This is a genomic window from Flexistipes sp., from assembly GCF_036172515.1.
Taxonomy (GTDB): domain Bacteria; phylum Chrysiogenota; class Deferribacteres; order Deferribacterales; family Flexistipitaceae; genus Flexistipes.
The window spans coordinates 1-57,671 of record NZ_JAXKVW010000004.1 but is presented as its reverse complement, the minus strand read 5'-3'; the positions used below and the strand labels follow the sequence as shown (position 1 = coordinate 57,671).

51 protein-coding genes, 2 tRNA genes and 1 pseudogene (1 of these 54 running past the window's edge) are annotated in these 57,671 nt (G+C 38.9%); 9 read left to right on the top strand and 45 right to left on the bottom strand.

What is annotated here, in order from left to right; genetic code table 11:
• The 6 genes from UMU13_RS04410 to UMU13_RS04385 form a co-directional block, all read right to left on the bottom strand.
• A protein-coding gene (locus UMU13_RS04410; protein ID WP_328217381.1) for an ATP-binding protein crosses the window boundary here: on the bottom strand, window positions 1-5 show its start. 1,483 nt of this gene lie to the left of the window's left edge; 5 of the gene's 1,488 nt are visible here — the first part of the coding sequence; its start codon is at window positions 3-5; its stop codon lies beyond the left edge, outside the window.
• Window positions 6-237: 232 nt separating this feature from the next.
• Window positions 238-813, bottom strand: coding sequence for an orotate phosphoribosyltransferase (pyrE, locus tag UMU13_RS04405; RefSeq protein WP_328217380.1), 576 nt, complete (start codon window positions 811-813; stop codon window positions 238-240).
• Window positions 806-1,516, bottom strand: coding sequence for an orotidine-5'-phosphate decarboxylase (pyrF, locus tag UMU13_RS04400; RefSeq protein ID WP_328217378.1), 711 nt, complete (start codon window positions 1,514-1,516; stop codon window positions 806-808). Before pyrF ends, pyrE begins: the two co-directional genes overlap by 8 nt.
• A 265-nt stretch (window positions 1,517-1,781) precedes the next feature.
• Window positions 1,782-3,539 carry an RNA polymerase sigma factor RpoD gene (gene rpoD, locus UMU13_RS04395; protein ID WP_442902132.1) on the bottom strand — a complete coding sequence of 586 codons (1,758 nt, stop codon included), beginning with the start codon at window positions 3,537-3,539 and terminating at the stop codon, window positions 1,782-1,784.
• Window positions 3,540-3,590: 51 nt separating this feature from the next.
• On the bottom strand, window positions 3,591-5,312 hold the full coding sequence (gene dnaG, locus UMU13_RS04390) for a DNA primase (protein WP_328217375.1): 1,722 nt from the start codon (window positions 5,310-5,312) through the stop codon (window positions 3,591-3,593).
• A complete protein-coding gene (locus tag UMU13_RS04385; RefSeq protein WP_328217373.1) occupies window positions 5,309-5,878 on the bottom strand; it encodes a hypothetical protein in 570 nt (189 codons plus the stop codon). Before UMU13_RS04385 ends, dnaG begins: the two co-directional genes overlap by 4 nt.
• Before the next feature lie 240 nt (window positions 5,879-6,118).
• On the opposite strand from UMU13_RS04385, the gene UMU13_RS04380 reads away from it, so the two are divergent.
• Entirely contained in the window at window positions 6,119-7,075 is a 957-nt protein-coding gene (locus UMU13_RS04380; RefSeq protein WP_328217372.1) for an ABC transporter ATP-binding protein, read from the top strand.
• A 345-nt stretch (window positions 7,076-7,420) separates the two neighbouring features.
• On the opposite strand, the gene UMU13_RS04375 is transcribed toward UMU13_RS04380, so the two are convergent.
• Genes UMU13_RS04375 through UMU13_RS04365 form a run of 3 tightly spaced genes read right to left on the bottom strand, consistent with a single transcriptional unit; the run spans window position 7,421 to window position 10,346 of the window.
• A complete protein-coding gene (locus tag UMU13_RS04375; RefSeq protein WP_328217371.1) occupies window positions 7,421-8,293 on the bottom strand; it encodes a glycine betaine ABC transporter substrate-binding protein in 873 nt (290 codons plus the stop codon).
• A 27-nt stretch (window positions 8,294-8,320) separates the two neighbouring features.
• The gene (locus UMU13_RS04370; protein ID WP_328217370.1) at window positions 8,321-9,148 is read right to left on the bottom strand and encodes an ABC transporter permease; all 828 of its coding nucleotides are present in this window, start codon (window positions 9,146-9,148) and stop codon (window positions 8,321-8,323) included.
• The gene (locus UMU13_RS04365) at window positions 9,141-10,346 is read right to left on the bottom strand and encodes a quaternary amine ABC transporter ATP-binding protein (protein WP_328217369.1); all 1,206 of its coding nucleotides are present in this window, start codon (window positions 10,344-10,346) and stop codon (window positions 9,141-9,143) included. The genes UMU13_RS04370 and UMU13_RS04365 overlap by 8 nt, the downstream gene beginning before the upstream one ends.
• Window positions 10,347-10,603: 257 nt before the next feature.
• Here UMU13_RS04365 and corA point away from each other — a divergent pair, with 257 nt between their 5' ends.
• Together corA and UMU13_RS04355 are read left to right on the top strand one after the other, a co-directional pair.
• A complete protein-coding gene (gene corA, locus UMU13_RS04360; RefSeq protein WP_328217368.1) occupies window positions 10,604-11,554 on the top strand; it encodes a magnesium/cobalt transporter CorA in 951 nt (316 codons plus the stop codon).
• Between the two features lie 84 nt (window positions 11,555-11,638).
• A tRNA-Ser gene (locus UMU13_RS04355) sits at window positions 11,639-11,726 on the top strand.
• Between the two features lie 562 nt (window positions 11,727-12,288).
• Here UMU13_RS04355 and UMU13_RS04350 read toward each other — a convergent pair.
• Together UMU13_RS04350 and UMU13_RS04345 are read right to left on the bottom strand one after the other, a co-directional pair.
• Window positions 12,289-13,173: a transposase gene (locus UMU13_RS04350; RefSeq protein ID WP_328217367.1), complete on the bottom strand. Its 885-nt coding sequence runs from the start codon at window positions 13,171-13,173 to the stop codon at window positions 12,289-12,291.
• Between the two features lie 121 nt (window positions 13,174-13,294).
• Window positions 13,295-13,723, bottom strand: a pseudogene (locus UMU13_RS04345) (type I restriction endonuclease); the annotation flags it as partial.
• 257 nt (window positions 13,724-13,980) lie between these two features.
• On the opposite strand from UMU13_RS04345, the gene UMU13_RS04340 reads away from it, so the two are divergent.
• Window positions 13,981-14,355, top strand: coding sequence for a hypothetical protein (locus UMU13_RS04340; protein WP_328217364.1), 375 nt, complete (start codon window positions 13,981-13,983; stop codon window positions 14,353-14,355).
• 688 nt (window positions 14,356-15,043) lie between these two features.
• Here the strand turns inward: UMU13_RS04340 and UMU13_RS04335 are convergent.
• From UMU13_RS04335 to UMU13_RS04265, 15 genes are all read right to left on the bottom strand, one after another.
• Window positions 15,044-16,054: a medium chain dehydrogenase/reductase family protein gene (locus tag UMU13_RS04335; RefSeq protein WP_328217363.1), complete on the bottom strand. Its 1,011-nt coding sequence runs from the start codon at window positions 16,052-16,054 to the stop codon at window positions 15,044-15,046.
• 166 nt (window positions 16,055-16,220) lie between these two features.
• Entirely contained in the window at window positions 16,221-16,454 is a 234-nt protein-coding gene (locus tag UMU13_RS04330; RefSeq protein ID WP_328217362.1) for an SHOCT domain-containing protein, read from the bottom strand.
• Between the two features lie 67 nt (window positions 16,455-16,521).
• Window positions 16,522-16,917, bottom strand: a complete 396-nt coding sequence (locus tag UMU13_RS04325; protein WP_328217361.1) for a PepSY domain-containing protein — start codon at window positions 16,915-16,917, stop codon at window positions 16,522-16,524.
• Between the two features lie 406 nt (window positions 16,918-17,323).
• Entirely contained in the window at window positions 17,324-18,436 is a 1,113-nt protein-coding gene (locus UMU13_RS04320; protein ID WP_328217360.1) for an ethylbenzene dehydrogenase-related protein, read from the bottom strand.
• 120 nt (window positions 18,437-18,556) lie between these two features.
• Window positions 18,557-19,195, bottom strand: coding sequence for a response regulator (locus UMU13_RS04315; RefSeq protein WP_328217359.1), 639 nt, complete (start codon window positions 19,193-19,195; stop codon window positions 18,557-18,559).
• Between the two features lie 2 nt (window positions 19,196-19,197).
• Entirely contained in the window at window positions 19,198-20,457 is a 1,260-nt protein-coding gene (locus tag UMU13_RS04310; RefSeq protein WP_328217358.1) for a sensor histidine kinase, read from the bottom strand.
• A gap of 211 nt (window positions 20,458-20,668) precedes the next feature.
• Window positions 20,669-21,352, bottom strand: coding sequence for an ABC transporter ATP-binding protein (locus UMU13_RS04305; RefSeq protein ID WP_328217357.1), 684 nt, complete (start codon window positions 21,350-21,352; stop codon window positions 20,669-20,671).
• A gap of 21 nt (window positions 21,353-21,373) precedes the next feature.
• Complete coding sequence (locus UMU13_RS04300; protein WP_328217356.1) at window positions 21,374-22,522, bottom strand: ABC transporter permease; 1,149 nt, start codon at window positions 22,520-22,522, stop codon at window positions 21,374-21,376.
• Window positions 22,523-22,533: 11 nt separating this feature from the next.
• Window positions 22,534-23,826, bottom strand: a complete 1,293-nt coding sequence (locus tag UMU13_RS04295) for an ABC transporter permease (protein WP_328217355.1) — start codon at window positions 23,824-23,826, stop codon at window positions 22,534-22,536.
• An 11-nt stretch (window positions 23,827-23,837) separates the two neighbouring features.
• Window positions 23,838-25,106: a DUF2318 domain-containing protein gene (locus UMU13_RS04290; protein ID WP_328217354.1), complete on the bottom strand. Its 1,269-nt coding sequence runs from the start codon at window positions 25,104-25,106 to the stop codon at window positions 23,838-23,840.
• Window positions 25,107-25,204: 98 nt separating this feature from the next.
• Window positions 25,205-25,750, bottom strand: a complete 546-nt coding sequence (locus UMU13_RS04285) for an iron transporter (protein ID WP_328217353.1) — start codon at window positions 25,748-25,750, stop codon at window positions 25,205-25,207.
• A gap of 37 nt (window positions 25,751-25,787) precedes the next feature.
• Complete coding sequence (locus UMU13_RS04280; protein WP_328217352.1) at window positions 25,788-26,990, bottom strand: FTR1 family iron permease; 1,203 nt, start codon at window positions 26,988-26,990, stop codon at window positions 25,788-25,790.
• Window positions 26,991-27,248: 258 nt separating this feature from the next.
• Window positions 27,249-28,040: a hypothetical protein gene (locus UMU13_RS04275; protein ID WP_328217351.1), complete on the bottom strand. Its 792-nt coding sequence runs from the start codon at window positions 28,038-28,040 to the stop codon at window positions 27,249-27,251.
• A 66-nt stretch (window positions 28,041-28,106) separates the two neighbouring features.
• The gene (locus UMU13_RS04270) at window positions 28,107-28,559 is read right to left on the bottom strand and encodes a PepSY domain-containing protein (RefSeq protein WP_328217350.1); all 453 of its coding nucleotides are present in this window, start codon (window positions 28,557-28,559) and stop codon (window positions 28,107-28,109) included.
• Window positions 28,560-28,848: 289 nt separating this feature from the next.
• The gene (locus UMU13_RS04265; protein ID WP_328217349.1) at window positions 28,849-29,319 is read right to left on the bottom strand and encodes a hypothetical protein; all 471 of its coding nucleotides are present in this window, start codon (window positions 29,317-29,319) and stop codon (window positions 28,849-28,851) included.
• A gap of 232 nt (window positions 29,320-29,551) precedes the next feature.
• On the opposite strand from UMU13_RS04265, the gene UMU13_RS04260 reads away from it, so the two are divergent.
• The 3 genes from UMU13_RS04260 (at window position 29,552) to UMU13_RS04250 (ending at window position 32,148) form a co-directional block, all read left to right on the top strand.
• Entirely contained in the window at window positions 29,552-30,802 is a 1,251-nt protein-coding gene (locus tag UMU13_RS04260) for an MFS transporter (protein ID WP_328217348.1), read from the top strand.
• Window positions 30,803-31,048: 246 nt separating this feature from the next.
• Window positions 31,049-31,516: a GNAT family N-acetyltransferase gene (locus UMU13_RS04255; RefSeq protein WP_328217528.1), complete on the top strand. Its 468-nt coding sequence runs from the start codon at window positions 31,049-31,051 to the stop codon at window positions 31,514-31,516.
• 191 nt (window positions 31,517-31,707) lie between these two features.
• Window positions 31,708-32,148 carry a host attachment protein gene (locus UMU13_RS04250; RefSeq protein WP_328217347.1) on the top strand — a complete coding sequence of 147 codons (441 nt, stop codon included), beginning with the start codon at window positions 31,708-31,710 and terminating at the stop codon, window positions 32,146-32,148.
• A gap of 271 nt (window positions 32,149-32,419) precedes the next feature.
• Here UMU13_RS04250 and UMU13_RS04245 read toward each other — a convergent pair whose 3' ends face one another.
• The 9 genes from UMU13_RS04245 to UMU13_RS04205 form a co-directional block, all read right to left on the bottom strand.
• A complete protein-coding gene (locus UMU13_RS04245; protein ID WP_328217345.1) occupies window positions 32,420-33,316 on the bottom strand; it encodes a radical SAM protein in 897 nt (298 codons plus the stop codon).
• 65 nt (window positions 33,317-33,381) lie between these two features.
• A complete protein-coding gene (locus UMU13_RS04240; protein ID WP_328217344.1) occupies window positions 33,382-34,167 on the bottom strand; it encodes an MBL fold metallo-hydrolase in 786 nt (261 codons plus the stop codon).
• A gap of 128 nt (window positions 34,168-34,295) precedes the next feature.
• Window positions 34,296-34,862, bottom strand: coding sequence for a phosphatase PAP2 family protein (locus tag UMU13_RS04235; protein ID WP_328217343.1), 567 nt, complete (start codon window positions 34,860-34,862; stop codon window positions 34,296-34,298).
• Between the two features lie 90 nt (window positions 34,863-34,952).
• Window positions 34,953-35,570, bottom strand: a complete 618-nt coding sequence (locus UMU13_RS04230) for a CDP-alcohol phosphatidyltransferase family protein (RefSeq protein ID WP_328217342.1) — start codon at window positions 35,568-35,570, stop codon at window positions 34,953-34,955.
• A 121-nt stretch (window positions 35,571-35,691) separates the two neighbouring features.
• Complete coding sequence (locus UMU13_RS04225) at window positions 35,692-37,614, bottom strand: response regulator (protein ID WP_328217341.1); 1,923 nt, start codon at window positions 37,612-37,614, stop codon at window positions 35,692-35,694.
• A 26-nt stretch (window positions 37,615-37,640) separates the two neighbouring features.
• Window positions 37,641-38,087, bottom strand: a complete 447-nt coding sequence (locus tag UMU13_RS04220) for a response regulator (protein WP_328217340.1) — start codon at window positions 38,085-38,087, stop codon at window positions 37,641-37,643.
• Between the two features lie 36 nt (window positions 38,088-38,123).
• Window positions 38,124-40,709 (bottom strand): transporter substrate-binding domain-containing protein, encoded by a 2,586-nt coding sequence (locus UMU13_RS04215; RefSeq protein ID WP_328217339.1) that lies wholly within the window; start codon window positions 40,707-40,709, stop codon window positions 38,124-38,126.
• Complete coding sequence (locus UMU13_RS04210; protein WP_328217338.1) at window positions 40,706-42,379, bottom strand: PAS domain S-box protein; 1,674 nt, start codon at window positions 42,377-42,379, stop codon at window positions 40,706-40,708. Before UMU13_RS04210 ends, UMU13_RS04215 begins: the two co-directional genes overlap by 4 nt.
• A 243-nt stretch (window positions 42,380-42,622) precedes the next feature.
• On the bottom strand, window positions 42,623-44,896 hold the full coding sequence (locus tag UMU13_RS04205) for a PAS domain S-box protein (RefSeq protein WP_328217337.1): 2,274 nt from the start codon (window positions 44,894-44,896) through the stop codon (window positions 42,623-42,625).
• A 345-nt stretch (window positions 44,897-45,241) separates the two neighbouring features.
• On the opposite strand from UMU13_RS04205, the gene UMU13_RS04200 reads away from it, so the two are divergent.
• Together UMU13_RS04200 and UMU13_RS04195 are read left to right on the top strand one after the other, a co-directional pair.
• Window positions 45,242-46,237 carry a YhdH/YhfP family quinone oxidoreductase gene (locus tag UMU13_RS04200; protein WP_328217336.1) on the top strand — a complete coding sequence of 332 codons (996 nt, stop codon included), beginning with the start codon at window positions 45,242-45,244 and terminating at the stop codon, window positions 46,235-46,237.
• 1 nt (window position 46,238) lies between these two features.
• A complete protein-coding gene (locus UMU13_RS04195) occupies window positions 46,239-46,865 on the top strand; it encodes a dimethylsulfonioproprionate lyase family protein (protein WP_328217335.1) in 627 nt (208 codons plus the stop codon).
• Window positions 46,866-47,164: 299 nt separating this feature from the next.
• Here UMU13_RS04195 and UMU13_RS04190 read toward each other — a convergent pair whose 3' ends face one another.
• From UMU13_RS04190 to UMU13_RS04145, 10 genes are all read right to left on the bottom strand, one after another.
• A complete protein-coding gene (locus tag UMU13_RS04190; RefSeq protein ID WP_328217333.1) occupies window positions 47,165-48,058 on the bottom strand; it encodes a DMT family transporter in 894 nt (297 codons plus the stop codon).
• Window positions 48,059-48,140: 82 nt separating this feature from the next.
• Window positions 48,141-48,212: transfer RNA gene (locus UMU13_RS04185), tRNA-Val, on the bottom strand.
• 365 nt (window positions 48,213-48,577) lie between these two features.
• A complete protein-coding gene (locus tag UMU13_RS04180) occupies window positions 48,578-49,012 on the bottom strand; it encodes a DUF2062 domain-containing protein (protein ID WP_328217527.1) in 435 nt (144 codons plus the stop codon).
• A gap of 22 nt (window positions 49,013-49,034) precedes the next feature.
• Window positions 49,035-51,389 (bottom strand): endopeptidase La, encoded by a 2,355-nt coding sequence (gene lon, locus UMU13_RS04175; RefSeq protein ID WP_328217332.1) that lies wholly within the window; start codon window positions 51,387-51,389, stop codon window positions 49,035-49,037.
• A gap of 4 nt (window positions 51,390-51,393) precedes the next feature.
• Window positions 51,394-51,798: an Hsp20/alpha crystallin family protein gene (locus tag UMU13_RS04170; RefSeq protein WP_328217331.1), complete on the bottom strand. Its 405-nt coding sequence runs from the start codon at window positions 51,796-51,798 to the stop codon at window positions 51,394-51,396.
• The gene (galU, locus tag UMU13_RS04165; protein ID WP_328217330.1) at window positions 51,782-52,666 is read right to left on the bottom strand and encodes a UTP--glucose-1-phosphate uridylyltransferase GalU; all 885 of its coding nucleotides are present in this window, start codon (window positions 52,664-52,666) and stop codon (window positions 51,782-51,784) included. The genes UMU13_RS04170 and galU overlap by 17 nt, the downstream gene beginning before the upstream one ends.
• A gap of 199 nt (window positions 52,667-52,865) precedes the next feature.
• A complete protein-coding gene (gene amrB, locus UMU13_RS04160; RefSeq protein WP_328217329.1) occupies window positions 52,866-53,654 on the bottom strand; it encodes an AmmeMemoRadiSam system protein B in 789 nt (262 codons plus the stop codon).
• Window positions 53,633-54,478 (bottom strand): hypothetical protein, encoded by an 846-nt coding sequence (locus UMU13_RS04155; RefSeq protein ID WP_328217328.1) that lies wholly within the window; start codon window positions 54,476-54,478, stop codon window positions 53,633-53,635. Before UMU13_RS04155 ends, amrB begins: the two co-directional genes overlap by 22 nt.
• Window positions 54,459-55,466 carry an aminofutalosine synthase MqnE gene (mqnE, locus tag UMU13_RS04150; protein WP_328217326.1) on the bottom strand — a complete coding sequence of 336 codons (1,008 nt, stop codon included), beginning with the start codon at window positions 55,464-55,466 and terminating at the stop codon, window positions 54,459-54,461. The genes UMU13_RS04155 and mqnE overlap by 20 nt, the downstream gene beginning before the upstream one ends.
• The gene (locus UMU13_RS04145) at window positions 55,463-56,869 is read right to left on the bottom strand and encodes an HD domain-containing phosphohydrolase (RefSeq protein ID WP_328217324.1); all 1,407 of its coding nucleotides are present in this window, start codon (window positions 56,867-56,869) and stop codon (window positions 55,463-55,465) included. The genes mqnE and UMU13_RS04145 overlap by 4 nt, the downstream gene beginning before the upstream one ends.
• Between the last annotated feature and the right edge of the window lie 802 nt (window positions 56,870-57,671).

Here is a 57,671-nt window from a genome sequence, read left to right as displayed (position 1 = left end):
TACATCAAAGCACCTTTTCATTCGCAATGATAAAATTACAAATAAGCATTTGTAACAATCTTCTTTTTCATTAATATTCCTTCTAAACCTAAACCTTACATTTAAATATAACATAAAAACAGCTGATTAAATTAAAAAATTCTACTATCTTTCCAAAACTTACGCATTTATAAACATAACTCAAGATGCGTAATAAGAGAAGTAATTAAAGGTCGTTAGAGGTAGTTAGTGTAAAAATCAGACAAATTCCCTGCTCCCTGGTTTTGTCAAAGGGATACCTTCTTTACATAAAGGGCATTCTCCCGGCTCGTATGTGTTGACTTCCACTGTTATTAACGGGATAAAAGGAACTCCGAAATCCACATCTCCACCGCTTCTGTCGATCAGGGAAGTAACACCCACAACTTTTGCACCGGTATCTTCTACAACTTTTATACATTCTTTTGTGGATTTTCCGGTTGTAACAACATCTTCGGCCACAAGAACTGACTCACCTTCCTGCAATGAAAAACCTCTTCTGAAACTCATCTGTCCGTTTGTCCTTTCAGTAAAAACAGAGCGTTTTTTCAATAACCTTGCCAGCTCATATCCGAACCTTATTCCTCCGATTGCCGGGCTGACAACCGTTGTAAAATTCATATAATAAACTTTCTTCACCAATTCGTTTATTATACTTTCGGCAATAACCGGATACTGCATGACAAGTGCCGACTGGAGATACATGTCGCTGTGCAGTCCGGATGAAAGCAGAAAATGCCCTTTTAGCAGTGCATCGTGTTTTTTGTAGATCTCGATAATTTCCTTGTCAGTCATTTAATTCCTCCAATATTTTTTCCGCAGCTTCATAAGGTTTTTTACTTGCAGTAATAGGTCTTCCTATAACTATATAATCACAGCCAAGCTTGCTTGCTTCAGAAGGTGTCACAACACGCTGTTGATCGTTCTTCGCTGCCCATGCCGGTCTGATGCCGGGAGTAACAGTTAAAAAATAATTCCCCAAAGTATTTTTAATAGCAGAAACCTCTCTGGCTGAAGCGACCACACCGTCAAAGCCGTTTCTCTGTGTAATTTTCGCCAGATCAACCACATATTCCAGCGTGTTTTTCGCATTAATTTTATATTCTTTTAAATGATCGTCGCTTAATGAAGTTAACAGAGTCACTGCTATCAGATAAGGCTTTTGCAAATTATGTCTGCTGCAATAATTCTCTATTTCGGAGCTTACGATACTCATCATCTGACTGCCCCCCTGGGCATGAACATTGAGCATATCAATATCATACTTAAGACATGCAAGGCTTGCAGAGGCAACGGTGTTGGGTATATCGTGAAACTTGAGATCCAGAAAAACTTTTTTGCCGTTGGATTTCAGAAAATGTATCAGTTTTTCTCCGCAGCTTATAAAAGATTCCAGTCCCACTTTATAAAAATCCACGGTACCAGAGAGATCCGTCACAAGATCTGCAGCTTTTGAATAATCCGGAAAATCAAGCGCAACAATAATCTTGGTGTCCAATGTTTTCTCCTTTTTTAATTTAGTTCAAAAAGTAAATACAGGTACTTAAAAACAATCATTCAGAAACAACGTTAAATGAGTATGTATCAGGCTATTAAACTACCAAATTTTAACACTAATTTTCAAGAACTTTTCTGCTGCTCCCCTGCCCAATTTGTCTACTTCTCTATTTCCCTTTCTCACTACTTCACTCTTTTAGCCAAATCAATATTTGAAAAGAAAGTCCTTTATAACAAAAAAAATCCGCCAAACGGCGGATTTTAATCTATTCTGAAAAGGTTCTGAGAATTCTGCTTCTGGTCGGATGCCTCAGCTTTCTGAGTGCTTTTGCTTCAATCTGTCTGATACGCTCTCTGGTTACGTTGAACTTTTTCCCCACTTCTTCCAAAGTATGGTCTGAAGCACAGTCTATCCCGAATCTCAGTCTCAGCACACTGGCTTCCCTTGGCGAGAGAGTGTCCAAAATGTGTTGAGTATGTTCCCGCAATTTTAAATAGGTAACTTCGTCTGTGGGGTTCAGAGCCTTCTTGTCCTCTATAAAATCCCCTAAGTTGCTGTCTTCATCCTCACCTATAGGTGTCTCAAGTGAAACGGGTTCTTTGGCTATTTTGAGAACTTTTTTAACTTTTTCCACAGGTATGTCCATCTTTTCGGAAATTTCATCAGGTGTCGGCTCTCTTCCTGTTTCAACTTGTAATTGTCTGGACATTTTTATCATCTTGTTTATCGTTTCTATCATATGTACTGGAATTCTTATTGTTTTAGCCTGGTCGGCAATCGCACGTGTTATAGCCTGTCTTATCCACCATGTGGCATAGGTTGAAAACTTATAACCTCTCTGATACTCAAACTTCTCAACGGCTTTCATAAGCCCTATATTGCCCTCCTGAATAAGATCCAGAAACTGAAGACCACGGTTGGTATACTTTTTAGCAATACTTACCACCAGCCTCAGGTTGGCCTCAATAAGCTTTGATTTTGCCAGTTCCGTTTCATATTCGCCCTCAAGAAGACTTTCATATACCAGCTGCATTTCGCTCTTATCCAGACCTATTTTATGATATTGATTACAAATTTTGTCATATGCATTGGTGAATTTTTTACTGAGCATATTTCTGTCTTTTGCAGGAAGGCCTGTGCTTTCTATCTTTTCATTTACCAATACCATATCCCGCTCAGGATCGTAATGAAGTTCGAAAGTATCCAGTTTTATGATTTTAAATATCTTGACCAAATCCTCTTCGGCATTGGAAATATCTTCATACATTTTTTTGATGTTCTGAGCTATCTTGCAGATACTGTTATAATTAACCTTTATCTCCAAAAGCTTTTCGGCAATATCGGAAACAGAGTCCTGTATCTGCTGCTTATAAGTGAGGATATTGTCAATGCTCATATCGCTTTGCTTTATCTTTTTAGTCAGAGCAATGTTTTCTTTGAGCTGTGCAACAATATCTTCCAGGACACCCAGGAAATCCTCTTTTATTTTGATTTCCCTTTCATCTTTTAATACTTTAATTTCTTCTTCATCAAGCTCTTCATAATCGACGATTTCATCAGATTCAGTGTCCAGATCATCATCCACATCAATAATGTCCTTTAATTTCATCTCGCCCATTTTTATATTTTCAGCTATTTCCATAATCTGCTTGGCCGTTGTGGGAAAAGAAAGTACACTTTTAATAACCTTTCGCTGCCCCTCTTCTATTTCTTTAGCCACATCTATTTCTTCTTCTCTGCTTAAAAGGGGTATGTTACCCATTTCACGCAGATAAAGCCTCACAGGATCATCGGTACTGATAGCTGCTTCAACACTCACTTCTTCCTCACCGCTTTCAGAGCTTTCTTCTTCAATATTGCTGTGAGACAGTAATGAGTTTTTCTTGTTGTTATTGTCAAGAACATCGATTTTTAATTGAGCAAGAAGCATCAAAACATCATCAATAAGTTCCGTAGAAATAATATCTTCGGACAACAGTTCGTTTATCTCATCAAAGGTAACAAAGCCTTTCTCTTTGCCCATGGAGATGAGTTGCTTAACTTCGGGTATTTTTATTTTCTTAGGCATAGACGTTTAAACCTCCAAAACTGACGATCTGAGTTCTTTAATTTCGGTTAATATTTTATTGAGTTTTTCAAGTATTTCTTCAGATTTAACAGGATCGTTTTTGAACTGACTAAGTTCATTGATTTTAATTTTTTTCATCCTTTCCAGATAATTAAACCTTAACTTATTTTTGTTTTTAAGAGCCACGGCATAAGGATCTTCATCCCCAAAGTCCGTGATTAAGATGTTCGAGGCAATCTCCCCTATCTCTTCATCATTGAGCAGAACATGCATAATATCACCATTTTTCAAAACATCAATAATTTTTTTATAAATCTTTCTAAAATTTTCATCACTGAAATATTCTTCATTCATATCTTCCAACAAAGAATCGATAACATCTTCTGAAAGACTAAATAAGGAGGCGAGAAAATTTTCCTCACAAAAATAATTTAATTTACCACCTCTTTTTTCAATTGTATTAAAAGTATTCTTATGTGAAGAAAATTCAATATCTTTGCGTAAAGTTTCTTCATTTAAACCAAAAATCTTTGCTGTCTGGGCAAAATACTCATCTTTTAAATACGGGTTTTTAACTTTGATCAGGAGTGATTTAATCCTTTCTATGATTTTGAGCTTTTTCTGGTATGAATCTGCATACTTTGACAAATTGTTTATATAAGTGACAAACAAATCTTTTCTGCTTTCAAGCTTTTCCAAAAAAGCAGAAACACCTTTTTCTTTTATCAAAGAATCAGGATCATCCTCCTCCGGCAGAAAAACAACCTGTGGGAAAAAATTTATATCTATAAACGTTTCCAGTGATCTGTAAGCTGCTTTTTTTCCTGCAAAATCTCCGTCAAACACGAGTATGACATCATCGCAGTAACGTTTAAGAAGCGCTGCCTGCTCTTTAGTAAAGGATGTTCCCATAGGAGAAACGGTATTTTTGATACCTGCCTGACTGCACCGCATTACGTCGATATAACCTTCTACAACAATTCCCGTTTTTTCCTCTTTCATCTTAGATTTAGCACCGTCCATGTTGTAGAGAAATTTGCGTTTTTCAAAAACATCTGTCGTGGGCGAATTTATATATTTCGGTTTCACATCATCTTTCAGTGACCGTCCGCTGAAGGCAATAACATTCCCCATAGTATCTTTAATGGGGAAACTCAGCCGGCCAGCAAACTTAAATTTCAACCGCCCGGAATATTCGTAAAAAAGACCTGTAGCTGCAAGTGAATTTTTGGAATATTTTTTCCTTAAAAACGATATGTCAAAATTTTCCGGGAAAAAACCGATATCAAACTCATCCAGTATCTGCCTGTCAAAACCTCTTTTCAGCATATACTCCAAAGCATGCCTGCCGGTATTACCGATTAAATCCTGCTTGGAACGGACAAGAAGCTCTTTATGAATTTCAAGTATCTCATTGTAATGTCTCGGGCGCTCTCGCTGCTCGAATACGATATTGTAACGCTCACACAGCATTTTCATTGCATCCACAAAATCCAGGTTATGATATTTCATTGCAAATCCAACGACATTGCCGGCTGCACCGCATCCAAAACAGTGGTAAAGTTTTTTCTCAGGTGTTACAGAGAATGAAGGGGTTCTTTCATCATGAAAAGGGCATAACCCTTTAAAGCTGCTGCCCGTTTTCTTCAAATCGACAAATTGGGAAATATACTCAGCAATATCCACCCTTTCCAAAATTTCTTCCAGCAAACCTTCTGATCTTGTCATAAGGGTGCATTAGCCTCCAGAATATCCAGGAAATCACCACTTTTGTAAAAAGGGGCAAACCCAGCGTTTTCAATAAGGTGAAAAGAGCATCCGTTATACATTTCTGCAAAATACAGATGGTACTTAAAAAGCACAAGACGGTCAGAATCCCCGATAAAAACGTATGTATTTGTGAACCATCGATTTTTATCAGGATATACAACTTTGCCGCGATTTTTGGTTATGTCCCTCTCAGTATCAATATATTCATCTTCCAGTATACCTGTTTTTTTTCGATACGTCGCTTCAAATTCACCTGATTTATCGCTGCTGTTGTAAACAAAATAATCGTAATCGAGGTATGGTGAAATTAAAATTTTAATATTATTCAAGTCGCTTTTATTCATAGCTTCCAGGATATCCAGGCAACCGCTGCCCCACCCTGCAATAATATCATTTTCTCCTATATTCAAGAAATCAGAAGATTTAGATATTTCCACATCAAAACGGTTTGTCAACGGCTCAAAACTATCGTACAGCAGTTTTTCATTAAAGAACCAGTCGTTTAAAAAAATTAATTTTTGCATATAATATAAAAATCACCGAATATTATTTTAAGACCTTTGAATAACTCAGGAAGCGCGGCTTTAGCCGGGCAAGCGTTCTTTTGAAATTCAGTATTCACAGGCCTGCGGGACTAAAGTCCCACTTCCTAAAACATGGAAAAACAAATTATTCAAAGGTCTTATTTTTTGTTTTTTAAATTACTCAAAGCTCTTTAATATAATTTTATAGACAAAGTAAAATTTTTCAAATATTATTTTCACATGATTCAGGCAAATAACCTCTTTGTAGAACTAAAGCATTCCCAACCAAGAACTTATATCTTAAGAGATATTTCACTGGAACTTAAAAAAGGTGAGATCCTTGGAATTGCAGGAGAATCAGGCTCGGGAAAGACAGTCCTTTCAAAAACATTGATGGGGCTGATAAAGGAGCCTCTCATAAAAACAGACGGCACAATCAGTATAAAAGGTGAAAAATATTCCAGTCTTTCCCATTTGAAAAAGTATCGCGGCCGCTTTTTCTCAATGATATTCCAGAACCCTTCCGCTTCACTAAATCCGGTATTTACAGTAGGTTACCAACTTATTGAAACTCTTATAACATTTAATAAGGGTATGAATAAGAAAGAAGCTGAAAAAGAGGCTGTCAAACTGCTTTCGGAAGTTGAAATAGATCATCCTGAGGAACGCATGAAAAGTTATCCGCATAATTTAAGCGGCGGAATGAACCAAAGAGTTATGATAGCACTCGCCCTTTCAACAAATCCCGAAATTCTTATTGCAGACGAACCCACAACTGCTCTGGATGTTACAATTCAGGCTCAGATAATAGATTTACTGCTTAAACTGAATAAACAAAAATCAATCTCAATTATATTCATCTCCCATGATCTGTCTCTGCTACAGACAATATGTGACAACATTTTAATTTTATATGCCGGCGAGTTAATGGAAAAGATAAGTGCTTCTGATCTTAAATCAAATATAATAAGGCATCCGTATACCTATGCTCTGAAAAGCTGCATCCCTGATATTAACAAAAAAGAAGATTTCCTTTTTTCCATTCCGGGCACAATTAAATCCAATACCGCTGAAGATGATAACAGATGCGTATTTCACGACAGATGCAATCATATGACAAATATATGTGAAACCAAAAAACCTGAGATAAATGGAAGCATTAACTACAAATGTCATCACCCGCTTTTGCAAAAGTAAGACTTATGAGATAGGGAGATGGAGAGATAGTTGAGGTGATAACCGCGCACTAAACGCTTTAAGTGTGCGCTCGAAAGAATGCCTTATGTTTACATTCTATTTAGCCGCACAACGCGGATGTTGTGCAAAAAATTGTCACCTCGACCGAAGCGGAGAGGTCTCCATCTATATGCTAATAATTTCTGCGTCTCTGCTTATAATCTACAGTTTTATGTGTGTGGTAGTAAGGTTATAAGGTTCATAGATGTTTTATAGGTTATATAAGTTATTTGTTTGTATAATGTGGTAGGTATTACAGAAATGAAAAATCCTGCCACTAAAAGTTAGTGGCAGGATTAACATTACTTACTTAGCTGCTTCTTTAACAGGTTCTAACAGCTTGTTGATCTTCTCTTTGTTATTCTCGATAAATTTCTCGGCACTCTTTGAAGGAGCCATCTGGTTCTTGTTATCAAGTAAAACAGGACTGAGATCTAACTTTGTCCAGTCAAAGTTGCTGAAAAAACTGTACAGAAGCTTGTCATCCTCTTTCAAATCTTTACGTACAATGGTGTCAATTGTTTCAGATTCACTGAAAATACCGTTTTTATCTTTCAGAACTTTCAGATCATAAGCACCGAATGCCCAATGAGGTTTCCAAAGAGGAACAACGATCCATTCGTTATTTTTGATTGCTCTGTCAAGGCTTGCCATCATAATAGCACCACTGCCGGTCACATACCTAAACTCGCCGAGATTTGATGTATCATTTTTAATAGCCTTGTCAATCGCCTTGGACATACCTGCACCGGGATCAATACCTATGATTTCACCGTTGAACTTCTCTTTATAATCTGCAAGTTCTGAAATACTGTCAGCTTTAACATAGGAAGGTACTACAAGACCTGTAACTGCTCCCTCATAGTTTGTCTGGGCATTCTCAATGCCATCCTGGTATTTCTTATAAAGGTCACCATGAGTGAGAGGTAGCCAGGCACACATAAGTGCATCGGAATCGCCAGTATTTACTGATGCCCACATTGCAGCGTTTGCAACGGATCTGAGCTGAACATCATATCCTAAGTCTTCAAGGATACCACCTGCAACATGTGTAATTGCCACACACCTTGCCCATTCCACATAAGGAATGGTAACTTTCTCTTGCTTAGCCATAACTGCAGTTGCAGACAAAATTAACATTGTCAGCATTACAGCAATAATTTTAGTCAATTTTTTCATTTTGACCTCCTTTTTATTTTTGTGCTTCTATTTCGCCACACTTTGTGTGATACGATCAAGTATTATAGCGATAATAACAATACCTATACCGGCTTCAAAACTTCTGCCTACCCAAAGTCTCTGTATACCACGCCAAACTTCGCCACCAAGTCCGGCTGCACCAATCATAGCTGCAATAACAACCATTGAAAGAGCGAGCATAATCGTCTGGTTGACCCCTGCCATTATTGTCGATTTGGCAATAGGAAGCTGCAATTGAACCAAACGCTGCTTCTTATTGGAACCAAAAGCTTCCGAACATTCAACGAGATCTTTCGGAACCTGACGGATTCCAAGAGCTGTTAAACGTATCGTAGGAGGAATGGAGAAAATAACTGTAGCAAATATCGCAGGTACTTTCCCCAGACCGAAAAAAGAAATAGCGGGAATAAGATATACAAAAGCAGGCAGTGTCTGCATAAAATCCAGAATTGGCGTAACTATTTTATATACTTTCTGATAAAGTGCTGCCAATATACCTATAGGGACTCCTGCGAATATTGAAAAAAATGTAGCAACGATAACAAGTGACAATGTGCTTATAGATGCGCGCCACAAATCCAAATTCCAGATCAGCAAAAGCCCTATCAGTGCAAAAAGCGTAACACCTTTCCTTTTTGTTGCCCAGTAAGTAAGGGCACTGGCAACAATTATAAACAGCCATGGCGGTAAAAATAGAAAAGCAGATTCCAGCCAGTCCAGCCCCTGTTCAGTTACAGTAGAGAAAGCCTGCGTAAGCACAGACAGATTATCAACCAAAAAAGTTATAAAAGCTTCTATCCAGTCACCTAACGGTACCCTTGGAATATTACTCATCAATTACCTCCTCTCTGGACAACATCGATATAAGCGAACCTCTGACCACGACTCCTTTCAAATGGTCATCATCATTGACCACAGCAAGCGGATATTTAGACCCCTTTATAAGGTCGAAAAGGTCGTGAGCAGGAGTATCGAGTTTTACTTTAATAATATCTTTATCAAGTATATCACGTATAGTATCCATTCCTTTATTTACATTTTTGGCAACGTCACCAACATTCACAATACCAACCACCTTATGTTTTTCATCGACAACAAAAAGACTTGCAATATTGCTTTTCCGCATTTTTCTCAGAGCAGCTTTCGGACCGTCACTTTTCAGATAACCAACTGCTTCTGTTTTTTTCATGACGGATTCGGCAGTTAAAACCTTTGTGGAATCAACATCCTCCACAAATCTTCTGACATATTCATCGGCAGGATTGGTAAGAATTTCTTCCGGAGTACCGATCTGAACAACACCACCGTCTTTCATAAGTACGATCCTGTCACCGAGTCTCAAAGCCTCATCAAGATCATGACTGATAAAAAGAATAGTTTTCTGCATCTTTTCCTGCAGATTAATAAGCTCGTCCTGCATATCAGTTCTGATCAAAGGATCGAGAGCGCTGAATGCCTCATCCATAAGCAGTACTTCCGGATCAAGTGCCAATGCTCTGGCAAGACCAACTCTCTGCTGCATACCACCTGAAAGCTGCTCCGGCAGGTTATCTTCCCAGCCTTTCAATCCAACCATTTCAAGCGCTTTCATTGCTTTTTCTTCTCTTTCAGCCTTGTCAACGTCCTGAATCTCCAGACCGTACGATGTATTTCTCAACACCGTCCAGTGGGGGAAAAGAGCAAAATGCTGGAAAACCATTCCAGTATATTTTTGTCTGAATTGCCTCAGCTCTTTCTCATCAAGCTTTAAGACATTGATATCATCCACATAAATCTCGCCTGCAGTGGGTTCAATAAGCCTGTTTATACATCTTACAAGTGTTGATTTTCCACTGCCAGAAAGCCCCATAACAACAACAATTTCACCTTCATAGACATTGAATGAAGCCTTAGCAACACCCACAGCCTGTTTTGTTTCTTCCATAATTGTGTCTTTGTCGTAGCCGTCATCCAGTAACTTAAGAGCTTCTTCAGGATGATCGCCGAAAATCTTGGAAACATTTTTGATTTTAATTTTAACCTTGTCGTCCATATCAGCTCCATTTTAAATTTTATCTTACTAAACAAAAATAACTTCTACATAACTTTTTTCAACATGAATATTTTCTAATGTAAATTTAAACTTATCATATTTTGTACAAATGTCAAGCGGGGTAATATCTTAGTATATCATAAAAATAGAAATAATATACTGAAATTTCCTATACACAAAAAATACAAACTCATTGACTTTTATTGACTCTGGAATTAGTTATAGAGAATAGTTTAATTAAACATTGGAAGGGGAACATGATCAAATTTTACCTTAAGAAAAAGGGCAAAATTAGTCTGTACACTCAGGACTCTTTTGAAATACTTCCGGCTAAAGAAGATATACTATGGATAGATATAACATTCCCTTCACAGAATGATTTCAAAATAATAGAAAGTGAATACAACCTTGAATTTCCCACCCGTCAGGAATCTCAGGAAATTGAGGTAAGTTCACGTTTTTGGGAAGATGAAGATGATATTACGATAAACAGTTTCTTTATGATTTCGGAAGATAAACATTCATATAATGAAAGTATCAGTTTCATCCTGAAAGACCATATGCTTATTACAATCAGATACAGGGAATTCAAGACATTTAACGACTGTGAAAAGAAACTTTTATCAGCACCAAACCTGTTCATCAGCGGCTATGATGTATTCGGTTACATACTTGAATCACGAATTGATATAGATGCGGATATTATTGAGAATTTGTCCAGATCGGTTACTACACTCAGAAAGCAACTTTTCTCAGATGAAACAGATAATGAAGATATTTTGGAGATAATTTCCCGTTTTGAAGATATGAACACGATGATAAGAGACAGTTTGATCGATAAACAGCGCATAATATCTTCCATGTTGAAATCCCCGAAAGTTCCCCAGTCTTTACTGAATAATCTGAAAATAATGATAAAAGATGTTAACTCTTTGATTGAATATACGAAATACAATTTTGACCGGCTTGACTATATACACAACATTTTTTTGGGACTTCTGGGAATAGAGCAAAACAAAGTGGTGAAAATTTTCACCGTGGTTTCCGTTATCTTCCTGCCCCCTACCCTTATCGCAAGTATTTACGGGATGAACTTCGAGTTTATGCCGGAGTTGGACTGGTTATTAGGCTATCCCTTCTCATTAGGACTGATGCTTGCTTCCGCAATACTGCCTATATTCATATTCAAAAAGAAAGGCTGGCTTTAACCATCTGCAGCAATTAATACAATCCCAGATTTTTATTCTTTACAATTTATTATTAAGTTGATATAAGACATCCTTGTCAATTCAGGAGAGGTGTCCGAGTTGGCCGAAGGAGCACGATTGGAAATCGTGTGTACGTTAACGCGTACCGAGGGTTCGAATCCCTCCCTCTCCGTTTTTTTTCTTCTGTATTACCAACAACTTAATTTTTCGGCAAAATCCATTGTGCTAAAATTGTTCTAAACGGTTTTTATGCGTATATAAATTTATCCAGTTCGTTCTTCTCACCGTTAATTTGTTTGATTATCCTGCCGTATGTCTTGAATATCATCTGATGGCTGTGTTTTTTGCAATATTCATCTCAACCGGGGCAGAGTGAACTGATCATCAAACAGCGACAATAGAGCTTTGAATAATTGAGCCAACATAATTACCCCATCCTGCCCGAGCTCTTAAATCTATAAGTGTTCGGAACTGGTCTCTCCCCCTGACTTAGGGGGAGATGCATAGGGGGTACTTGTGACAACCGATATCCGAGATTTTTCCTCATCAGCTATCATAGATTCGACAACCAACATTCTTGTCACCTCGACCGAAGCGGAGAGGTGACACAATGTAGCGCCCTATCGCGAAATGTCATCCCTCGCCCTGTTGAATGCCGAAGGCAAATAGCAAAGCTATTATTCAACAGGGCAAGCAAAGCCGAGGGATCTCCTGCCAATCAAACATAAAACAACTCAAATACTATTCAGCCGCCGGATGGAATATAAATTGTGCGGCAGATCAATGGGAATTTTGTGCGCTCTCCGTTCCTTTTTCGTTATTTTATCCTCAAATGTTTTGTATGCATATTCTATGAAACCCTTTGAACCAATAACAAGTGTATCGGAAAAATATCTGATCCTGTGCTGCCATAAACTTATTTCCGGTCGGGAATCTTCCGAGATTTTCCCTTTTTCTGCACCTTTATAACTTTTCCTCTCAACTTTGCCCACACCGTATATAAACGATATATAGTCTTCAATTCTATCAATCTCAGTGCCTTCAAAACTCAGGAAATCATCGTTTGACTTTGCCAATCTGTCTGAGAAACTGCACCATCTGTATTCTTCAGGTTTACTGCAGATATTTGCACGCACAGGGTTTAAATCAATGTAGGCAAGCATGTTCAAAAGACTTTCTCCGCTTTCCACCAGTACACTCTTAAATCTGTCTCCCCAGAAATAACCCTTTCGGTTGTTCTTTTTGTTGTACCATCTGGAAAACGTCATTTTTATTGATTTTACATACTCAGATATGTCAGTCAGCTTTTCTTTATATTTTATTATTTCAGATTCCGTGATTTCATCCGGTATATTTTTATTGTGGCGGGATAATCGCTCTTTAAGTTCTACATTATCGATATCTTCCACTGATAAAGTTTTTACAAGAAGGTGAAAGTGGTTGTCCATAATACAATAACCGATAATGTTTACAAAATACAATGAGTTGAACTGCTTTATAACAGAAAGAAGCTTTTCTTTTTCAACATCACCCAACAAAAACTCTCCGCCCACTGTCCGGGAAATCACATGATAATATCCAACATCGCCGTTAATTTTAAATCGCTTAGTCCTTGCCATTTCAACCCCTCAGTTTTTGCTTTTCTCCTCTCAATAACTATAAAAACTTATCCCTCCCCTCTTAATACTTAAATCTTAGCACTTAATACTACCATGTCAAGTATTATTAAGTATTATTTACCTGTCCCCATTTTTTCCAAAGTTCTTCGGGAGAGGGAAACTCATCAAGCGGTATTTCTCTTTCTAATACACCGTTGGACGATGTTAAATCATGTTCAAAGAATGCATCACCGTTTGAACTGTAAACACAAGGCACATCCGGCAAAAATTCCCGGTAACCCAGTGCCTGCTGAATGCCATGTCTGACTGTATGATTATTATCTTTGGCTTCGATTATTGCAACGGGGATGTTTGGCTTGTAATAAAGAACATAATCAGCCCTTTTTCGTTTGCCTCTGGCAAACATATTGCCACGGACAAATATTTTACCTTCGGTTAAGTAAACATCCTCACTTAACTGGGTCATTTTATCCCACCCGGCTTTATTAATGGCGGGAGTAATATATTTTGTCCGTATATCCTGTTCTGATAAATCTTTTTTTGAAATCATATTGATAACCAATCGCCCATTAACAAATTTACCATTTTTTAAAATATCGGTCAAATGAATCTATAAATGCATAGTTTCTTCAAAACATACTATCATATTTTTTGAGAAGTGCCGGAAGAACTTTCAGCATAATTTTAAGATTGCCGTGTTATACAGCTGAGAAGTTTTACTTGATATGAGTGAATTGCCAAGCTATCATAAAAAAATGAAGGATATACAGAACTGTATAATAACTTGTTATGTTTAGAAGGTATTGAATGGAACTTCAGGATCTTGCTGCCATTGCAACAGTAATAGCGTTAGTTGTCTCGCTGGTATCGATAGCATTTTCCGCTAAACGATATCTGGGGATACGTGAGCGAGAGCAGGAAAAAGAGCGGTTTGATATCTATCATGCTCTCCTAAAGTCAGTGAGCCGAGGAACCGACGAAGCGGGCCCTTTAAAGCTGGTGAGTCAAATCGCGTACATTAACGAGCTGGGTAAATACAACGAATATGCATCAACCACACGGCAAGCTCTGAATTTGCTGAGAAAAGAGTGGGCAGAAAAGGAGCCGGAGCAGGTCAAGAAACCGTTAATCGAGGCCATTGATAATGTCTTGGCAGACCTACAGTCCCGGCAAAAAACATAACCATTCAGTCAACCGGACGCCGTAAAAGCGTGCCGCTTTTACGGTACCCTTCGCTTCACTTCGCTCCGGCGCCGGTTACTTTCGCGTTATGTGTAAAAAGGAATCGAACCATTGATCAAAATTGTGATTGGTATAATTGAGATACTGGTACTAATCCTTTGTGCATATTTTGGTTACAAATGGGCAAATGATCCAAACGGGAACTATGAGCCTTGGCTTTTTCTTGGCGGCTTGGTGTTTGTGGCTCTTTAGATATTCCGTAGATATGAAGACCCTTTCATAAAGCGAGAGGGAAAGAATCCCTCCCTCTCCGTTCCTTTTCTTCTGTATTACCAATAACTTAATTTTTTCCAAAAACCCACTGTGATAAAATTGTGATAATTTGGTTTCTATGCGTATATAAATTTGTCCAGTTCGTTCTTCTCACCGTTAATCTATTTGATTATCCTGCCGTATGTCTTGAATATCATCTGATGACTGGAATGACCGAGCTGCCTTGCCACTAGCACCAGCCAAAGGACTGGTAAATATATTGTATACACAAATTGATTGACTTCGTCAAATTTAGCTATTTACATAGCTGCCAATCGGTCATTGACCGATGCTAGTGGAACACATTATAATTGATATCGGTTTTTTTAACGATCAAGTTTTAAAGCGGCAATGGAACGATTTGTTGGGCGGCTGATTAAGCAACTTCAATTATTACTTTTCCATTCACATTCGCCTTTTCAATAAGCTCATACGCTTCTGTTGCTTTATTCATAGGCACCCTTAACCCGATGACCGGACTAATTCGTCCATCTTTAAGCAAACCAAACAACGTGGTCAAATCTTCAGAGAACCAATCAGGATGATTCTTTCGTGTAGCCCCGATAGAATAGAATGATGTGGAACGATGATTGGGAAATATATTCCATAACTTAAGCCGCAAAAAATCCAGCGGTATATTCCCACCTTTACCCAGTACTGAATCATAGAAACCATAGCTGACAAGTTTTCCACTGTGCCCCAACACACTAAATGATCGCTTCAGGTTGTCGCCGCCAATGGGATCAAATACAGCATCTATCCCTTTGTTTGCAAGACTTCGCAACCTATCTGAATAGTCCTCATTTTGGTAATCAATCGGCACCGCCCCTAAACTAGAAACAAGTTCATGTTTTGATTTTGAAGCAGTCCCATAAATTTCCAAATCCTTCAACACGCTCAGTTGAATCATGGCTGTACCAACTGCACCGCCGGCTCCGTGAATCAGTACTCTCTGACCGGATTTTACCTCAGCGATTCTGTTCAGCATTTGATAAGCTGTAACGTATGACAAAACAAGGCTTACAGCCTCGCCTGCATCCAATTCATCAGGAACCAATGTCAATCGATCAGCCGACACACATACATATTCGGAACATGCACCGATGACCATCAAATCGGCAACCCTTTGGCCTGACTTGAATTTTTCAACCCCTTCGCCAATTTTATCCACGACACCAACCATATCATAGCCTATCGTAAAGGGTGGTTTTTGTTTGATTTCAGGGTACATTCCTTCGCGAATCATAATGTCTGTAAATGCAGCCCCAGTGGCCAATACTTTTACTCTGACTTCATCTTTTGCCGGTTCAGGCAATGATGTTTCTTCAACTATCCTGAGTACCTCCGGCCCGCCACATTTTGTAATTTCAAGACGCCTGTAAGACATTAATAAATCCCCTTCGCGTACTGTTGATTTTTGCCGCAATAATAAAATTTTGTATAGTTCTGCATATCTTTTTTACATTTGCCATAGCCTGCCACATAATTCAGTGATAAACCAAATACTAAATTTTATATATTTTGTTTTACCACATTTTTCTTTCAAAAAAATGTCATTTTAAATCTTTCTTCTTTTCCTCAAATTCCTGTTTGTCAATTTCACCCTTTGCGTACCGCTCCTTAAGTATTTCAAGAGCCCTGTTTTCATCTCTGCCTGTGGAATTGTTTTGACTGCCAAAAACTTTTACCAATAAAAAAATTAGCAAAATTATAACTATAATCCAGATTATCCATCCAAAACCCATTCCATATCCCATACCGAAACCGTATCCGTTATAACCGTGCATAATTTACCTCCTTGTTAATATAAGATATGTAACTCAACAAAAAAAGAAAGGCGATTAACGCCTTTCTTTAGTTCTGATTTCTGTAGCCATCGGTAAAAGGTCCCATCACATTGCCCCATGGATTCACATGAAACTCCAACCTGTTATTCTTTCCGTCAACTACTTCCACTTCATACATTATTCCCATAGGCATGCGGAACTGTTCAACTTTTTCAACCTTAAACCCTTTGAAATTCGCTGCAACTATTTTTTGTACAACTTCCTTGGCACCGTCTTCACTCAGCTGTTCAGCGGCACCCTGAAAACCATTACCCATACAATTCCCCGGACCATACCCCTGTCCGTATCCTTGCCCCATCATTCCGGGTCCCATTCCATAACCTCTGCCGTAACCATTACCATGAGCCAAAGCCAGTGATGCTCCAAAAACTGTGATTGCTGCTAAAATAAGTAACTTTTTCATAATGTTTCCTCCTTTTGATTTTGTAATACATATATAAGAGCAGTAAATGTGCCATAAAAATGTAATCCGATAACTTACTTATAAAACAGCGCAATATTAAAAAACACACAAATTCGACATGTGAAAATATTGCCCGTATTGTGCAATTAATGCACATCGGCTTGCTATAGAAAGGTGGCTGCAAAAAAAGTATAAGACCTTTGAATAATTTGTTTTTCCATGTTTTAGGAAGTGGGACTTTAGTCCCGCAGGCCTGTGAATACTGAATTTCAAAAGAACGCTTGCCCGGCTAAAGCCGCGCTTCCTGAGTTATTCAAAGGTCTTAGTATGTGAAATTAGTTGTGTGAGTTATTTAAATAGGTAAGAAATGCACCCTCTTTTTCCGAGGGTGCATTTTATTTGGGACTTATTTCAGAATAAGTTTATAGGCTGTTCCCAAGAGTCCGCCTGGTGTAGAATGAGCTATCGCTTCATTATCCATTATTGCTAATGAAAACAGGTAAGGTTTCCCTGCTTCTGTAAACTGTACATCATGCTCTTCATCACCTGTGTTTCTGTCTCTAACTATTTCAAGTGTCCACATTCCGTCTTCGAAGTTATGAGCTTCTCTAATGTCTGCACGACTGCCTTCACCCATTCTTACCGGGGCAAGACTCGGAATCACCCTTGGACTGCCAAAGTAGAAATCCCCTGTACTGAGAGTATTCCCTGCTTCGTCCACAAGATTGCCGTATTTATCCATTTTGACTATTTTCTTTGCTGTCCCGTTTTCAATTTCAGACTTAAGAATCCAGTGATAATCTTCTCTGCCTGGTATCCAATATTTAGGTGCTTTCACAGTTTTGCCTTCATACTCAAATTCCTGAGAATTGTAAGAATAGGTACTTTTGCCGGGATCGCCATGCCTGCCGTTTTCATCGTTATTCAGCCATTTGTCATCAATAATGCCGACAGGTCCGCCCCTGTCTCTCTTCCAGTGCCATATATCGGCTGTTTCTCCGTCATTATTGGTTCTCATTTTTACGCCGTGGCAAAGTGTTGAGCAACCGTTTGATTCAAAATTTTCAATGGAAATATTCCAGAACATTGTAAACTTGTCTTCATATGCAGGCGGCAAGCCGTTAGCATCCGGAACATATTTGGGCTTCTGCATCCATTTACTTTCTTTTTTGTTATAGTACCACGACTGTCTGTCACGGCTGTCTTCCTGATCATTCCACTGAAAAAGAAAATAAATTTTATCGTCCGTATAAACTGAACGAAGCTTTACTGTTTTTTCTTCTCCTTCATATGCATCCCACCATTTGTCCTTGTAATGGTCATTGCCTGCATCATAGTCAGCCACAACGGTTTTAACAATCAGAGGTTGTACATCCATCCACATATTATCCACCTGACCGTCCAGAACCGGCGGCGAATCAACCTTCTCTGCCACCATCGTATCGGCAGCAAAACTTACTGATAAAACACCAAACATCATTGCAAATACAGCAATGAACGAGAATAAAAATTTTCTCATACTTTCCTCCTGTTCTTTTTAGATACTGTAATTGTAAGAATATTATCTAAGAAGAATCACATCCAGATAAATATTATGCACGGGATTGTGAAATTATGTGAATTAAACTTCACATAAAAATCATTTGGAAAACGATTCGATACAGTTCAAAAAGCGCTTCCCTTTGGCGGTTAAAGAATAGGTTTTTTCCGGCGATTGTTCTATAAAGTTCGTTTTTCTCAGCTGTTTCAAATGAAAGTTTGTTTTTGTATGATCTTCAATACCCAATTTTTTGTTTATATCCATAAATTTCATGCTGCCGGTATCTTTAAGAATAAACATTATTTTTCTTCTTATAGAATTTGAAAGAACACCGAAGACTTCATCCATCTCAGAATTATCGAAACATTTGGAAAATTCCAGCTTTTCAAGATTAATCTTAAGAATATTAATCAGCTCATTTATTTTAAAAGGCTTGGGAATATAATCATCCGCACCTTTTTTCATCGCTTTGACGGCGTTATCCACTGTGGCAAAAGCTGTCATTAAAATAATTTTTATACCGGGTGCTTTTTCCCTGATTTTAGAACACAGGTCTATGCCGTCCATATCAGGCATCATGTAGTCAAGCAAAACAAGGTCATAGCTTGAACTATTGGTCAGATCCAGAGCTTTATAAGGAGAATTGGTGCATGAAACACCTATATCCTCAAGCTCAACAGCTTCTTTCAAATATTCCAAAAGCTCTTCATCATCATCAACGATAAGTATCTTTTTCAATGTTAATTCTCCGGAAATACTAAAACAATTATATTTTTATCCATCCTTTTTTCAACTTTTATTTCTCCATTGTGCTTTTGCATAATATCATAACATATGTAGAGACCAAGTCCCGTTCCCTTGCCCGGCTTTTTGGTAGTAAAAAAAGGCTCGAATAATTTCCCGGCAATTTCATCCGATATTCCCTCTCCACTGTCTTCAAACAGTACTTTTATTTCTGCCTGAGCCTTTTGAGCGGCAATTTTTATCCATCCTTTGTACTCAATAGCTTCAAGTGAATTCATTATATTGTTTACAAACACCTCTTCGATTTTCCATGGGATACAATCTATGTATAAATTTTTACTTACAGAAATTTTTACTTCGACTTTTGACATGTTTGATTGTAAAAGGCTTAAAGCATTTTCAACAATTTCCTTCAGGGGAACCCTTTGAAATTCTTCATCCTGTGTTCTTGAAAAGTATAAAAGTTCTTTAGCAATCTTTGAAGCATTGTCGATATTTTTTTCTATATTATCTATTCTTCTGTATAGCGTATGATCTTTGTAATTGTCTTTCTCAAGATTATTTTTCATCAGCTCAATATTAAGGGATGCTTTTGTCAGAGGAGTATTAACTTCATGGGCAATACCCGCTGCAAGTTTACCCAGTGATGCCATTTTTTCTGCTTCAGCTATCGAGTTTATCTGTTTTTCAATAATATTGTACTGCTCAATATCGAATGTTCTGAGTGCTTTGATAAGAAAAAACAACAGACCGAAAGCTGTTAATGCGCGAACTATGATAATATTTACTGAGAAAAAAGTTACATGCATGTCGGTAGGAATAAGTCCTGTGGAAACTGCATACAATATTAGCCATAAGCCTGAAAAATAGAAGTTTTTACTCCCTTTTGAACTAATGTTTTTTAAACTTGCGGCATAGATTATAATGGCAAGGCCTGCAATAAGACCGCTGGGAAAACCTAAAAAATTTCTCACAACATAATCCAGTATTTCATAAAAAGAGGAGAGAAAATTTTTATTAATATATGCAACTATTAAAACAATAACAAATGCCGGGGCAATTACAGCAAGAATATTAAGAATTTTTTTTATTTTTGGATAAAGATGTTTTAATAAAAAGATTCCAAAAAATAGGATTAATAAATAGGAAAGAGACAAATTTGAAATTTGAAATAATTTCAGCAGTTTACTACTCTCCACCGGACTATCGGCAATTTTCAAATAAAGTTCCAGCCATTCATGTACTGCATGACTCAATCCAAATAGACCCAGCAACCACAAAATTTTGGCAAGATAAAGCTTACTTATCTTAAGATTTTTTGAAAAAATTGAAACCGCAAGGGTAAAAAAAGCTAAACCGTAAAATAGATATGTGATGTAAAACAATAAATTCTCAGAATTGTTCATAAGTCGTTAATATACTATTTTTCTCTAAAATAAAATATATAAAAAATAGCTGTAAACAAATTTATCCGGTTTTGCACACCATTTCACACTCCATTTCGCCCAATATTTTACCATGCTGCATATTTATCTCCCTTTCAGCCCTCTTGCACACATTTAAATCATGGGTTACTACAACAATCGTATGACCCTGCTTGTGAAGAGAACTTAGCAAATCCATCACCATATTTTCATTTTCCTCATCGAGGTTTCCGGTGGGCTCATCAGCTAAAATCAGTTTTGGGTAATTTATAAGAGCTCTTGCTATACATACCCTCTGCTGCTCACCGCCGGAAAGCTGGGACGGAAAGTGTTGTGCCCTGTCCTGCAGACCCACCTTTGCCAGTGCCTGCAAAGCTTCATCTTCATCAGAAATACTATGGTAATATTGGGCAAGCATCACATTTTCAACGGCTGTAAGATAAGGGACAAGATGAAACTGCTGAAAAATCAGTCCGATCTTATCCCTTCGGATTGCCGTCAAATCTTTTTTATTAAGATTTGTAATATCGATTCCGTCTATTTGAACCCCCCCTTTTGTAGGAGTATCCATACATCCGACAATATTTAACATAGTACTTTTACCGGAGCCCGAAGGCCCCATAATAGACACCCAGTCGCCCTTCATTATCTCCAGACTGACATCATCCAGGGCTTTCACCCTGTCGTTATAAATTTTCGATACATTTTCCAGTTTTATAAGACCCATTTCAAACCTCTCTTAATTATATTATTCTCCTTTCAAAACGACTGACGGATCAACGTTTATAACCCTTTTAAGCGGAAACATTGCAGACGCGCCTGCCACAATTGCCGATAACATAACGGTCGCAAAAACAACCACTATCCTGAATGATATATAGGAGTCAAAAACACTCTGACCGATTACCTGGGCACAGAGATATCCAAATATATATCCGGCTATACCACCGGTGAGCCCTAAAACAAAAGCTTCTGTCAAAAATTCGCTGATAACGATCATATTAGATGCCCCAAGTGCTTTTTTAAGCGCTATTTCCTTCTTTCTCTCTGCAATAATAGTCATCATAGTTGTGGAAACACACAGTACAGTGGATGCAAGTATGACAAGTACAACAAGATACATAACAGATTTTATTTTGCTCAGAATTTTTCCTTCAGAGCTGGCTATCCGTTTAATGGAACCGGCTTCAATTCCCGAAACATTTTTATTAACAGAAGCTATGAGAGACTCAGGATTCTTATCGGCAGTAATAACACTCAGTCTTGCCGTATTAACATAACCTTTGTTTTCGAAAATTTTCCAGGCATCTTCAATATCCAGGAATATCCTGTTATCCGGGTCCCCTCCTGTTTTTATCACAGCACCAACGATAAACTTCTTTGACAGTTTGCCGGAAGTTAATTTTATTTTATCCCCGATTCCGTAATTCAGCTTCTCAGCCACAGTTTCTCCCAAAACAGCCTCACCTGCGCCTTTTTCAACAGGTATAGAGCCTGTGATCTTCCAGTAAGGGTTTACTTCATCTATTTGATCAAACCATGTCCCCACCACAACAACGGGCATTTTACTTTTAAGAACGGAGTTGTTGGATTGTACATCTGCTACGCCGTACAGATCCGGTCTGACACCGACGACAGACTCTTCTCCGAGAATTTTTTTGATATTGTCAATTTTTCCAATACTGAATTTGTCCCCCTCTGCCGCTTTAACAGATATGTTGGCGCCGTAAGCCCTCAGTTCTTTTGCCATTTTGGTGTTTATGTCATAATAAACACTGGACAATGCCGATATTATTCCGATACCTACTGAAATGGCGAAGAAAATTATTAAAGTCCTCGATTTTCTTTCTCTGATAGCGTGTATAATCAATCGTAAAAACATTCGGACATTCTTCATAACTTATACTCCTATCCGTGCAAAACTTCAGCCGGATCCAGCTTTAAAACTATTTTCAATGGAGAGATACTTCCCACCAGAGCGACAATAACAGCCAGTATAATAACAAATGGCGCCAGCAGTAGTTTCATAGCAACAGGGATACCGAAAACTTTTATCCCTATAATATTGGCAAACGCACTTCCCAAAAAGAATCCAAGGAACCCCCCTGCCAAGGCAAAAATAACTATCTCAGCCAGAAAGAACATCACAATATTCGTATCCTCCGCACCTATTGCCTTCATAAGCCCTATCTCCTGCTTTCTCTCCAGAACTTTTGTCGTCATAATGCTGGAAATTCCGAGTGAAGAACTTATCAGGGCAGCAACTGTAACAAGAACCATGAGAAGATTTATTTTACCAAGTATTTTGCTTTCTGACTCTGAAATCTGCCGCACCTGTTCTGCCACCGCACCCGGAATAACTTCCTCTATCTGATAAGCTATAGAATTAGCATATGCCGTACAATACCACGTTTCAAACTCCTCTGCTGTCAGGCTCTCAGGATTATTGCCCGCTTTTCGGGCTAAGTCGTTAACCGGCGAAGTCAGAGCACTCACTTCAATCTTTTCAATTTTATTCCCCCTATTCAGAGCAGATTGCAGAAATTTTAAGGGGACAAAGATTTGATATTCCGCTTCATCACCGCTGCTGATAATGCCCTTGACTTTCACTTCTTTTACTATGTCTTTACCGTCTTTTTTAAATTTAAGTTGTATCAAGTCTCCTTTACCGATATTGTTTTCAGATGCAAATTCCTCTCCCACCATAGCGAGATTCTTTTTCTTACCACTTTGTATCCATTCACCCTTTATTTCCCACCACGACTTTAAATCTTTTATCCCCAGCTTGTATTTTTCCCCTGTAGGAATCCTTTTTTCATCGTCAAACCAGGTGCCATTAACAGCAGTTTTCTCCCCTTTAACCTCAGCCTGCACTTTGAGATAAGGGGCCAAATCCACAATGTTGTGACGCCAGAAAATCATTTTTATTTTCAAAGCGTCCTCTTCTGTTAAAAATTTTCTGCTGCCTTTTTTCCCTCCTATTTCCACACCTTTAATTTCAGCAGGTATGTATGCCGATTCAGGTTTTACAACGATATTTGAGCCGTATGACTTTAACTCCCTGTTCATTTTGTCACCGATATCCATCGATATACCCAGCATTGCTGTAGCCATAGAGGTGCCGAGCATAATGGCGGCAACAGCCAATATCTTTGATTTAAAACCTTTTGTAAAAGTACGTTTAATAAGTCTCAGAAACATCCGACTCTCTCCTAACCCCTGAAAATGTCTTCTTTTTTAAGCAGTTCTTTTTTGGTTATATATATTTTTCCGTTCTCTACCCGAAAATTAATAGGTATGGGATTACAACCGCCGGGAAAGCCTATTGTTGCTTTGTTCATAAGCACATCACAACGTCTGCAGATTACATTGTTTTCCTGCTGATAATAACCTGCAGCACCGCATATATCACAGGCATCATAAACTACCCCGTATGCATCTTCAGTTTTTCTTATTATAAAAAATTTAATGATAACATCTTCCTTCGTTTCATAGGAGAATCTATGCAGTTTTCCGTCATTAACTTTTTCTTTATCTATTTCAAATACGCCATCCACAGGCTTTAAAGGTACAGCGGGTACTAAGCTGACAGTGCGGTTCATGGAAATATAATTCGCTGAAAGTATTAAAATAAAAACACCTGCCAGAGTTGCCGGAAATTTTATCCAGAAAACTCTCTTCTTTTTCCGTGCCTTGATTTTACGGATTTCAGCTCTGTTCAGACCTTCATAACCAATATGATCACCTGTTTTTATAAACAAATTCAAAATTAAGATCACTCCCGTGGCAAACAGAAAAAAGTATGAAAACAGACCGATATTATTGTAGAAAGGTGCCACACCACTGATAAGAGAAGGGGTTGAAGGTAGAATCCCAACAAAAATCAACCCGTATACAGCCATTATGGAAAGTTTGCCAAGATATATAAAATTTACAGTCAACAATAAGCGTCTGCTCAGATCATTTGGTGATCTCCGGAGAAAATTGATAAGTGCAAACAAAAACAATATTAGCAGCAGAATGCCCGTGATTACTCCGCAGTATATGAGAAACTGTTTGGTATCAAATCCGGATGTCTGCATTGTATCTAAAGAAATTTTTGAAGGAACTCTGAATATGTGGGTTTCGTATAACACCCCAAGATAAAGGCAGTAAGCAAATATTAAAACTTTCTGAATAAAATTATCATTTGTTTGCCCGTTTTCACTTACACCGTATTTCTGATAAACAGCCCATAATATTATTATTACCGTCAACAGAAATCCGGTAAAAGTAAAAAAGACTTCTGTCTCTTTTTCAATACTTAAATGCTTTAATGTATAAACAAGAGAAAAACTGAACAGTAAACCAGCTGTTAGAGCGTAGAAAACTGCTTTCCCGGCATTCTTTATTTTAGTGTGTTTCAAATAACCAACCAAAAATCCGATAAGAATTACTGCATCCATCCCGGATAAAATAGTCAGTGCCATTCCTTTAATCATCTACAACCTTCCTGTAACAAAAGATATTTTCCTCGGTCTCATCTATAAAAACTATTAAATCAGGCAGGGGAGGGGAGTCCCCCCTGCCTGAAAAAATTTTAGAACTTACCTGTGTAAGTAAATTCCCACTCAAGAACAATCGGCTTTTTCCAAAAGCGTGTCTTATCAACCCCTGTGATTTTATCTGCATGCAACACAAGCCCCTGCTTTTCAGGTGAATATATGAAATAAGTCAGCTTATAATTGCCTAAGCCCATCATCTTGACATTGGCTCCGTAATGAGGTCCGTCACTTGCTATCATCGGCATAAATGTGCCTTCCTGTGTTTTTCCATTGTCCAGATTTTCCAGTTTATACTCAACTTTCAAATAAGGCACAAAGGAGCCAAATGGAAAACCGTATGGATTTTTCATCAGTGCGGTAACATCCGCTTCAAGGTGAATATCCGATTCTGCCGCTGATAATCCGGATTTACCGGCAGGCTCCATCTCTGCTGCCTGAAAATATACAGCGGCAACTTGCATTTTGTTTACCTCTTTAGGCTCACCCGCAGGATATTCCTTAAATGCGTAGGAATTTGAGTAACTCACCATTACAGCAAATGCTGCAACAGCTAATGTTAAAAATGTTTTTTTGATGCTCATGTTAAACCTCCGTTAATTTTTTATTGAACAAGCCTTTTCAGGCCTTTGCTCTTTTTGGTATAAAGTTGTACATGACAGCAAATATGCCTGCCGCAATTATTATCGACTGCAAAATTACAGTCTGATAGGTGGGATAAACACCCAGCCACCCTATTGTCGGAAAACCGTTTAACGCTGTTGCCCCTATAACTCCAGATTCCTGAAGCTCACGAACACCCTGACCGGCAAAGACAAATGCCAGATAATAGAGAAGAGCGCTCGTACCCAGAAAAAATGGTTTGAGAGGCAGTTTCAAACTGGTTCTTTCAATCACAAGAAACATTACAACTAACCCTGCACAGCCAATCAGGAAGCCAAGTGCAATCATTCCGTAAGCAGACGGATCGGTATCGGCTACCAAAGCCTGATAAAACAGCACTGTTTCTGCTCCCTCTCTGTATACGGCCAAAAACACGGCAAACCAAAGAGCCCACAGGTTGCCGGTTTTAAGAGAGTTCTCAACTTTACCCTCTATATATTTCTGCCACTTTTTTGCTTCCACTTTGCTTATAAGCCAGTAACTTACGAAGAACAGAACTGCAGTTGCCAGCAGCATCGTTATACCTTCCAGAAGTTCCTGTCCTAAGCCGCTGATATCCAGCACATATTCAAACAAAAAGGCGGTTACTATACTGGCACCTATCGCAGCGGCTGTGCTGTTGTAGACAATTTTGGTTTTCTCCTTATTTCCGGATTTTATTAGATAGGCAAGAATTGCACTTATAATAAGAATTGCTTCAAAACCCTCCCTGAGAATTATAAGGAGTGAATACAGCAGCTTTTGGAACGGACTCTGCTCTTTTCTGGGAGCAAGCTCATTAAGCTGAGCTGAATAAGTGTTTAAGTCCTTTATCAACAACCCGGCCATTTCCGCCACTTCCTGCTGAGATGCACCTTTATCCATAAGCTTTTTAATTTCGCCGAACATATATTCGACTTTAAAAGCAGTCTGCCCACCGATATTTGCCTGAATAGCCTGCTCCATCTCCTCTTCCTCAAAAACCCTGAAATATGCATCAGTAATATTTTGCTTTGCTGCCTTAACATTACCCTTATTGTATTCTTCCAAACCATTATCCACATATTCCTTGATTTCAGATGTCACATCATTCCATGACCCGGCTGCTTCTGCAGTAGAAAATGAGACAACGAAAAATAATGCTGTTAACACCGCTAAAAATATTTTGCTTTTTACAATCATACAAACCTCCTGCAATTAAATCCCTACGTAACTTGTATGCATTTAAGTTAGAAGCTTCTAACATCTAAACCCAAGGGTGTCAAGAAAAAACTTAGTTTTTTCTAACTTTTTGTTTTAACCATATTTATCATAGAGATACAGCATTAGAAAATGATATGACTTTAAGTTTTTCGGAAGGATATTGTCGGCTGATAAACAAAGAGGGCAAGCATCACTTACCCTCTTTTGAGAAATTGTTTATGAATAATTGAGTGGGTACTAGTTACTCATTCCCATTCCCGGCATACCGTTGATAGGAAAATTATCACGCATCATTCCCATTCCGGGTTGAAAATTGTCATCAGTAAAATTGTCCCAGCCTACATTTTGGTGCATATAAGTGAAACCGTTCATCATCTCTTCTCTCATGTTGGTGCTGTTGTCTGAAGAGAAGTAATAACCCATATATTCTCCCATTCTCAATGAAGTATCTACCATATTTTGGTAAGAAGGATTGTCATAGCTTTTTTCTACAAAATCTTCAAATATCGCCTGATGGGATGGTAATCCAAACTCTTCCATCACTTTATTTCGAGCTTCTTCGAAAGTCATATTGTCATTATTCATATAGTACCAGTGAAGAGAGGTAAAAGGTGACACTACCCTCATTGAATCATTATCGAGAGAAACCATGGTAATATTATCCGTTAAATACTGTCCCAAGCCGTCATCAAAAGTAACTCCCGCTGTACCTTTTGCCACAACCGGATGACCGAATGAGTCATTGTCCAGATTCTCAAATTTGTATTGACCATATGCATCAGTAGTAACCAAAGGCTCATTTTCATCATGTTCAAAATTACCATTGAAGTCCATAAACACCTCAGCACCTTGCCAATAACCGTCAATAACCACACCTGACAAAGAACCGCTTGAGCTTTGTGTGCCATCATTTGTCCCTAAATTCTGTGTTGAATCACCTGAAGAACCGGAACCACCGCCACAAGCCGCGACAATAAACAGTGTCATAGCTGCTGTTGCTGTATAAAGTATTTTTCTTATTAAACTCATAAAATTACCTCCTGTAAATTTTTCTTTTAATATTTGAAGCAAGCAGAAATAGATCAAAGCCCTCTTCTACTGCTGCCTAAAATTTCCTGCAGGGAAAGGCCCCATAACATAACCAAACGGGTTAACCCTGAGCAGAAAACGATTTCCATTATCATCTTCTACTGTAAATTCATGAATAGATCTTCTTGCTACCGAAACTTGTTCCTGATCTACAATTTTGAACCCTTTGAGGTTATTCTTCATAAAGCTGGTTACTTTACCTTTCGCTTCATCTTTACCAATTTGTCCACTTTGCTGATTGCCATAGGTGTAAGGTCCCTGGCAATTGTAGCCCGGCATAACACCTCTTCCGTAGGCCGGTGCGCCTTGGGGTTGACCATAATATCCACCCATCATTCCTCCGGGATGTTCGTAACCGTGCATTCCACCTTGATAGCCTCTTGGCATACCGGGGCCATAAGCTATCGCAACGCTGACACCAAGTGCCAGGATTCCTAAAATGATTGCTGTTTTTTTCATATAGTTTCTCCTATAAAATTATTTAGTAATCTATAAAGCACAGAACATGCCAAAATATGAACTTATCTTAATATATTGATATACAATGAAAACTATATTTTCTGCTTTTATCAGGTGTGAAAGATTTTCTCATGAATGTAGAATATTCTACAAGTATAATGAATGGTACTGTTTTTAGGTTTATAAATAATTTGATATGGTTGTGAATAAAAAATCTTTGATTGAAGAAGAAAAAGTCTCTATATAATGTCGATAAACAAAAAAGTATTTCTGCAAGATACTTTAGCGATTAACCACTGACAATCTTATTTTTTTGTGCCTGGATATTTTTTAAAAAATCATTGATATCAATTTTCAGTTTATCAAGTACCTTTTTTTGTTTATCATTATAAGGGATAAAATATTCATAAACACGACGTTCCAATATAGAATTTTCAAGGTCATGGCAAAGTGAAAGGGCTTTAATTTCATTTAATTCATTATTCCGCAGCTGATCTTTTATATCCTGAATGCTCTCCATAAACGTATACAAAGTGTACGTTTTGGTCTTTTTTTCATCAAAGCCCATTTTTTCCTGTTTAGCCTGGTCACACAACTCTTCAATCTGTTGGAGCCTGTACAGCTTTTCCTCTGACAAGCTGCTCCAGAATTCCTCATTTTGATAAAATTTCTCCGAAATCTCCTTGTAAAGTTCAGAAAGTGCAAGCTCTTTGTCTTTCAGCAAATCCAGAATCTTTTGCTGGTAATCCTTTAATGGCATAAAGATACCCTCTCAAACAGTTTAAAACTCATTTTTATATAATTATACCACAAAAAAATAACAATATGCTCTTTTGAAAAAAATATATTCAGTTTATTTAAATTTTCCTCCTTTCCTTTACTCAATGTTTCAAGACACCTATTGCAAATGCATAGACAGATTGTCATTTGTGAATTAACATAAAGATACATATACCGTAATCAAAATTTTACAGTAAACAGGAATCTGCGGAATGAAAGATGAGAAAAAGGCAATCTGGGGATGGGCTTTTTACGACTGGGCAAACAGTGCATTCGCCACTACCGTTATGGCGGGGTTTTTCCCGTTATTTTTCAAAAAGTTCTGGGCTGTTAATCTCAGTTTCCAGAAAAGTACATTCTATCTTGGTACAGCCAACTCTCTTTCTGCAGTCATAATAGCTGTACTTGCGCCATTTTTGGGAGCCGCTGCAGATAAGGGGAGTATGAAAAAGAAGATGCTCATCTGTTTCGCATTTCTGGGAATAGTAAACACCTTCTCTCTTTTCGCTGTATCCGAAGGAGAGTGGCTGCCGGCTCTCCTTTTTTATTTCACAGCATACGCTGGATTCGCCGGAGGCAATCTGTTTTACGATTCCCTTATTACCGATGTTGCTTCAATTAAAAAAAGGGATGTCGTTTCATCACTGGGTTTTGCCCTCGGTTACATCGGTGGTGGGATCTTATTTCTTACAAATGTTTTAATGTATTTGAAACCGTCGTTTTTCGGAATTCCTGACAGTACAACCGCTGTTCGGATTGCATTTATATCCGTTGCCTGCTGGTGGGCTGTTTTTACTATTCCTTTAATTCTTTTTGTTAAGGAACCGAAAAACGAAATTCATATATCCCTCATCGGCTCATTTCACTCAGGGTGGAAACAGCTTAAAGATACGTTTATACATATAAAGCAGTACAAGCAGGTGGTACTTTTCCTTATAGCATACTGGTTCTATATAGACGGCGTTTACACAATCATAAAAATGGCAGTGGATTACGGTGCAAGCATGAATTTTCCTTCTGAATCCCTCATTAAAGCTTTGCTGCTGGTGCAGTTTGTGGCATTCCCGGCAGCACTTATTTACGGATGGATCGGGATCAGAATAGGTGTAAAAAAAGCCCTCCTCACAGGAATTATTGCATACTGTTTTATCACAGTTTTCGGATTTTTTATGCAGGAGATTTGGCAGTTTTATACAATAGCAGTGTTGGTCGGGCTTTTTCAGGGAGGTATACAGGCATTAAGCAGGAGCTTTTTTGCCCGGTTGATTCCTGATGATAAATCGGGAGAATTTTTCGGGTTCTACAATATGCTGGGAAAGTTTGCAGCCGTATTGGGTCCCTTTATGATGGGATTAGTTGCTCTATTCAGCGGGAGTAACCGTTACAGTATTCTTTCTTTAATCATACTGTTCGCAGCGGGAGCACTTATTCTTACAAGGGTTGACAGCGGCCGGACTACTTAATACATATTCTTATATTATTCCTGCTACTCTCCCATTTTTTAAGAGTTATGACAATAGCGCAACGTTATTGTTGAGATGGTGAAGGGGGAAAATAGAGAAATAGGGAGATAGAGAAATGGTAAAATAGATAAACAAAATATCATATATAAAAACATCCTATGGAGACCCAAATGCATGAAATAAGAATAACAAAAGGCTATATCCCTGGATCTATAGGCAGAGTTGTAGAGCTGCACGGAAGTTACTATTACCAAAACTGGGATTATAGGCAGAGTTGTAGAGCTGCACGGAAGTTACTATTACCAAAACTGGGATTTCGGCGTTTTCTTCGAGTCAAAAATAGCCCGGGAGCTTGCCGAGTTTATAGACCGCTATGATGAAAACAGAGACGGATTCTGGAATGCTGTCTCAAACAGCCGCATCGAAGGTTCAATAACAATAGACGGAATTGACGCTGAAAGCAAAGGGGCACATCTCCGTTGGTTTATTATGTCAGGTGTTCTGAGAGGTAAAGGAACAGGCGGCAAGCTAATGGAAAAAGCTATTACATTCTGCCAGCAAAAACGTTATCCCAAAATTTATTTATGGACGTTCAGAGGCTTAAATGCTGCCCGGCATCTTTATGAAAAATTCGGTTTCACCCTTGTTAGTGAACATGAAGATGAAGGATGGGGTACAAAAGTTTATGCCCAGAAATTTGAGCTGCTGCTCTGAAAATATATTATACTAATCCCACATATTCTGTCTGCTTAAATAATCAACTTATCCGTCACTTACATCTTTCAGCCATATTTTATTTATAGCATTGTAAATTCATTGAAAATGATATGGCAAATGAAAGGAGAACATATTATAATATAAGTGTGGAGCAGTTCTTTAACAGTTAATTGTCAAAAGGAGGCACTATGTCCGAAATAATTATTGTAACGGACGCAGGATACTTCGAAGCTTATGAAGTAATTGAAGAAATCATGGAATCTCCGAGACTGGAAATGATCAAAAAATTTGCGAACGTTGATGCAAGGACTAAATTCAGCGAAAAAGTTACAGATCAAGCCGGACGTTTCGGAAGAGATCAGGGCGGAGGCAATGTGGTGAAAAGCTACGGAGAACCGCATAACCTTGAACAGGAAATCGAAAAAAATGTTATCAAAACAATTGTCGAGGAAATCAACAAAATAATCAACAAACATAAACCGAAAAAATGGTATCTGGCTGCTGAAAAAACTATAAACAACCGTATTGTTGAGCAGCTGGATGACAATGTCAGAGATTCTCTGGCAAAAAATGTAAAAGCAGATCTTACAAAAAAAGGAAAGAAGGATCTGCTGTCATATTTTAAATAAGTTGGAGGTATTTAGAGGTAGTTGAGGTAATTAAAAGTATTTGAGGTGCCAGCCGCGCACACAAAATTTTACCTTGGTTATTTTACGAAAGACACTATAAAAATTATGATACTAAAGATTGTATTAGATTGAAGATTTGTGCGCCTGGTATTAGAGGTAGATAAAGTTTGTTGGGATGGGACCTAAATACTATTTCATCATTTTTCCATCCCGCTACTTCTCTATTTCACTAAAAAAGTTACATTTCCAAACAAGTACTTAAATATTAAGGTCAAATTAAAATTCTTCTTATCCCTGCAGCCAACGTTTGTTTATAAGCTTTGGTAAATTCCTCCGGAGTGATTCTTCTTCCAATTAGACTATCTCCCGCAGCTTCTCCACAGGGAAAATACTGATCCATAAGATTAACATACGCATCAGTGGATACCTCCTCAGCCAAAAATTTCATAATATTGCCTGTCCCTGCTGCCCCTTCCGGCATAATAAGATGTCTCACCAAAACTCCTTTTACAGCAATATTTTCTTCGTTAATATGCAGATCACCCACCTGTCTGTGCATTTGAATTACCGCTTTGGCAGCATAATCCCGGTAATTACCTGCATTGCAGTATCTCATAGCTATTTCATTATCCCAGAATTTGAAATCGGGCAGATAAATATCTATAACACCTTCAATTAACTCAAGTGTCTCAGGGTTTTCATAACCCCTGCAATTATAGACCAGAGGAATATTCAGCCCCTTTTCAACAGCCGGAATCAAAGCCTCGATTATTTGAGGAATAACATGTGTGGGGGTTACAAAATTTATATTATGGCAGCCGGCACTCTGCAGATCCAACATCATTGAAGCCAGCTGCAAAGGAGAAACTTCCCGCCCGTAGTTCAAATGACTGATTTCATAGTTCTGACAGAAACTGCACAGCAAATTGCAGGAGCTGAAGAAGATCGTTCCTGAGCCGTATCTGCCTGTCAAAGAAGGCTCTTCACCAAAATGAGGATTAGATGAAGCAACCTTTGCTTGCCTGCCGGTACCGCAGTAACCTATTTCATCTTTCAGACGGTTAACTTTACATTTGCGGGGACAGAGGGTACAGCACCCCAGGACTTTTAACAAATCATCTTTGATTTTTTGCAGTTCTCCTGATTCATGTAACATTATGTAATTCATTGGCAATGCCGTTTATTAAAAACCCATCTATGTTTCCTTCTCAATATTTACAACTAAGAGCAGTTCTATTCAGAAGGTATAGTATATATATTTCGGTCAAATAGATCGATGCCGCACTGCAGATTGTCCACCCAATCGATGAACCTGTTAACCATCTCTTTACCTTTAAAATATTTACGCCCGTGTTGAGGAATAATCATTTCAATGTCCAGATCTCTAACCATATTAGCCCACAATTTACACACTTTATTGGAAGCTATATATCTTCTATGAAATCCTTCCATAAACCTAACATGCTCGTCAAAATCTTCAACAGGTTCAAATTCAGCAGTAAAAGGGAAAATCGATGTTCCCATATCACCAGAAAAAAGTATTTTTGAGGTAGTATCATACATATGCACATTCCCGGCGGAATGGAGAAAATGAGCAGGGAGAAGTATAAATTCTGAATCATTCAAGTTAATTCTCATCCCCTCCTCAGGTATAGGTGTAAAAAAATCCTTTTCAAGGCTCTGTCTGCAAAAGTGAGGGATAAATCGGACCCATAACTGAGGTACATAAGCCACAGCATTTGAAAAAATCATCCAGTAGTTTATTCCGGCACCGGTGTCCGGATCCTGGTGCGAAATAACAATTTTCTTAACCTTTCTGGGAAATATGAATTTGGAGATTTCTTTGTGCAGCGGTTGAAAAACCTTGGCTCCTCCCGGATCAAACAAAAGTCCCTGATCCCCATTAACAATGAGAAACTGATTCGACTGAACGTCCTCCATGTCAACTTCACCTTCATTCAGTATATCGTCGAAAACTATGCACCTGTGGGTGCCATTGTCAAAAATAATTCTGGACATACAACCCCCTTCGATTAAATTAACCTATATTAATATAATATCTCCTCATATTGATATATTCAACATTTATACAAAATTTTTTAAAATTAATTTAATTTAAAGTTTGGTTGTTTTGGATTTAAAATTCATCAATAAGAAAGCCATAATATACCAAAGGCAGTCCCCAGAAGGCTCCCGGCCCACACATCTGAAAAATAGTGTACACCCAGCCTCAATCTGCCCAAGCTCACTATAAGCGCCAAAATAAAAGCAAGTGAAGTCACCAGAAAATTAAAATGTGAAACAAATAAAGCGGCCACTGCCAGAAACCATATACGACATGCATCGCCGCTTGGAAAACTCCCGTCAGACGGTCTTTTCCGCTGCCGGAGAAAAACGCCTGTTAAGCTTAAAAAAGGACGGGGGCGTTTAATGTATATTTTAACAAGCCTTTCCGTCAAAGACATCACAATTGCGGATGCCAGCAAATACACTCCCTTGGACGGAACTGCAAAAGCAAACAACAAGATTACAGCCGTAAACCACCACTTGGTACCCAAAGGATAAAACATTTGAAAAAGAAAATCAGCCTTGTCCAGTTTTTTTGATTGATTTATTTTCAGAAACAATTTTTTATCTATTTCATATACACAGCCCACTTTGTAAAGCAGACCTCCGGCTAATCCCGCAGTTATTATCATCAAACCTGCAGCCATATGCATTACCCCTTAACCAATTTTGATTCATTTTTTCAAATGAATCGAAATTTACTAATCTGATAGTAGCCAAATATTTATAAATTTAATTTATTCAGGTGAACCAATTTTAAATGCCAGCTTAAAACCGTTTAAAATAATGGGGAGTCCCCTGACTATACACAAAAATACTGCAAACCAAGAAACACCTCTGAAAAAAATATGCACATTGTACAGCAGAAGTTCATCAGACCGGCCAAAATTTTGCATTTTCAAAGCCAAAACAAGCGTAAGCCCGCTGAATGCAACCACTTTGGATACTCCGTATACCGCCCTCATCCACCGTGATGCCACAAGGAATTTTGCCCAAAACAAACTGTGCTGCTTAAACGGTGCAGTCCCTTCTTTAACACCCAGACTTCTGAAGGCATCTGTTAAAACCGTTCGTATGACAACAACCAGCGGAATAAAAATCGAGATAAGATTCATATCGGCAAAAATGAACCACAAGACCAATTCGTAAATCCTGTCCACAGCAATATCAAGCACACTGCCAACAAGGGAGGTCTGACCAAGTTTCCTTGCAGCCATCCCGTCCAGCATATCCATAGCCATAAACAAAATTATAAGTAAAACGGCAGTGAAAATCAAAGTGGAGTTTTGTGAATACAGCAGATAAAGATAAAGAAAAAGCAATGGAATGCGGGATGCTGTAATGATATTCGCCATATCCACCTCTTAAAATTCATTTCCCGTCTGCTCCGGGGGAAAAATGACATAACAAATTGTGATAACCAATTTTCTCGTCGAAACTGCCAGTTTTAAAAACTAAAATCCTTCCGGTGTTTCATTATCTCCCATCAAGAATTTCTCTTATTTTCATTTCCAAATCATTCATTTTGAAGGGCTTCTGAATAAAATTAACGTTATCCTCAAATAAGCCGTGCTGCCCGATTACATTGGACGTATATCCCGACATGAATAAAACCTTTGCATTCGGGTAAAGTTTAGTTATTTTATCCGACATCTTTTTGCCGTCCATATCCGGCATTACCACATCAGTAACCACAATATCTATGTCACCCCTGTATTCTTCCGCAATTTGCAAAGCTTCCAGAGGATTATTTGAAGTTAATAAATTATAACCAAGAGTTTCAAGCATCTTTTCGGCTATCCTCAGAATCGCCTCTTCATCTTCTACAATCAGTACCGTCTCCCCTTTACTCTCAGAAGGTGCAGCCTTTTGTATTTCCTCTGTTTTCTCCACCCTTCCTGATTCACATTTCAGGTAAATCTTAAATGTGGTGCCCTCACCTATTTCGCTGTAAACATTAACAAATCCTCCGTTCTGCTTCACAATACCGTAAACCGTTGAAAGTCCCAGTCCTGTACCTTCACCGGCTCCTTTGGTGGTAAAGAAAGGTTCAAAAATATTCTCCACCGTGCTTTTATCCATTCCGCATCCGTTGTCACTGACAGCAAGCATTGCAAATTCCCCCGGCAGAAAACCGGGATTTGTTTTGGCGTAGCTTTCATCAATTGATACACAATTTGTTTCTATAGTAATCTTACCTGAATCACCGATTGCATCTCTTGCATTTATACATAAATTCGCCAGAATCTGGTGCAGCTGCGAAGGATCCATTTTTACCGGACACACACCGGAATCAGGCAGCCATATAAGCTCTATACTTTCACCAATAAGCCGCTGAAGCATACTTATCATTTCATCAATCGAATTATTTAAATCCAGGACTTTCGGATTGCTGGACTGTTTTCTGGCAAAGGCTAAAAGCTGGCTGGTGATTTCATTGGAGCGCTCTCCGGCTTTCTTGATTTCTTTTATATAACCTGCCAACTCACTTGAAGGGTCCAGCTCCATTAATGCAAGCTCACAATAATTCAAAATTACGGTAAGTATATTATTGTAATCATGGGCAATCCCTCCTGCCAGGCGGCCTATGGACTCCATCTTCTGTGACTGTCTCAGCTGATTTTCCAACCTTTTCTGCTCGGTAATATCATGAATGATAGAATGAATATAAACTTTACCGCCAATTTGCACGTGACTGCTGAAAACCTCCACATCAACCATATCGCCATTGGCTTTAAAGTGTCTCAGTTGGAAGTTATTTTTACTCCCTTTCACCACTTTGGTAATATTTTTTCTGACTTCTTCTTCACCGATATCATTAATATCCGTGACCTTCATACTTTCCAGTTTTTCAATAGGCCAGCCGTAAAATTCCGAAGCTGCCTTGTTTGCCTCGTAAATATCCAGTGTTTCCGGATCTATTATAAGCTTTACAGCAGAATGGTTATAAAAAAGGTTTCTGAATTTCTCTTCACTCTCTATCAGAGAATTTTCCATCTTCTTTTTTTCCACAAGTGCCTGCTTTTTATTTAAAGCTTCTTTAACAGCAAATGGCAGCCGTGCAATATGCTCCTTTATCACATAATCGTCTGCTCCGGCTTTCATACAGGCGACAGCAGTCTCTTCATTCATGGAGCCGGTAAAAATTACAAAGGGGAAAAATTTATCTGTAGCTTTGGCAATATTCAGTGCGGTCATACCGTCAAAAGAAGGCATTGAATAGTCGGAAACTATTATATCCGGATCAAATTCTTCCAACTCTCTGCGAAAATCTTCTTCCGTATCCACAACTTTGTAAGTAAAATCCAATCCTTCTTTTTTCAGTTTGCGTTTAGCAATATCAACATCTGTTGGAACATCTTCAGCAAACAGGATTTTAACAGGTTGATTAATATCCATTCATTTCTCCTAATCAATTTTGCTTATTAATAAGGACGCTGATTCAGCAGAAGCCAGTAAAATCCCAAGTCCTTGACTGTATTAACAAATTTATCAAAATCCACAGGTTTGACAATATAGCTGTTTACTCCCAGTTTATAGCTCTCCACGATATCCGATTCTTCTTTTGAGGATGTGAGAACAACTACCGGGATAACCTTTGTATTTTCGTCCCCTTTAATCTCTCTTAAAACTTCCAGTCCGTCCACCTTGGGCAATTTAAGATCAAGAAGAATTATTTTAGGGAGATTCTTCTCCGCTCTCTCGACAAATTTACCTTTTGTAAAAATAAAATTGAGAGCTTCTTCTCCATCTTCAACAACAAAAATACTGTTAGCCAACTTATTCTTTTTAAATGCTCTCAATGCCATCTCTACGTCATTGGGGTTATCCTCAACCAGTAATATTTCCACCACATCATTGATGTTCTGCATATATGCCTCCTTGTGACACTAAAAAAACAAAAATCTTTAACTCTTCGACGATTTGTCAGAACGGCGCATGGAAAAATAGAAAGCAGCTCCCTTATTTACTTCACTTTCAGCCCAAATTTCGCCGCCGTGCCTGTGAACTATCCTCTGCACAACGGCTAAGCCAACACCTGTTCCCTCAAATTCATTATCCTTATGCAATCTTTGGAAAACACCGAACAACTTATCTTTATATTTCGGGTTAAATCCTGCTCCTTCGTCTTTTATATAATATATGACTTCATCATTATTTTCGCGACACCCGATTTCAATTCTTTTATTTTCGGATTTTGAACTGTACTTCAGTGCATTGCCTATCAAATTCTGCCACAGCTGCCCCAGCAGATTTTCATCGCCCACGGCAGGCGGAAGTTCACTGACATTGAATACAAATTCCTGTTTTTCTTCATCCGTTGCAATTTCATCATATTTGGATTTTGCCAGTGTGTACATATCTACTTCTTCAAAACTCATTTCTGCTCTTGATATACGTGACAAATTCAAAATATCAGCAATCAAGGCATCCATCTTTTCAGCATTCTGCCTGATTACAGAAAGCTGTCTCTTCCCCTCTTCATCAAGTTTATCCCAGTAATCTTCCATAAGAAAACCAGAAAAACCGTTTATTGCCCTGAGCGGAGCCCTTAAATCGTGTGAAACCGAATAAGCAAAAGCCTCCAGCTCTTTGTTGGATAACTCAAGCTTTCTCCTTTCTTCCTGCAGTTCAGCCGTGATACTGTTTAAATCTTCCACCATATAAAGCATAGCTTTCTGACTCTTGTTTAGTTTCTCCACTTTATCCTTCAGTTCTGCAGTTCTTTCCTCCACCTGCCTTTCCAGATCATCTTTCAGATTTCTCAACTCTTGCTCAGCCTCTTTACGCTGCGTTATATCCCAAAATGTGACCACACATCCGATAATTTCGCCATCCTGCCTGATTGGATAAGAAAAATATTCCACCTGAAAATTTGTTCCGTCATACTTCCACATTACTTCATCGTCAGCGTGTGTCCCTTTACCGGCCTTAAAAGCCTGAAAAATCTTGCACTCTGACTCCGGATATTCAGAACCGTCCGCCCTGGTATGGTGTGCAAGCTCATGCATATTTTTCCCGATTACCTGATTTTTATTATCGAATCCCAGCAACTCTAAAGCTGAAGTGTTACAAAACGTGCATCTACCCTCCAGGTCGATACCGTAGATTCCTTCAGCAGTTGAATTCAGAAGCAGGTTTATACGCTCTCCTCTTTCTTTAATTTCATCATTAATCAGCTTCATTTCCGTTACATCCAGAAGATTTCCATAAACACGCACCAACCTGCCATTATCAATTTCCGGAAGCCCTCTCAGCCTGACCCATTTCTTCTCATTATCCGCCGATACTAACTTTGCCTGGAGTTCATAAGGTTTTCCTGTTTCCAGCGTATTGGTAAACGCTTGAATTATCTGTTTTTTATATTCCGGATAATAAAAATCAGTATTCTTTTTGTAATCGGAAGGGTCATATTCCCCACGCCTCAAGCCGTATATATTGTACATACCTTCCGTCCAGTTTATGGTGCCTGTTTGAACATCGTACTCCCAACCGCCTACTTTGGAAATTTTTTCCATTTCATTAAGCAGCAGTTTCTGCTTTCGCAGCTGTTCAAGTGTATTTTTATGTCTGGATATCTCCTCTTTTAAACTTTTCGTGCGCCTTCTCACCTCTTTTCTTAAAACTATAATCCATATAACCGACATAATTAAAAAAAGCGGGATAAAAACATAAACGGCTATTCTGGCAACATCTTTTGCCGTTACACCTTCTTCTGCAGCCGGTCCGAACCATTTGAGGCGTATCTTTTCATAGGTATCGTTTGCAATAATAATGGAAAGCCCTTCATTCAGTCTGGAAAGAAGGGTACTGTTTCCTTCCTGCACGGCAAAACAGAAATCCTGACGGAACTCCTGAATCTGAAAATCAAGCGGCTTTACAGAGTCCAGCCCCATTTTATCCAACAGATGAAGCCCCATAACCCTGTGCGTTATCACTGCATCATACTGCCCGGCGGCAAGATTTCTGAAGGCTTCTTCAAAAGTCTTTGTGGTATAAATTTCATTGGAAATATTTTCCCGGCGGACAAATTCCTCGGCGTTATCCCCCTTCATAACCGCAATTTCTTTGTTTTTAAGATCTTCTGCCGAATTTATGCCTTTGGTTCCCTCCCTTACAAAGACAGCTCCGTGCATGGAAAGATAAGGCATTGTAAAATCAAATATCTTCTCCCTTTCCGGCGTTCTTCCCACAAGGGGCAGGGCATCCAGCTTTCCTTCAGCAAGATCACGCTTTATTTTGCTCCATATGCCTATTTTTATATTTACCTTTAAGTCAACGGCTGCAGCAGCAGCTTTAAAAAGATCGACGGAAAAACCCACTGCATTACCGTTTTCATCGATCATACAGTAGGGCGGATAATCAGGCTCTGAGCCTATCGTAATGGTATCGAATGTTAAAGTATTCTTCTTATCGATTTCAGCTTGATGGGCAAAAGAATCGAATGAAATAACAAACAAAAACAGTAAAATCAAAAGTATTCTATACTTCATTTACGATCATTTTCCCATTTCAGCCTTTTTATCTCTTCTCTCAATTCTTTCATACGCAGCTCCCTGTTTACCGTTGCCTCGTGGAAACGCTCAAGCTCAGCCACCCTCTCCTGCAGCTCTTTTGTTTTCTCTTCCACTTGTTTTTCCAGATTGTCTTTCAGTTTTCTCAATTCATCCTCAGCTGTTTTCCTTTGAGAAATATCCCTGACAAACACCAGTGCTCCTTGTTTGCCCTCATATATAATAGGCTCACCGGCTGTCTCCACCCACACTTCACTGCCGTCCACTCTGATAAACCGCAGCTCCAGCAGCTCGTGAACGGTTTTGCGCCCTTCGTTCAATGCACGTATTCTTTCAATAACTTTCTCATGATAGTCCGGATGAAATCTGTCCATTACAGGCTTTCCGATAAGTTCCTCCGGTGACTTGATACCAAATAAACGGCATGCCGCCGGATTCAGATAAGAAAATTTCTTATCCGTTTGTATAAAAATGGGATCGGGTGCCCCTTCCACAATATTACGAAAACGCTCTTCACTCTCTTTTAGTTTTTTCTCCCTTTTGATACGCTCACTCACATCCCTGATTAAGCCGATAAAACCCGTCACATTGTTATGGGCATCCTTCAGATAAAAAACACCTGTTTCACCGGGAAAAACTGACCCGTCCTTTCTTTTATAATTCACCGTATAATTAAACGGCTTATCACCATAGTGTGATTTAATAGCTTCACCGAGCTCTTCAAACTGCTGCATGTTTTCATAGACATAAAAGGTTTTCTCCCCTTTTATCTCCTCCAAAGAATAGCCGAAAATATCCGTAAAAGCTTTATTGCAGTCAATGATATTTCTGTCATTATCTGCAATCAGTATCGCATCCCTGATACTGTGAAAAAGCGCCCTGAATTTCTGTTCACTCTCCAGTATAGCTTTCTCAGCTCTCTTTTCCTCGGTAATATCCTCCATCGCTGCCATTATACCGATAATTTTATTCTTTTCGTCCCTTATAGGCGCTGTGGAAAGCCTGCAGTCAAATATTGTACCGTCTTTTCTCCTGCGCCTGAGTTCCACTCCCACTATCGACTCACCGGAAATAATGCGTTTCACAAGAGTTCTGAACTCATTTTCTTTTTCAGAAGGCACAATAGGGAGTGTTTCCCCAATAACTTCCTCCGCACGCCAGCCGAACATTTTTTCAGCAGCTCTGTTCCACGACAAAACCACACCCTTATCATCCAGCCCGTAAACGGCCAGAGGCATACATTCAACAATAGCTTCCCTTAAACCGTGGCTCCGGTCAAAAAATTCTCCCGAATGAATAACCTTGCTGTTGATTTCCAGAATGCGTCTTACACGGAAAAGCAGTTCATCTTTATCAAGAGGGGTTGTTATAACCTCATCAATATATTTTTTAATATCATTTCTCAAAAACTCAGCTTCATTTAAATTTATTACAAGCAAAACGGGGAGGTATTGGCTTTCCTCGTTACGTCTTAATTGCTGCAATATTTCTTTATGTTTTGATAAAAAGTCGCTGTCGGTTATACAAAGGTCGTATTCTTTACCCGTTGCTTGACTATCAAACGGACATATCTCATACCTGTCTGTCAAAATTTCTTTAATAGAAGAAAAATTTTTTTTATCATCTACTGCCAATAAAATCCGCTTCATAGTTCCTCTCACCGCATCCGGGAAGTAAGGCTTTAGAGTAAAATGCCTTTTCCCGGACATTTAAAAATCTAAGTACTTGGTTAAAAGTGGGACTTTGCTAATTTGTTGAGTGGTGTATTGGTTGATTTGTATACTGGTGAAGTGGAAATTGTTTTGAAATATTTTGCTTACTTTACTACTAAAACTGTAGCATGTCCACATCAAGCCATCCCCAACCTTTTCAACCACCTCAACTACCCATAATTAATCCCAATCATCAAAATCCGCAGCCGGCAGATACAGGATAAATGTAGAACCTTTACCCGGCTCCGATTCAACTTTTATACAACCATGATGTTTCTTCATAATAGAATATGCTGTGGAGAGTCCCAGCCCTGAACCGAATTTTTTTGTGGTAAAAAAAGGATCAAATATTTTATCAAGATTCTCCCTTTCAATCCCTTTTCCTTCATCTGAAAAACTTATTTTAATATAATCCCCGGACTCAAGCTCGGCAACGTAATTGTCATTGATTGGGACATTTTCCATTTTAACCGTTAATGTTCCGCCTTGTGGCATAGCTTCCTTTGCATTCACCACAATACCTGTAACAACCTGTTGAAACTGATTTTTATCCACTTCAGCTTTCCACAGATCATCTTCTTTTTCTATTTCTGCCCTCACATTGCTGCCTGACAGATCAAACTCCACCAGCTCTTTCACAAGTTCTCCCACATTAAAAACCTTTTTTACCGGCTCGCCTCCTTTGGAAAAAGTCAAAAGTTTGTTGGAAAGACTGGTAGCTCTATCCATTGCCGTTTCTGCAGAATTCAGAGATTCTATAGCAGGGTGGTTTGCGGGAAGTTTCATTTTTGCTAAGGAAATATTACCGAACAGCGCCATAAAAAGGTTGTTAAAATCATGAGCAATACCGGCAGCCAGTGTTCCAAGACTTTCAAGTTTCTGAGCTTTGTTCATCTCCTCTTCCATCTTTTTACGCTCGGAAATATCCCTAACTATGCTTAATACTGCTGTATCATTACCGTATTCTATAAAGCGGGAATTGACCTCCACCGGAAATACAGAGCCGTCTTTTCTTCTGTGAACCGCTTCAAAAGTGTATTCTCCATCTTCTTTTATTTTTCTGATTCTCTTAAAAGCAAGATGAACGGTATCCGGTGAATCGATATCCAGTACCGACAATTTCAACATCTCTTCTCTGCTGTAACCCATACGCTCACAGGCTACATCGTTTATTTCAAGGATATTGCCCTTTAAATCGTGAATAAATATTGAATCCGCAGAATTATTGAAAATATCCCTGAACTTTTTTTCACTTCTTCTCAGCTTTTCCTCAGTTTCTTTTCTTTCGGTGATATCATTGACACTACCGAGAAAATAAGACGGATTGCCGTAGGAATCCCTGATAAGATTGGCATCCAGAATACCGTAAACAATTTGTCCGGACTTATGAATAAATTTCTTTTCCATTCTGTAGTGTTCTATTTTACCCTCAGCCAGCAAACGTTGCTTCTCCAGGTTTTCTTCCAACACTTCAGGGTGCGTAATCTCCCTCAGATGCATACCTATCAATTCAGCTTCCGTATAGCCCAGCATACTGCAATAAGCCTCATTTGCATTTTCTATTATAAAGTCCAGAGAAACTCTGACAACACCGGTTGGTAAATGCTCATAAATCTGACGGAAACGGTTTTCACTCTCAATCAGATCTTCCCACATTTTATAACTTTCGCTTACATCCCGGAATACCAGAACAACACCGTTTACGTTCCCCGATTCATCCACTACAGGTGAAGCCGAATCAGCTATCTGATATTCACAGCCGTCTTTTGAAATTAACTTGGTATTATTAGCCAAACCCACCACAGAACCTGTCTGCAAAACTTTATTCACCGGATTCTCAACCTTTTTACCGCTATAAGCGTTCACAATGTTAAAGACTTCATCAAACGGTTTATTAGTAACCTCCGATAAGGTCCAACCCGTTAAAGATTCGGCGACAGGGTTCATCTGAACAATAGCACCCTTTGTATCTGTTACAATAACAGCATCTCCTATGGAATTAAGGATGAGTCTGAAATTTTTTTCTCTTTCCCGCAAAGATTTGACAGTCCGGTTTCTCTCAATATATTTTCCGAGCATATCTGCAATATTATTAAGCAGTTTACGCTCGTATACTAGAAAAGGGCCTTCATCAGCCTCCGGCATTTTTTGCAAATAAAATATCTCCAAACAACCTACCCGTTGATTTTCAACCAAAATATCCGCTTCCTGTTTCCATTGTGTAGTATTAAAATTTGCAGATTTAAATTCTTTTTCCCCTACAACAAGCCGTGCACAGGCCAATTCCGGGTACTGCCAGCCTTCTGGTAAATAATCCACTACAGATTGCAACGTATCTTCAGTATTTGAGCTCTTTTTATTTATTAATTCAGAAATATGATAAAGGCAGTTAAGTTCTTTAACTCTTTCCTGAAGCTCTCTTTTTGTTTTTTCAATACCGTCATCCCGCTTCATCGCTGCCCCTTTAGGCAATTAATCTCTTATTTTAATTTTAACATATCGTACTGAATTCCAAAAGATTTACTTGCATAAAAATCCAAACCACTCATCCACTATTCCAATAAGCTACTCATCCATTTCAACTCCCTCAAACTCAATCTTTTCCTCTACCTCTACCTCTACCTTTACCTTGTCAATTCACTATTTCTCTATTAAATCGGCATAGCTATTTAAAAAATGGGAGAGAAACAAGATATTTCTTATTGACAAATAAACAGTGAAATAGGTTACAATAAGATTATATTTTAAATTTATAAGATAATTACTTACGATGAGACAAGAAATATCAGGAGGATGCATATGTCAGAAAAATTTAAAGCTATGGTGATCAGCAAACAGGAAGACAAATTTATCAGGGAAATTAAAGAGAAATCTATTGAAGAGCTGCCTGAAGGAGACGTTCTCATCAAGGTTCACTATTCTTCGCTGAACTTCAAAGATGCACTATCAGCAATAGGGAACAAGGGTGTCACAAGAAACTTTCCTCATACCCCCGGAATTGACGCTGCAGGTATCATCCAGGACTCAAAAGATTCAACATTTAAAGAAGGGGATGAAGTTTTAGTAACGGGATTCGACCTTGGGATGGAAACAGACGGCGGTTTTGGACAATTTATCAGAGTGCCTGCTGAATGGGTTGTAAAACTCCCCGAAGGTTTATCTCTGAGGGAAAGTATGATTTTTGGCACCGCGGGTTTTACCGCCGGTCTTTCTGTATTTGCCCTTGCTGAAAACAATACGACACCGGAAGATGGAGAAGTTTTGGTGACAGGCTCAACCGGCGGTGTCGGCTCAATGGCAATCGCAATACTGTCCCAGGCGGGCTATGATCCCGTAGCCGTGACGGGTAAAAAAGAAAAAGAAGATTTTCTTAAAGAGCTCGGAGCTATAAGAGTAATCAGCAGGGAAGAAGCTGACGATCAAAGCGGAAAACCGATGCTTAAAGGCGTATGGGGGGGCGCTGTGGATACCGTGGGCGGTAATATCCTTGCCACAGCAATAAAAAGCACAAAATACTCAGGAACTGTTACCACGTGCGGTTTAACACAATCCACCGAATTCACATCCAGTGTATTCCCGTTTATACTAAGAGGAGTAAAACTTATCGGTATAGATTCTGTACAGCTGCCAATGGACAGAAGACTGCCTGTTTGGGACAAATTGGCAAACGAGTGGAAGCCCGACTCCTTTGAAACCCTGACAAATGAAATCGGTCTGGAAGAGGTCAGCGACAACATAGATTTGATACTCAAAGGGAAATTGACAGGAAGAACATTAATAAATCTCTGGAAGTAAAATGCAGGCTCAAGGGACACTTTTATTTCTCCACGCCCTTAAAAGATGGTACAAAATCAAATCATCCGGCGGCAGTGAAGAAATAAAAAGACATATGGTGGAAGTGGACAATTTACTGGCAAAAGAGCTCCCTTTGGATACCGTTAATGTGGCGATAAATCCATCAGTTAAACCGGTATGCAAATATTTTGAGATTGCAGTCGATAATGGTATGAAGCATAAAACAAACTATGTTGTTACTCATTTGCAAAAATTTACTTCCATTTTACACTGGCAATATGGATACGGTAAACTACCGGAAGAGATGAAAGAAAATTATGCTTACAGCGAAATTTTAGGCCCCCGGGGGCTCATAAAATCCTCTGATATCGCAGTCGGGGTTGTGTTACTCGCTCCCGGGGCCCTTTATCATTATCACGAACATCCTGCTCTGACAGAATCGTACCTGAACTTATCCGGTTATTTTTCACAGAATGATCAGGCTGTCTACCCTCCGGAATCAATTGTCCTTAATAAGCCTGGAAAACCCCATAAAATCACAAATGATTCTTCTCAACCTTTGCTGTTAGCCTACATATGGACAGGCAGTAAAAAAGCAATATCGGAATCAAAGATGGTTTTTGACTAGAAGTAGTTAGAGGTATTTAGAGGTAGTTAGAAGTAGTTTGAGGTAATTGTAGGTTGTAGAAATAAGCTTTGAATAATTCTGGAAGCAGGGCTTTAGCCCTGCAGGTTTACGGAACTATGCTTAAAAACAAAATGTACCCCCTCTGCATCTCCCCCTAATCCAGGGGGAGAAGAAAGTCCCTTCCCCTATCTTAGGGGAAGGATAGGATGGGGTACTTATTCAAAGCTCCCGAGATTGTAGAGGTTGTAAAAGCCGTAGATTCTGCTAAGATTTTGAACAAATATTCTTCTTGCGTTCAATTATCTATCCTCTGTCCTCTGTCTTCTTTGTATCGACAGCACACACAAACCGGCAAAAATAAAAAATACACCCAGAAAACTTAAAAATGAAGGAGATTCATGCAGGACAAGAATACCGAGTAGAGTTGCAGTAAGCGGTTCAGCCAGTGACAGTGTCGCAGTTTCTGAAACTTTTATCAGTTTTAATCCTCTTGCAAAAAAGAAATACGACACACCGGTTGCAATTACACCTAAATGTATAATGATAATAATTCCTCCTGGATTGAGAAGAGGAGCAACATCATAAATAAATAAAAACGGTGTCAGAAGCAAAGCTCCGCCCAGAAACAATACCGCCATGACTGCATTTACATCATTTGTTTCCAGAAGCTTTTTACTTACCATGGTATAGGAGGCGTAAAAAAAACCCGCTCCAATGCTAAGTATAATGCCGAACACATTATAATTAAGTCCGCTTCCCCTCGATCCATAAGTCGTCAATACCAGACCGATTATTCCGATAAGTGTGGATATCATCCATTTTTTGCTGAGCTTTTCATTATAAAAGAGAAAAGCAAGAATACCCGCCGATATGGGACCGCTGCCGATACCCACCATAGTTCCGATGGCAACTCCGGCATACCGCACACCGTAAAAAAAAGTAAGCTGGTAGGCAGCAACAGATAAAATACCGAATGATGTAATCAGAAAAGGCCATTTCTCAGTCTTTGAGAAGCCTCCCTTATAAAATGCATAGAGAAAAAGAACAATTCCTCCCAGCAAAATCCTGAGCGCCCCGATAACGGAGGAACTCACTTCAGCAGGTGCAAGCCCCTGAGAAGTACCTGTGGTTCCCCACAATACGGCGGCAAGCATGACAAGAGCAAAGCCTTTTGTTCTGTCGGCAGGATTCATCGGTAATAATCACCAGGAAATATGAGACAAGTCACAAATACTCCTTAAAAAGCTTTCAGAAAGGAAAAAAATGAAATTTTAATAGGCGCGGGCGGGATCGAACCGCCGACCCTTGCCACGTCAAGGCAATGCTCTCCCACTGAGCTACGCGCCTTCTTAAATAACAGATATACAAAAAACTTTCCCTTTTTGCAATAAAAAACTTACCCTGGCATTATCAATAAATTTACAAGTAGAGACTTTTGAGTAATGCATTATTATAAATTTTACCACCCCTTAATCCCCTCCTAACTCTTTGATAGGAGGGGAAATAAAGCTCCTCCCCTAATTTAGGGGAGGTTGGGTGGGGTACTTATTCAAAGGCCTCAAGTAAATAAATATTTGAGTAGTGTATTTGTTGAGTGGTGTATTGGTATATTGGCATTAAGCGTTAAGTTTTGAATACCATAATCAAATTTAGTTATTTCACCGGATAGGTTTTTCCCAATGAATAACCATGAATAACAAATGGGAATCGAATCAATCTGAATTCTTTTTGTAAATTTTAATGGCAGCGTATATAAAAAAGAACGTAATGATTCCTGCAAAGAGAGCCATAATATGTGTCCCCACAAAAAACGGCCAGAAAAAAGCTTTCAGATTCACCCAAAAATCCATATATGATAAGTTTTGCCAGTCTATTGAGAGATCGGTTTCACTTTGGAGAAAAAATTTGCCTACCTTGTAGCAAAATCCGTAAATAATTACCAGTGTAAGCGGATTATTAATATATGCTCCTAAAATCAGCGGGTACAGGGGAAGGCGGAAAATATAAGACGCCCCCACAGCCATAACAGTGTGCAATCCTATATAAGGAGACACACCGATCATAACCCCTATTGCCGAAGAAAGGGAAATAACAAGTGGGGGCCTGTCTAAGCTTACTATCAGTAAAAGCTTATCTTTGAATTTTATAGAATTACTCCGTCAGCATCCTTTAAAAAGTATGTTGCAGAACTTCATCAAATTTTTCCACAGCAACTATTTCCAGGCTGTTTTTAACATTTGCCGGCACGTTCACAAGGTCCTTTTTATTCTTTTTCGGGATAATAACCTTAGCCACACCTATTCTTTTTGCAGCAAGAAGTTTCTCCTTCAGTCCGCCTATAGGCAGCACTTTGCCCGAAATGGTGATTTCACCGGTCATTGCCACATCTTTACGCACCTTTTTACCTGTAAATATGGAAAAAATTGCTGTAGCCATTGTTATTCCTGCGGAAGGACCGTCCTTCGGAATTGCTCCGGCAGGTACGTGGATGTGTATATCATAATCGGAAAACATTTTTTCATCAATTTCATATTTTTCAGCAAGAGACTTAACGGCTGTAAAAGCGGCTTTTGCCGATTCTTTCATAATATCTCCCAGCTGACCGGTAACAACCATATTCCCTTTGCCTTTGTACTTATTGCACTCAACAAATAAAACCTCTCCGCCATACGGCGTCCATGCAAGACCTGTGACTATACCAACTTCATTTGTTTTAAGTTCTTCCTCATCCTCAAATTTTCTGGGACCCAAAAATTTTTCAACAGTCTTAGGAGTAATTCTGAATGTTTCTTTTCCGTCACCTTCGGCAACCTTTCTGGCAATCTTTCTGCAGATTTTTCCTATGGTCCTTTCCAGATTCCTGAGACCTGACTCTCTGGTGTAGCCGTCTATAATTTCAAATATTGCTTTCCTGCTAAACTGAACTTTCTTTTCACCCAGTCCGTTTTCTTTTATTTGTCTGGGAATAAGATAGTTTTCGGCTATCTTTATTTTTTCATCCTCCGTATAACCCGGTATCCTGATAACCTCCATCCTATCCTTTAATGCAGGCGGTATGGGATCAAGATAATTGGCTGTGGTAATAAAAAATACACGGGACAAATCAAAAGGCACTCCAAGATAGTGATCCACAAAAGAACTGTTCTGTTCCGGATCAAGCACTTCCAGCAGAGCGGAGGAAGGATCGCCTCTGAAATCCATACCCAGCTTATCAATTTCATCAAGCATAAAAACCGGATTGTTTTTGTCTGTATTTTTTATCCCCTGGATTATTTTACCGGGCAGAGCGCCTATGTATGTCCTTCTGTGCCCTCTTATTTCAGCTTCATCACGGGTTCCGCCGAGTGACATTCTAAAAAACTCCCTGTTCATAGCTCTGGCAATTGACTTCCCCAGGGATGTTTTACCGACTCCCGGAGGGCCAACAAAACATAGAATGGGGCTTTTCATTTTTTTATTAAGTTTACGGACGGCAAGGAAATCAAGTATTCTGTCTTTTACCTCATCAAGCCCGTAGTGATCTTCATCCAGGATTTTTTTGGCATGCTTTATGTTGAGATTATCCTTACTGGATTTAGACCAGGGGAGTTCCACCAGCCACTCCAGATAACTCCGGACAACTGTTGCTTCGGCGGAATCAGGATGCATTCGGGAAAACCTGCCCAGCTGCTTTTCAGCTTCTTCCCTGACTTTTTTGGGCATTTTAGCCTTTCTGATTTTTTCCTGAAGCTCTTCAACCTCTTTACTGATATCATCCTCTTCACCGAGTTCTTTCTTGATTGCCCTCATCTGTTCTTTCAGAAAATATTCCCTCTGACTTTTATCGATTTCACCCTTGGCATCATTCATTATCTGCTGCTGGACTTCGAGAATTGAAATTTCTCTGTTTAAAAATTCATTAACCTTCTCCAGCCTTTTTTCAGCTTCAATCTCTTCCAGAATCACCTGAGATTCCTCAGCTTTCAAACCAAGATTAGCCGCTATAATATCGGCCAATTTGCCCGGCTCATTGATTGTTTCAATCACAGCCAACAGGTCAGGCAAAAGCGGTTTTCCAAGATTAACGGCTTTGGACAACTGTTCCTTCACATGACGTACAAGAGCTTCAGATTTTAACCCTTCTTCCGGCTCACTCTCCTCTATCAGATTGAGTTTCACCTTGTAAAAAGGATCTTCCTGAGCATAACTGTCAATTTCTGCACGTTTTAGCCCCTGAACAAGTATTTTCACTCTGCCGTCAGGCAGTTTCAGCATACGCAAAATAAGTGCAGCGGTTCCTATTTTGTAGATATCCTGAACATCAGGCTCTTCAATTTCAGCGTTTTTCTGAGAAGAAAGAAATATCATTCTCTCTCCGCTCAATGCTTCATCCACTGCTGCAATACTGGCATCTCTGCCGACATAAAGAGGAAGAACCATATATGGAAATACCACCATGTCTCTGACAGGCAGTAACGGAAGTATCTCAGGAATTTCTAAATTTTCATTAACATTTTCCACTTCTTTTTCCCTCCCTGATTTCAATTTATCATTTCCTTTTTATTTTTATTATCAGTACGCCGTCTTTCAGTTTTGCAGAAATATCATTCTCATCCACTTCATGGGGAAGTCTGACTATTCTTCTGAAAGGGGTAAATGTTCTCTCCATCCTGAAAAATGTTACCTTGCAGTCAGGTTTGTCAGCAATTTTACTCCCTTCGATAATAAGATATTCTTCATACAGTAAAACATTAAAATCATCAAGCTTAACTCCGGGAAGTTCAGCAAAAATTTCGAGATTCTCTCCCGTATCAATAATATCCATAAGGGGAATGCTGGTTTCACTGATGCTCCGCTTCATCTTTTCGGAATAGTCGATTAATTTACCTATTTTATCGCTGATAATTCCGTGCACCAAAACAATTTTGTTTGCAGGATCAAAGTCTTCCATCATTCACCTTAAAACCGGCTGCTTCAAGTATTTGTTTAAAGTCTGCGGAAATATCTTCCCTTTCCAGAGCAAAGTTTACAACAGCCTCCAGATAACCGGATTTATTACCGCAGTCAAACCGTCTGCCCTCATATTCGTAACCGTATACAGCATTTTTTGACGCCACAGCATTTATGGCGTCCGTCAGCTGGATTTCTCCCAGTGCTCCGGATTTCGTATTGCCAATTTCATCGAGTATCTCTTTGGTAAGTATATACCTGCCGATAATAGCCATATCCGAAGGCGGATTTGTTTTAGGTTTTTCAACCATTGTCTTTAGTTTATAAAAATTATCTTTTACTTTTTTGTCTATTTCGATAATCCCATATTTATGGGCATCTTTCTTTTCCACTTTGCAAAGTGCAACAACAGGAGCATGGGTTTCTTCAAAATTATCTATAAGCTGCTTTGTAACAGGCGTTTTGTATTTCATAATATCATCGGGCAAAATCACGGCAAAAGGCTCATCACCAACAACGTCCCGGGCACAGTAAACGGCGTGTCCCAGCCCTTTCTGTTCCTTCTGCCTTACCGATACAAATTCGCACATATCGCTTATATTTCTTACTTCTTCAAGCAGCTCTTTTTTACCTGAGTTTTCCAAAACCAGCTCAAGATTCGGAGATTTATCAAAATAATTTTCTATTTCGCTTTTGCCTGCACTTGTAACAAAAATTATCTGCTCAATTCCTGATTCCACAGCCTCTAAAACAGCATAATGAATTAACGGCTTGTCAATAAGTGTAATCATCTCTTTTGCCACAGATTTGGTAGCAGGAAGCATTCTGGTCCCAAATCCAGCAACAGGCAGCACTGCTTTTCTTACTTCCATAACTCCTCCTTAGTCAGTTCAACGTTCAATGTTTACCCTGTTAAAGAATGTACACATATTTACCAGCCTTTGGCTGGTGCTAGCTGTCAAAGGCAGCCAGGCGAAGCCGAATTTAACGGGGTTCAACGTTTCCTGCCACGTAATCAAGTTTATATGGCAGGATAAATACCTCAACAACCTCAACTACCTCTAAATACATCTAACTTATAATTATCCCTGCATAACCCACAACTTGCGACGCATCACCGCTCGTCTCCGCACTTGTTGTATGCTCCACAAGTGAAGCCTTCAGATTTTCTTTGTTATCAAGTGACTCCAAAGCAACAACGGTGGGGATAATACCGCACATCGATATGTTTTTGCTCAAAACAGTGTCATAAAGCCCCTTGCTGTCCAAATCAAGGATGCGGTTGATGGCATCAAAATCTTTCTCATTCGTTGTTTCAAGATCTTCGAAATGGTTGAAATCCGAACTTACAACTATCATTGAATCAGTCTCACTAACCAAATCTTTCAAAACTTTCCCCGCATTTCTGCAGTCTTCAAAGCCTAAGCCTTTAAAAGCAATAGGGACAATATTCAAGTCGTCCCTGAAATATTTTAAGATAGGAAGCTGAACTTCCAGGGAATGCTCCTTCACATGGGCTAACCGGTCTGACTCAAAACCTTTGTCCATGAGCTTTTCCACCATATTTTCATTCACGGGGACATCACCCAGCGGGCAGCTCCATTTACCTCCGGGATACACGGCAATCCTGCCGCCCGCCCCTGTATGGTTCGGTCCCAGTAAAATTATATTTTTGGGCAGCTTAATCCTTGAAATTGTTTTAACAACTGTAGCACCGGAAAAAACATAACCGGCATGAGGTACAATAATCATTTTTGCTTCCTGAGCCGTTTCGCTGCCTTTATTTGACTCAATAAAAGATATTATTTTATTTTTGTCAGAAGGATAAAAAAGACCGCTTACAACTGTATCCCTGTACATAAATACCTCCCTGCCTTATGATACCAGTCTTCCGGCATCTGAGCCGAAAGGCCGAAATAGCTGTAATCATTTATAATCAGAAGATTGTCAGCTGTAACGTTCATTGCCCACGGATAACAGTTCCTTGATATTTCACTTCTGTAAATTTCCTCGAATTCAAATTTCTTTAAAAAAGGCAATTTTATTTTCAATTTGTCCAAAATATGCTTATGTAACTTACCGACAGTATACAAGATATCGTCTTTTGCAAAAATTTCCACCCTGTAGTAATCGGAAAAGAAAACCACATAATCCCTGCCAAAACATTTTTTGGCATCAAAATCCGTTTTAAAAGCACTGAGGTAGAGTTTTTCCAGTTTATTTTTATAAGTGAAGTAAGGCAGCCAGCCGGTTATATACAATTTCGAAGGATTGATATTTTTGGTAACTTCTCCAAAATCATCGAAAACGGGGGCTTTCAGATCCGGCAGATGTTCTTTTACAGTATGTCCAGCCATCATCTGCAGATCCACATAATTCGCATTGGGAAAAAGACTTTTGTCACAAAGATTACTGATATGCCTTTTTATAACATTCCGTTTAAAAAAACCGCTTTTAAAGGAATACACATTTTTATCCCTGCTTTTCTGCTTAACACCGGGAAGATTGGTTCTAAGACATCTGTTTTCATCTAAATAAAACAATTCATCCGCCCGGATTCCAGGCAATTCACCCGTAAACATATATTCGACATTGCTGCCAAAATCAGCGGCAGCCCGGGAGATTTTGTACATATTTACAGATGGGTTTACAAAAACAAGGGAATTAATATCTTTTGACTGCATTGTAAAACGAATCCCTTTCCACAGGATTGAAACCTGCACTTTTAATCATCGAAGTAAGCTCATTCAACGATAATGTCCTTTCACTTTTTTTGCCTGCAGCATAGGTTATATTCTCTTTAATTACGGTTCCGTCCAGATCATCCGCTCCGAAATAAAGTGCTACCTGTGCAAGCTTCACCCCAAGCATAACCCAGTAGGCTTTAATATGAGGAACGTTCTCAAGCACAATCCTTGAAACTGCAATGGTTTTTAAATCATCAATACCCGTGGGTGGTTGTTTATGGGAAAGAAACGTGTTTTCAGGGTGAAACTCAAGAGGGATAAAAGCAACAAATCCTCCTGTCTTTTCCTGCAAATCCCTGATTTTTTCCAGATGCTCAATTCTGTCCCCTTTACTCTCCAGATGACCAAAAAGCATTGTGGCATTTGTTTTTATTCCGTTATTATGTGCTGTTTCCATAATTTCAAGCCATCTGTCTCCACTTATTTTTTCAGGGCAAATCTGTTTTCTGACAGCTGGATTAAAAATTTCAGCCCCGCCGCCCGGCATCATCTCCAGTCCGGCATTTTTCAATTTTAAGAGAACTTTTTCAACACTTATTGAGGCCAGTTTGGCAAAATAGTCAATTTCAACAGCGCTGAAAGCCTTTATGGTCTTTTCAGGGAAATTTCTTTTAATCTCTGTCAGCATATTAACATAAAAATCGAAGGTTTTTGAAGGATGCAATCCGCCCACAATATGAATTTCACTGACGGATTCGCCTTTACTGCCGATGTAATCTATTATCCCGGGAATATCCATTTCATATGAATCATCGTCCCCTTCATCTTTGGCAAAAGCACAAAACCTGCAGTGGCTTACACATATATCCGTATAATTCACATGGAGATTATCCACAAAAAAAACATCATCGCCCCAGAGCCGGCGTTTTATTAGCATTGCCTCATCAGCAAGATCAAACAGTTCTTTATCAAAAAGTGTACTCATATAATTTGGTTTCCTTTCAAAGCGCTTTTGAACGCTTTTACAATTTCCGGGTCAAACTGTGTTCCCGTACAATCATCAAGCTCCTCCACCGCTTCTGTTATTTCCTTTTTCGGTCTGTAACTTCTGTCGGTGGTCATCGCATCAAAAGAGTCAGAGACCTGAAGTATTCTGGATCCCAGAGGTATTTCATCTTTAACCAATCCATAGGGATATCCCGTACCGTCCATTTTTTCATGATGGTACAATACATATTGTGGAACATCTCCGAGAAATTCAATAGGTTCCAGAATCTCTTTACCGAAAATAGGATGTTTTTTCATCTCTCCATACTCATAATCTGTCAACTTGTCAGGCTTTATTATAATATCTGTTGAGACACCGATTTTTCCGATATCATGCAAAAGCCCTGCATAAAACATAAGATCACGGAACTCTTCATTAAAACCCATTTCATCCACAATCATCAGCGAATAATTCTTCACATTCTCAGAGTGCCCCCGTGTATAGTGATCCTTGGCATCAACCGCTTTGGATAAAGAAGTAACAGTCTCCACATATCCTTTGGATAAATCTTCGTATGACAGTGAATTCTGCAAAGCCATGGAGCATTGACTGACATAGATATTAAGAACCTTAACATCAATATCCCTGAAAGTATGGGTACCTGTGTTATATGCCGCAAAGATTCCCCATAGGCCCTCGGTTCCAAACATTGGCAGAATAATATAGTTAATATCCTGACCGTTTTTTTTGTAATGTCCGGTTTTTGATTCATTTTCAGAAAAAGCTATCAGAGAGCGTTTGAAGCTGAATTTGTCATTCAGAAAATTCTTAAAGTCTTCATCAAAATTGTGAGACTTTTCAATCTGACGTGTAAAAAGTTTTATATAAAAACTGGATATTTTCAATTCATTCTTTATCACACTCTGAAGCTGGCTGAGTATTTCATCGTGATTGAGTGTTTTCGAGAAAAAATTGCTGGAATCGTAGATTGAAACAATCTGCTTAAGCTCAAGAACCTGCCGTTTAAGTTTCTTACTGTCCAGAGCCTTCTGAATTTTATTAACAAGGTTATCCACTTTAAATGGTTTTGTTATATAATCAAAAGCACCTATCTTGACACTTTCCACAGCAGAGTCCAGACTGGGATAACCTGTAACGAGCAGAATCTCAACATCTTTAAATCTGTTTTTAACCTCTTTTAAAAGGGTAATGCCGTCCATTTCAGGCATCTGAATATCGGACAGGACTATATCCACATAATGAGCGGACAAAATATCCAAAGCATCTTTTCCGTTGTCTGTGCAAATAACATGAAAACCTTCCGTTTCGAGAATTATTTTCACACTGTCTCTGATATAATCCTCATCATCCACAACAAGAACAGTAACATTTTCATTCATACGGCACCCTCAAAATAATAAACACCTAAAAATCCATCACTTTGTAAACAGGAATTATAAAAACAGTAATCGCATATTTAAAGAGCTTTGAATAATTCGCTATTTTTAGTTTTCGGCCAGGGGACTTAATAATTAAGTGCCTTGGTATTCCCGCATGCTTGGCAACACCAAGTTTCAAACCAAGCTTTGCCCGGCTGAAGCCGCGCTTCCTGAGTTATTCAAAGATCTTTATTATTAAAATTAACACAACAGCATACCTAATTCAACTACATTTGCTTTTCTCCAACGATTTATGTATTTATATGCGGCAGTCCTCCCGTAGGCGGACAAGTGCTTAAAGTAGGGATTTTTAAAAGTATTTAAAGCAGTTGAGGTAGTTGATGTATTTATCCTGCCATATAATCTTGATTACGTGGCAGGAAACGTTGAACCCCGTTAAATTCGGCTTCGCCTGGCTGCCTTTGGCAGCATTAGCAGGGTAATTAAGGTACCAACAGCGTTCGCCAATAGCAAATATACCAATACACTACCCAGCCAATATATCACTTAAACATCTAAGTTAATCAATCTACTTCCCCTTAACCTTAACCTTAACCTTAACCTTAACCTTTACCTTTGCTTCTCCACTTCTCCACCTCCCTGCCTCTCCACCCATAACCCATCACGCATCACGCATCACGGTGATGTGGTACAAAAATAATGGACAAAAAATTAAGCACCTATTATACAAATAAGAGAGAGGTGCAAAATGACATCGAGACGCAGGAGTTATACTGCAGAATTTAAAGAATCTGCAGTAAGA

Excerpts from the sequence above, each read along its gene's own strand:
- pyrE (WP_328217380.1), bottom strand. The coding sequence starts at position 813 with ATGACTGACAAGGAAATTATCGAGATCTACAAAAAACACGATGCACTG.
- rpoD (WP_442902132.1), bottom strand. The coding sequence starts at position 3,539 with ATGGGCAAAGAGAAAGGCTTTGTTACCTTTGATGAGATAAACGAACTG.
- dnaG (WP_328217375.1), bottom strand. The coding sequence starts at position 5,312 with ATGACAAGATCAGAAGGTTTGCTGGAAGAAATTTTGGAAAGGGTGGAT.
- UMU13_RS04385 (WP_328217373.1), bottom strand. The coding sequence starts at position 5,878 with ATGCAAAAATTAATTTTTTTAAACGACTGGTTCTTTAATGAAAAACTG.
- UMU13_RS04380 (WP_328217372.1), top strand. The coding sequence starts at position 6,119 with ATGATTCAGGCAAATAACCTCTTTGTAGAACTAAAGCATTCCCAACCA.
- UMU13_RS04375 (WP_328217371.1), bottom strand. The coding sequence starts at position 8,293 with ATGAAAAAATTGACTAAAATTATTGCTGTAATGCTGACAATGTTAATT.
- UMU13_RS04370 (WP_328217370.1), bottom strand. The coding sequence starts at position 9,148 with ATGAGTAATATTCCAAGGGTACCGTTAGGTGACTGGATAGAAGCTTTT.
- UMU13_RS04365 (WP_328217369.1), bottom strand. The coding sequence starts at position 10,346 with ATGGACGACAAGGTTAAAATTAAAATCAAAAATGTTTCCAAGATTTTC.
- corA (WP_328217368.1), top strand. The coding sequence starts at position 10,604 with ATGATCAAATTTTACCTTAAGAAAAAGGGCAAAATTAGTCTGTACACT.
- UMU13_RS04350 (WP_328217367.1), bottom strand. The coding sequence starts at position 13,173 with ATGGCAAGGACTAAGCGATTTAAAATTAACGGCGATGTTGGATATTAT.
- UMU13_RS04340 (WP_328217364.1), top strand. The coding sequence starts at position 13,981 with ATGGAACTTCAGGATCTTGCTGCCATTGCAACAGTAATAGCGTTAGTT.
- UMU13_RS04335 (WP_328217363.1), bottom strand. The coding sequence starts at position 16,054 with ATGTCTTACAGGCGTCTTGAAATTACAAAATGTGGCGGGCCGGAGGTA.
- UMU13_RS04330 (WP_328217362.1), bottom strand. The coding sequence starts at position 16,454 with ATGCACGGTTATAACGGATACGGTTTCGGTATGGGATATGGAATGGGT.
- UMU13_RS04325 (WP_328217361.1), bottom strand. The coding sequence starts at position 16,917 with ATGAAAAAGTTACTTATTTTAGCAGCAATCACAGTTTTTGGAGCATCA.
- UMU13_RS04320 (WP_328217360.1), bottom strand. The coding sequence starts at position 18,436 with ATGAGAAAATTTTTATTCTCGTTCATTGCTGTATTTGCAATGATGTTT.
- UMU13_RS04305 (WP_328217357.1), bottom strand. The coding sequence starts at position 21,352 with ATGGGTCTTATAAAACTGGAAAATGTATCGAAAATTTATAACGACAGG.
- UMU13_RS04300 (WP_328217356.1), bottom strand. The coding sequence starts at position 22,522 with ATGAAGAATGTCCGAATGTTTTTACGATTGATTATACACGCTATCAGA.
- UMU13_RS04295 (WP_328217355.1), bottom strand. The coding sequence starts at position 23,826 with ATGTTTCTGAGACTTATTAAACGTACTTTTACAAAAGGTTTTAAATCA.
- UMU13_RS04290 (WP_328217354.1), bottom strand. The coding sequence starts at position 25,106 with ATGATTAAAGGAATGGCACTGACTATTTTATCCGGGATGGATGCAGTA.
- UMU13_RS04285 (WP_328217353.1), bottom strand. The coding sequence starts at position 25,750 with ATGAGCATCAAAAAAACATTTTTAACATTAGCTGTTGCAGCATTTGCT.
- UMU13_RS04280 (WP_328217352.1), bottom strand. The coding sequence starts at position 26,990 with ATGATTGTAAAAAGCAAAATATTTTTAGCGGTGTTAACAGCATTATTT.
- UMU13_RS04275 (WP_328217351.1), bottom strand. The coding sequence starts at position 28,040 with ATGAGTTTAATAAGAAAAATACTTTATACAGCAACAGCAGCTATGACA.
- UMU13_RS04270 (WP_328217350.1), bottom strand. The coding sequence starts at position 28,559 with ATGAAAAAAACAGCAATCATTTTAGGAATCCTGGCACTTGGTGTCAGC.
- UMU13_RS04265 (WP_328217349.1), bottom strand. The coding sequence starts at position 29,319 with ATGCCATTAAAGGATTACCAGCAAAAGATTCTGGATTTGCTGAAAGAC.
- UMU13_RS04260 (WP_328217348.1), top strand. The coding sequence starts at position 29,552 with ATGAAAGATGAGAAAAAGGCAATCTGGGGATGGGCTTTTTACGACTGG.
- UMU13_RS04250 (WP_328217347.1), top strand. The coding sequence starts at position 31,708 with ATGTCCGAAATAATTATTGTAACGGACGCAGGATACTTCGAAGCTTAT.
- UMU13_RS04245 (WP_328217345.1), bottom strand. The coding sequence starts at position 33,316 with ATGAATTACATAATGTTACATGAATCAGGAGAACTGCAAAAAATCAAA.
- UMU13_RS04240 (WP_328217344.1), bottom strand. The coding sequence starts at position 34,167 with ATGTCCAGAATTATTTTTGACAATGGCACCCACAGGTGCATAGTTTTC.
- UMU13_RS04235 (WP_328217343.1), bottom strand. The coding sequence starts at position 34,862 with ATGGCTGCAGGTTTGATGATAATAACTGCGGGATTAGCCGGAGGTCTG.
- UMU13_RS04230 (WP_328217342.1), bottom strand. The coding sequence starts at position 35,570 with ATGGCGAATATCATTACAGCATCCCGCATTCCATTGCTTTTTCTTTAT.
- UMU13_RS04225 (WP_328217341.1), bottom strand. The coding sequence starts at position 37,614 with ATGGATATTAATCAACCTGTTAAAATCCTGTTTGCTGAAGATGTTCCA.
- UMU13_RS04220 (WP_328217340.1), bottom strand. The coding sequence starts at position 38,087 with ATGCAGAACATCAATGATGTGGTGGAAATATTACTGGTTGAGGATAAC.
- UMU13_RS04215 (WP_328217339.1), bottom strand. The coding sequence starts at position 40,709 with ATGAAGTATAGAATACTTTTGATTTTACTGTTTTTGTTTGTTATTTCA.
- UMU13_RS04210 (WP_328217338.1), bottom strand. The coding sequence starts at position 42,379 with ATGAAGCGGATTTTATTGGCAGTAGATGATAAAAAAAATTTTTCTTCT.
- UMU13_RS04205 (WP_328217337.1), bottom strand. The coding sequence starts at position 44,896 with ATGAAGCGGGATGACGGTATTGAAAAAACAAAAAGAGAGCTTCAGGAA.
- UMU13_RS04200 (WP_328217336.1), top strand. The coding sequence starts at position 45,242 with ATGTCAGAAAAATTTAAAGCTATGGTGATCAGCAAACAGGAAGACAAA.
- UMU13_RS04195 (WP_328217335.1), top strand. The coding sequence starts at position 46,239 with ATGCAGGCTCAAGGGACACTTTTATTTCTCCACGCCCTTAAAAGATGG.
- UMU13_RS04190 (WP_328217333.1), bottom strand. The coding sequence starts at position 48,058 with ATGAATCCTGCCGACAGAACAAAAGGCTTTGCTCTTGTCATGCTTGCC.
- UMU13_RS04170 (WP_328217331.1), bottom strand. The coding sequence starts at position 51,798 with ATGATGGAAGACTTTGATCCTGCAAACAAAATTGTTTTGGTGCACGGA.
- galU (WP_328217330.1), bottom strand. The coding sequence starts at position 52,666 with ATGGAAGTAAGAAAAGCAGTGCTGCCTGTTGCTGGATTTGGGACCAGA.
- amrB (WP_328217329.1), bottom strand. The coding sequence starts at position 53,654 with ATGTACAGGGATACAGTTGTAAGCGGTCTTTTTTATCCTTCTGACAAA.
- UMU13_RS04155 (WP_328217328.1), bottom strand. The coding sequence starts at position 54,478 with ATGCAGTCAAAAGATATTAATTCCCTTGTTTTTGTAAACCCATCTGTA.
- mqnE (WP_328217326.1), bottom strand. The coding sequence starts at position 55,466 with ATGAGTACACTTTTTGATAAAGAACTGTTTGATCTTGCTGATGAGGCA.
- UMU13_RS04145 (WP_328217324.1), bottom strand. The coding sequence starts at position 56,869 with ATGAATGAAAATGTTACTGTTCTTGTTGTGGATGATGAGGATTATATC.